The organism is Streptomyces sp. SAI-127 (assembly GCF_029894425.1).
Classification (GTDB): domain Bacteria; phylum Actinomycetota; class Actinomycetes; order Streptomycetales; family Streptomycetaceae; genus Streptomyces.
This window is the reverse complement of record NZ_JARXYJ010000001.1, coordinates 3371224-3428156: the sequence shown is the minus strand read 5'-3', so window position 1 is coordinate 3428156 and position 56933 is coordinate 3371224. Positions and strand designations below refer to the sequence as shown.

The window sequence follows — 56933 nt, the reverse complement described above, 5'->3', positions numbered from 1 at the left end:
GAGTCGGCGTCCGACTACGCGCTGACGGGCTCGGTGATCTCGTCCGACCGCGCGGCGGCGGCGTACACGATGGAGAAGCTGCGCTACGCGGCCGGCAACTTCTACATCAACGACAAGTCCACCGGCGCCGTCGTCGGCCAGCAGCCCTTCGGCGGCGGCCGCGCCTCCGGCACCAACGACAAGGCCGGCGCCCCGCAGAACCTCCAGCGCTGGACGCTGACCCGCGCCATCAAGGAGACGCTGGTCCCGCCCACCGACTACGGGTACCCGCACATGGGCTGACGGCCGTCAGCCATCGGAAGGGGCCGGGCTGTTGCCCGGCCCCTTCCGTGTCTGTACAGAGAAACCGCAGGTCAGCGGTGGGTGATCCACTCCGCCGTCTCAGATAGTAGGAAGTCCGAGTAATTGTGGAGACAGACCGGCCCTCCTCCCTTAGCTTTGTAGGAGCCGAACGTATCGCTCGATCAAGCGAATGGCGGTCGTGAGCCGGGCCTCATGCAGGCAACCCCTGCGGCCCGCCGCTCCCCGCCCCCTCCGGCGTCTCGTTGTCCCCTTCCCTGGAATTCGAAGGAGTCGATTTCTCATGGCCGAGACGACCGCCCGCCGTCGAGTCCGTCACACCTCCCGCACCAGCGAGTCCGACCGCAAGAACGCCGCCGCAGCCCTGCAGCGCGCCCTCGACCGCCGTGACAACGGCGGCTCGACCGGTCACTGACCGACCCTCGAAGCCGGGAGCCGCACCCGATCGAGGTGTGGCGCGGGCCCGTCAGGCCCCGCGCCGCACCTCGAAATGGTCGACGCGCTCCCCGCTCTGCGCGAGCGCCGACACCGTCAGCCGCGGCCGCGCCCCGCTCTCCGCCTCCACCGAGAGCAGCGAGAACCCGCGGTAGCGCACCCGCGACCACTCCACCGTCTCCTTCCGGGGCTGCTCGGACTTCGTCCACTGGAAGGTCTCGACGGACTCGTGGTCGTGCACGCGTCCCTCGTAGCTCTCCTTCACGCCCGCCGGGAAGCCGTACAGATCCCGGCCGCCCCCGCCGGCCGTCACGTACACGATCCCGTCCCGCGTCGGATCCGTGGCGCCGCCGACCGGCACCCGCCGGCCCACCTCGCCGCCGCGGATCGCGTCCGTCCGCTCGTACACGTGGTTGTGCCCGTTGATCACCAGATCCACCTGGTGCTTCTCGAACAGCGGCAGCCACTCGGCGCGCACTCCGCCGTCGGAGGCGTGCGAGGACGTCGAGTACGCGCAGTGGTGGAAATAGACGACGACGAAGTCGATCCCCTTGGCCGCGCGCAGCTCGGCCAGCCTCTTCTCCAGCCACTTCGTCTGCCTCCCGCCCGTGTGGCCGAAGTTGGCCTGGATCTCGTACGACACGTCGTTCGCGTCCAGTGCCACGACGCCGACGTTGCCGTAGACGAAGGAGTACACACCCGGTGCCGAGCGCGGGTCGAAGCCGCTGTCCGGGAGGGACCAGCGGGCGAGCTGGCCGCCGTAGCCGTCGGGCGAGTACCAGGCCTCCATGTCGTGGTTGCCGGTCGTCACCATCCACGGCACGCTCCGCGCGACCTCCTCGTTCTGCTTGAGGAACAGGTCCCAGAAGCCCGGGTCGTAGCCGTCCGACGTCAGGCCCCGGCCGTTGCTGTCGGCGTAGCAGATGTCGCCGGCGTGGAGGTGGAAGGCGGGCTTCTGGCGCAGCAGGAGGTTGTCGTTGGCGGCCGCGGCGGTGCCGACGCCCTGGTCGCCGAAGGCGGTGAAGACGAACTTCCCGGGGCTCGCCGGGGCCGTACGGAAGCTGCTGATGGTCGAGCGGCGGCTCGCGTCCGCCGGGTCGAAGCCGTCGTGGCCGACGCCGTAGTAGTACGTCGTGCCGGGGCGCAGGCCGTCCAGGGCCGCGTGCAGGTAGTACTGGTCGAGGGCGAGACGTACGCCGGTCTGCCCCGGGGTGTGCAGGTCGCGGAGCTCGGCCTCGATCTTCCGGCTCAGATCGTCGGGCTTCAGGCCGACGCGGACGTACGGCCTCTTCACCGCGAGCGGGACCTGCCACGAGATCCGCATCTGCGTCCCCGGGTCGGCGCCGAAGGCGAGATGGCGGCCGAAGGGGGAGACGGCGGAGCCGTGCACCGCGGCCGTGGGGGAGGGGGTGGTGGCCGGGCTCGAAGGGCCGTTGCCCGCGCAGCCGGTCAGCAGGCCGCCCGCGACCGCGCCCGCCGTCACCAGCGTGCGCCGCCGGGACAGCTTCGTCCGCAGGTACTCGTGCTGCTCGGCCATGGTCATCCGGCGCGCGAGCTGGGGCGGAATGCCGAAGTCGGGGAGGTCCATGGCTGTGAACTTCCCAGCGGACACCGACAACCGCCATACCTCCAGGTGAACGTGAGTCGAAGGACTGACGCCCGTCCGTGCGGCCGTGTCCGTGTCGCGCTCGTGTCGTGTCCGTATCGCGGACAGGCCATGTCATCCCATGGGACGAGGGGTAGGGTTCCCGCATGTCTCGCAGCATCAATCTCGCAGTGATTCCCGGTGACGGCATCGGCCAGGAGGTCGTGGCCGAAGGTCTGAAGGTCCTCTCCGCCGTCCTTCCGCAGGATGTGAAGCTGGAGACCAAGGACTTCGACTTCGGCGCCCGCCGCTACCACGACACCGGTGAGACCCTCACCGACGCGGACCTCGACGCGCTGAAGAAGCACGACGCGATCCTGCTGGGCGCCATCGGTGACCCGTCGGTCCCCTCCGGCGTGCTGGAGCGCGGCTTCCTGCTCAAGCTCCGCTTCGCCTTCGACCATCACGTGAACCTGCGTCCGTCGAAGCTGCTCCCGGGTGTCGACACGCCCCTCAAGGGAGAGCCGGCCATCGACTTCGTCGTCGTCCGTGAGGGCACCGAGGGCCCGTACACCGGCAACGGCGGCACCATCCGCAAGGGCACCGAGCACGAGGTCGCCACCGAGGTCTCCGTGAACACGGCCTTCGGTGTCGAGCGCGTGGTCCGTGACGCCTTCGCCCGCGCCCAGGCCCGTCCGCGCAAGAAGCTCACTCTGGTCCACAAGAACAACGTGCTGACCTTCGCCGGGCACCTGTGGACGAACATCTTCAACAAGGTGGCCGAGGAGTTCCCCGAGGTCACCACCGACTACATCCACGTCGACGCGGCCACGATCTACCTGGTCACCGACCCGGCCCGGTTCGACGTGATCGTCACCGACAACCTCTTCGGCGACATCATCACCGACCTCGCCGCGGCCGTCTCCGGCGGCATCGGTGTCGCCGCGAGCGGAAACATCAACCCGTCCGGCGAGTTCCCCTCGATGTTCGAGCCGGTCCACGGATCGGCGCCGGACATCGCGGGTCAGGGCAAGGCCGACCCCACCGCCACGGTCCTGTCCGTCGCCCTGCTCCTGCGCCACCTCGGCTTCGAGGCCGAGGCCGCCCGCATCGACGAGGCGGTCACCGCCGACCTCGCCGAGCGCACCGGCAAGCCCGCCCGCAGCACGTCGGAGATCGGCGACGCGCTGGCCGTACGAGTAGCCGGCTGACCGGGCGCGCCACTCGAAAGACCATTCGAAGCCGCCGGGTCACTCGTACCCGGCGGCTTTCGCATGTCCCCCGCCGGGTGCCACCATCATCCCCAGGGTCGCATTTCACGCCGTTTCTTCCTCGACTCCCCGCTTGCGATAATCGAACGCGGAGCCGCGGAATGAGGGAATGCTCGGACGTCCTAGCACTGGTCACTGACAGTAAAAGGGCGTGAGCGCGGCCCGTCACTACAACCGGTGAAGGACAACCACTCATGACGACGCCCACGATCGAGCTCAAGCCCTCGGCCTCGCCACTTTCCGACGCGGAGCGCGCGGCGATCCTGGCCAATCCCGGGTTCGGCCGCCACTTCACCGACCACATGGTGACGATCAAGTGGACCGAGGGCCGCGGCTGGCACGACGCGCAGCTCGTCCCCTACGGCCCCATCTCGCTGGATCCCTCCACCCACGTCCTGCACTACGGCCAGGAGATCTTCGAGGGCCTGAAGGCCTACCGTCAGGCCGACGGCTCGGTCGCCGTGTTCCGGCCGGAGGCCAACGCCCGGCGCTTCCGCAACTCCGCCCGCCGGATGGCGATGGCCGAGCTGCCCGAGGAGCTGTTCATCGAGGCCCTCGACGCGCTGATCGGCCAGGACGCCGACTGGGTCCCGCCGCACGGCGGCGAGGAGGCCCTCTACCTGCGGCCCTTCATGTTCGCCACGGAGGCCGCGCTCGGCGTCCACCCGGCCAACGAGTACCTCTTCATGCTGATCGCCTCCCCGTCCGGCGCGTACTTCGCCGGCGGGGTCAAGCCGGTCACCATCTGGGTCTCCGAGGACCACGTCCGCGCGGTCCCCGGCGGCACCGGCGACGCCAAGACCGGCGGCAACTACGCGGCCTCCCTCCTCCCGCAGGCCGAGGCCGCCGCTAACGGCTGCGACCAGGTCGTCTACCTCGACGCGGTGACCCGCACCAAGGTCGAGGAGTCCGGCTCCATGAACATCGCCTTCGTCTACGGCGACCGGATCGTCACGCCGTCGCTCACGGGCTCGATCCTCGAGGGCATCACCCGCGACTCCCTCCTCCAGGTCGCCCGCGACCTCGGTTACACCGCCGAGGAAGGTGTCGTCACCCTGGACCAGTGGCGCACCGACGCCGCGTCCGGCGCCCTCACCGAGGTCTTCGCCTGCGGCACCGCCGCGGTCGTCACGCCGATCGGCCACGTCAAGACCAGGACGGACGCCTGGACCCACGGCGACGGCACGCCCGGCGAGGTCACCCTGAAGCTGCGCGAGGCGCTGCTCGGCATCCAGCGCGGTGTCAGGGAGGACAAGCACGGCTGGATGCACAAGCTGGGCTGATCCCCGCAGACGTCACACGGGCCCGTTCGGAGGACTTCCGGGCGGGCCCTCGTCCGCATTCCCCTCCCGTCCAACTGCCCGGCGTGGCATGGTGGATAAGCCTCGCATGCGGGGCATTCCGACGGGGGTGCTGGATGGAAGCACTCGACTTCCAGGTGGAGATCGGCAGGGGGGCCGGGCAGAGCTACGAAGTGACGTGGCGTGCCCCGGACGGCAGCGAGACGTCCGGTCTCACGCGGGTCGCCGTGAGCGCCGATGAACTGCGTGCCCTCGCGGCCCGGGTTCCGGAAGCGGTCCTCGCCTCCTCCGCGCAGGTCCGGCGCAGCGTGGCCCCGGAGGAACGGCCGATCCAGGAGCTGGGCCGGCTGCTCTTCGATGCGCTCCTGCCCGGTACCGGCCGCGCGCTGCTAGCCGCGGCACGCCACCGGGCCGGGCACGAGGAGCGCCGACTCAGGGTGATCCTGCGTGTGCGGCCGCCCGAACTGGCCCGGTTGCCCTGGGAGTTCCTCTTCGACGAGGGACAGAACGACTACGTCTGCCCCACCACCACACTCATCCGCCACCCACAAGTGGCCGCGCCGCTACGGCCGTTGAAAGTGCGGCCGCCCCTGCGCATCCTGTGCATGGCCGCCGCCCCCGACGACCAGGAGCCGCTCGCCGTACGGTCCGAAAAGCAGCGCCTCGGCAGCGCGCTCGCCGGACTGGAGCGTGAGGGCCTGATCGAGCTCGGCTGGACGGCCGGCGACACCTGGCGCGATCTCCGCAGCGCCCTGCGCCGCGGCGGGGACGCCCAGTGGCACGTCTTCCACTTCATCGGCCACGGGGGCTTCGACGCCGTGGCCCAGGAGGGGACCCTGCGGCTCAGCGCGGAGGAGGGCGGGACCTACGACCTCGGCGCGGAGAACCTCGCCATGGTGCTGGAGGGCAGGCCGTCGCTGCGGCTCGTGGTCCTCAACGCCTGTGAGACGGGCCGCTCCAGCGCAGCCGACCCGTTCTCCAGTGTGGCGGGCGCGCTGATGCAGCGGGGCCTGCCGGCGGCACTCGCCATGCAGTTCCCGATCTCGGACCGGGCGGCGGAGGAGTTCAGCCGTACCTTCTATGAGGGGCTGGCGCACCGGATGCCGGTCGACGCGGCGGTCACCGACGCCCGGCAGGCCATTCGACTCGCGCTGCGCGGCACGCTGGAATGGGGGACCCCGGTCCTCTACATGCGCTCTCTGGACGGACTCCTCTTCGACTTCCGCACCGCGCCCGCCGCGCGCAGGGACACGGGAGAACTGCATGACCTGTACGTCCAGGGACTCGCCGCGCTCTACACCGAGCGCTGGGACGACGCCGTGGCCGCGTTCCGCGCGGTGGTCACTCAGAACCCCACCTACCAGAGCGGCAAGGCGAAGCTGAACGAGGCGTGCGCGGGCGACGGCTCGCCTCGCTCTACGCGGCGGGGACCGGGGCGGCGGACCACGGCCACTGGGACGCGGCCGTCGAGCACCTGGGTGCCGTCGTGGCCACCGAGCCGGACTACCGGGACGCCGCGGAGCGCCTGCGGCGGGCACGGCACGAGCAGGCTGTCGCCGGGCTGCGCACCGAGATCGCGGATCTGCACCGTGCCGGACAGTGGCAGGCGGTACTGGCGGTGGGAGCACGCCTGGCCGCACTCTCCCCGGCCACCCCCGATCCGGACGGCCTGGTCGCGGCGGCCCGCCAGGCGGAGGAACGGGTACGCGAGACACCCCCCGAGGACCCCACCGACGAGACCGGCTCCGCCGACGGGGAGGCGAGGTCGGAGTCGGTGGGGGGTGAGCACCCTGGTGTGGACTCGCGTGCCCAGCCTCCCGAGGGAACCGATGAGGCGGGCGCTGTCGCTCCGCCGGCGTCGGAGAGGGTGCGGGCCGACCGCCCTGGCGTGCCCACCCCCGACGGCGCCGACTTGGCGGGCTCCGCCGTCCCGGAGGCGAGGTCGGAGTCGGTCCGAGCCGGTCACCCTCGGGATCCACGCACCGAACCGCCCGACCCGTCCGCGCCGCATGCGCGGTCCGGGCCGCCGGTCGTCCTCCCGCGTTCCGAGCCGACGAGACCCGTACCGACCGGCGGTGACCAGAGCCGCGTCCGAAGAGAGACCCCGTCCCCGCGTGAGCCCACGCTCAGCTGGACCGAGCCCCTGTGGCGCGAACCGGCGCCGGTTCCCGTGCCCCCGCGGCCCTCGATGCCGCCGTCGGTGGGGCGCGTACCCGAACCGGTGCGCCCGGGTGACGTGCCGCTGTCCTGGCAGCCCGGTGTGCGGTCCTTCGCCTTCAGCCAGGACGGCAGCCGGGTGGCCGTCGGCTACCAGACCGGCGGCGCCGACGTCTTCGACCTGGGCGGACATGTCGTGGCCACCCTGCGCCGGGACGACGCGCGGGCGGCACCGCTCACCCGCGCCGCCCGGCTGATGGGCGTCCGCGCGGACAGCGCGGTGACCTGCCTGGCGCTGACGCCCAACGGGGGCCAGCTGGCGACGGCCCAGGACGCGACGGCACGGATCTGGAGCGTCGCCAAGGGCGTCGAGCTACGGCAGATGCGGTTGCCCGACGCGGTGTGCGCGGTGAGTTTCAGCCCGGTCGGACACCGGGTGGTCTTCGCGACCGTGGCCCCGGCGGCCTACGTCTGGGACACCACGGACCCGACGGCCCGCCGTCGGCGGCTGCGCCTGGACGCCATGCCCCACCGGCTGGCGTGGTCACCGGACGGCCTGCGGTTCGCCACCGCGGGACCCAAGGGGGCCCGGATGTGGAGCGTCGTGACCGGTGACCATGTTCTGGAGGCCGGAAGAGGCGTCGCGGTCCACGACGTCGCCGTCAGCCCGCTCGGCGCACGGCTCGCCCTCGCCCAGGGCGGGGCGAGGGTGCTGGACGCCCGGTCGGGGGTCGAACTGCACCGGCTCGGCGGGCGGACAGCCGTGGCGCGCGTGGCGTTCAACCGCGACGGCACGCGGCTGGCGACCGCCGACCGCGGAGGCATGGAGATCTGGGACATGCGGTCCGGCGAACAGGTCGCCCGGCGTCGGTTCGACGTCCGCTGGTCGGTCGAGGCCGTGTCGTTCGGCCCGGACAGGGCGGCCCGGGCACTGCTGAGGGCGCCGGAGTCCGTCTGGCTGATCCGTTTGGGAGAGGAACACGATGGCTGAGGAAGCACCGCGGTCCGCGGACGTCTATGTCGGCGCGCGCGAGGCCCCCGGCGCCGAGTCGGGCCTCGTCGACGCTCTCGCGGCCCTCGGCTTCACCGTACGCGTCAAGGTCTGGCCGGTACGCCGGGCGATGGCCGAGGTGCACTGGCTGTTCCTGGTGGCTCTGCCCCTCCAGGCCTTCCTCGGCGGCATCGGCGCGCGGTTCGCCGACGACGTCTACGGCAAACTGAAGGAGGCGCTGCGCCGCACGCCCCGTGAGCCGGATCCCGGACGCGAGCGCGCCGTCGTCCTTCAGGACACCGAGACCGGCGTACGGATCCTCCTCGGCCGGGAGCTGGACGACTCCGCCTTGGACGCCCTGCGCGACCTGGATCTGACCGGGTTCGGCAGCGGAACCCTGCGCTACGACACCACCGAGGCCCGCTGGGTCCCGGTCCCCGCCGACGACAGCCTCGTGTGAGCCTCGTTCTCGGTGATGGGGCGAACCGCGAGCCACGGTTCGGTAGAACGTACGGGTGAACGTGCTGAGTTGCGTGGCCTGCGGAAGCCGGCTGACCGAGCCGGTCCGGCGGCTCGACGAGATGCCCGAGTACCCCGGGTGGGACGGACTGCCGGACCCGGACGGCCGACGTCACGGCCCGCCGAGCGTCCCGCGCGGGACGTACGTCGTCGATCCGCAACCCTTCGGGGCGCCGTTCGAGCCGATCGGTCCCGACGAGGAGGAGGAGTACGACGGGATCGTGCCCGGCGGCATGTGGATGTCCGACGAGCGTGGCTTCCTGGTCGCCGCCGGGCCCCGCGGCACCTACGTGTTGCACCCGGACGACGTCGTGGACCTTGTCCCGCACCCCGATCTGTACCGCCTGATCGGCTGCTGCGGGCCGGACGGCCGGGCCGGGATCAACCACGTCTGCGTCTGCGGCGCCGAGGTCGCCATCGTGGCCGCCGACTGCACCAGCCGCTACGAGACGCGGCTCGTCCCGGACGCCGTACGTCCGCAGGCCACCGCATGACCACCCGCCACCGCACCCCGCACCCCGCACCGGGGGACGATTCTCGGCCACGTACGGGAGTTGCCGGAGGCGAGCCTCCTCGCGGACGCGCGACCTTCCGTCCGGGTTGTACGCAATAAGGGCGATTGACCCTGTGGTCGCTGGTGCGTTTGCCTCGAAGGGAGCCCTCGGCGCGGGGCCGGGGGTCATGCGCCAACGGGGAACACAAGGGGGAACATGTCCAAGGCTTCAGCCATCCGGCGGGGAATCGCGGACAGTGCGGTAGCAGGCGACAACCACCACGAATGACAGGCAACACCACAACGGGGGACCACCATGCACATCACCAAGCGATTCTTCGTGCTCGCGGCCGCCCTCGCGGCGGCGGCGCTCACCGCACCCACGGTGAGCGCCGCCCCCAGGGCCCCGCACACCGAACCGGTCAGCGTCACACCGGAGGGCAGGGCGGGAGGCGGCGCCTCGTACGACGCCGTCATCAGCCGCAACGGCCGCTACGTCGGCTTCGACTCGACCGCCGAGGACCTGGACCCGAACGTCCCGCACGGCGGCATGTACATCCGCGACCTGAGCACCGGCAAGCTCCGTTTCTCGGGCTTCGGAAGCATCGTGGCGGTCCTGAACGACGGCCGCTACGTCTACCACCAGAACGACGTCGTGCTCCACGACGCGCGGACGGGCAAGGAGGAGAAGTTCGGCATCGAGGTCCCCGAGGGCTTCGAGGGGCCGATCGGCCAGGTCTCCGTCAGCGCCGACGCCCGCTACGCCGTCTTCACGCTCCGGGAGACCGGCGGGGGCGGCGTGGTCTTCCTGCGTGACCGCATCGCGGGCACCACCGAGCGGATCAGCCACCCGAAGCCCACCTGGGAGCCGCGCGACGCCTCCGGGCCGACGGTCAGCGACGACGGCAAGCGGGTCGTCTACCAGTACACCTACGCCAACGGCCCGCGCGGCGACGACTGGGGCGACGTCTGGATGTACGACCGCACCACTCACGAGCGCACCCAGATCGACCGCTCCTACGACGGCTCGCAGACCCAGCGGGAGTCGACGCAGCCGTCCATCAGCGGCGACGGACGGACGGTCGTCTTCGAGTCCGCGGACACCCACCTGGTGCCGAACGACACCGATGCCAGTTGGAACGTGTTCGTGCACACCGTCACCACGGGCACCAACCGGCGCCTCCACTCGCCCGGCGACGCCCCTTCCCACGTCTACACCCGGGCCCCCGCCGTCAGCGCGAACGGCCGGTACGTCACCTTCACGGGCCGGGTCGACGGACTGCCCGGCGGCACCCGCAACCCCGTGTACCTGCGGGACCTGAAGAAGGACACGACCACCCTGGTCACCCCCGACCGCGCCGGCGCCCCGGTGTCCGCCCAGGTCGGACCGGGCGGCATCGCGGACGGGGCCCGGCGGATCGTCCACGTCTCCTGGGACGGGACGCTGATCCCGGGCGGGGACGCCAACGAGGAGCGGGACGTGTTCGTACGGCACCTGCGCTGATCAGCACAGTGCTCGCATCCTGAGACGGAGGGTGAGCACGGGGGCGGTCTGTGCCAGACTGCCTCCGTGCTCTCGTTCGCCATGATTATTGGCAGCAGGCGCGCCGGTCCGCAGTGACCGCCACGTACGACCAGGTACGGGCGGACACCGTCGTCCTCGACCCGCGCGCAGACCTCTCGCACCCGCGAGGGGTTTTTCGCATTTCTGGCCCACCCGCAGCCGGAAGCGAGAGCGCGAGGGAGTATGTGGGGGCGGTGGAGCCGGTCATTCCGGTACGACCGAGATCCAATCCTCAGGAGCCTTGAGACCATGACCGAACCCAGCGAGCTCGACGATCAGTTCCACGTCTTCGACACCACTCTGCGCGACGGCGCCCAGCGGGAGGGCATCAACCTCACCGTCGCGGACAAGCTGGCCATCGCACGGCACCTGGACGACTTCGGCGTGGGCTTCATCGAGGGCGGCTGGCCCGGCGCCAATCCACGGGACACCGAGTTCTTCGCCCGCGCCCGCCAGGAGATCGACTTCAGGCACGCCCAGCTCGTCGCCTTCGGCGCGACCCGCCGGGCGGGCGCGAAGGCGTCCGAGGACCCGCAGGTCAAGGCCCTCCTGGACTCCGGCGCAGACGTGATCACCCTGGTCGCCAAGTCGCACGACCGGCACGTCGAGCTGGCGCTCAGGACGACGTTGGACGAGAACCTGGAGATGGTCCGCGACACGGTGTCCTTCCTGAAGGACCAGGGCCGCCGTGTCTTCGTCGACTGCGAGCACTTCTTCGACGGCTACCGCGCGAACCCGGAGTACGCGAAGGCCGTCGTACGGGCGGCCTCGGAGGCCGGCGCCTCCGTCGTCATCCTCTGCGACACCAACGGCGGCATGCTCCCGGCCCAGGTCCAGGCCGTCGTCGCGACCGTCCTCGCGGACACCGGCGCCCGGCTCGGCATCCACGCCCAGGACGACACCGGCTGCGCGGTCGCCAACACCCTCGCCGCCGTGGACGCGGGCGCGACCCACGTCCAGTGCACGGCGAACGGCTACGGCGAGCGGGTCGGCAACGCCAACCTCTTCCCGGTCGTCGCGGCCCTGGAGCTCAAGTACGGCAAGAAGGTCCTCCCCGACGGCAAGCTGCGCGAGATGACCCGGATCTCGCACGCGATCGCCGAGGTCGTCAACCTCACCCCCTCCACCCACCAGCCCTACGTCGGCGTCTCGGCCTTCGCCCACAAGGCGGGCCTGCACGCCTCCGCGATCAAGGTCGACCCGGACCTGTACCAGCACATCGACCCCGAGCAGGTCGGCAACACCATGCGGATGCTGGTCTCCGACATGGCGGGCCGCGCCTCGATCGAGCTCAAGGGCAAGGAACTCGGCATCGACCTCGGCGGCGACCGCGAGCTGGTCGGCCGGGTCGTGGAGCGCGTCAAGGAGCGCGAGCTCAAGGGCTACACGTACGAGGCCGCCGACGCCTCCTTCGAACTCCTCCTCCGCGCCGAGGTCCAGGGCAAGCCCCTGAAGTACTTCGGGGTCGAGTCCTGGCGCGCGATCGTGGAGGACCGCCCCGACGGCACCCACGCCAACGAGGCCACGGTCAAGCTGTTCGCCAAGGGCGAGCGCATCGTCGCCACGGCGGAGGGCAACGGCCCGGTCAACGCCCTCGACCGCGCCCTGCGCGTGGCCCTGGAGAAGATCTACCCCCAGCTCGCCAAGCTCGACCTCGTCGACTACAAGGTCCGCATCCTCGAAGGCGTCCACGGCACCCAGTCCACCACCCGGGTCCTGATCTCCACGTCGGACGGCACGGGGGAGTGGTCGACGGTGGGCGTCGCGGAGAACGTGATCGCGGCGTCGTGGCAGGCCCTGGAGGACGCCTACACCTACGGGCTGCTGCGGGCCGGGGTGGAGCCGGCGGAGTAGCCCCCGCTCAACACGAGTCCTCGGCGAGCTCCTCGAACTCGCCGAGGCTCATCGCCCGGCCGTCGGCCCAGACCTGACCGGGTCCCAGAGCGGCGAGGTCGCTCGCGCGAAACGTGACGGTGCCCGTGTACTCGTAGTTGAACTCCGCCTTCCCGAAGGCGAGCTCATAGGTGTACGACCGCACGGGCCGCTGCTCTCCGACCGCTCGGGCGTGCCAGGTGGCCGGCGGCGAGAAGAGCGGGAACTCGGCATCGCCGCCCCGCCGCTTGCCGGGCACCCGCCACCCGGACAGATTCCGCCCGGACTCGTCCCCGGCCGGGGCCCCTTCGAGCGAGAGCCCCTGGATCGGATCGTCACCGCACGGCCGCAGCACGACCTCCGCCGTCCCGCCGTCGTCCACCCGCACCGCGACCAGCGGCAGGATCTCCGCCCCGCACCCGCTCAGCAGCCCTACGGCGACGACCACACCGGCCACCGCGAAGACACTCCGCCTCATCGACTCGCCCCCCTCGTGCAGCCCTGCGAGCACATCACGGGCGGAACCACCGCACGACCACCGTTGCGCACCGGTCGCGTTGCGGTCCTGCAACTCGCGCGGGACGCAATGCAGAGCCCCGGGACGACGCTCCCGAGGGAGACCAGGTCCTCACCGGCAGCTACGACATCAGCGGCTACGGCGGCTTCACACAGATGACCGCCCGAGGGGTCGGTTCCGGGAGGTTTCGGGTAGCTTCGAAGTATGAAGGCCGCCGCGCAGGCCGTAGTACGGATCCGGAGCCTTCCAGGTCTGCTCATCGCCCTGGTGCTCGCGGTCCTGGCCGTCCTGGCGGCGGGCGCCCCGCCCGTCTCCGCCACGACGACCACGACGAGTGCCACGAGCGTCTCGGCCATCGGCCAGGCCCTCCGCGAGAACCCCGTCTACGTCGATCCGGCCGCTGCGGCCCAGCTGTCCGCCAAGGACGCGGACGCCCTGGCGGACCGGATCACGAAGGCGGACAAGCCGCTGTTCGTCGCGGTGCTGCCCGCCGACTACCCGAAGCAGGACCTCTTCACGAAGCTGCGCACCGCGACCGGCGTCACCGGCCTGTACGCGGTCCGCCTGGGCGACGCCTTCGACGCCCGCGCCGACGCCTCGGTCCTGCCGGGCGCGGCCGTACGGAACCTGGTGACGACCGTCGAGGGCGAGGACACCCGCGCCCAGCTGACCGACTTCACCGCCGCCGCGGTCACCAACATGGGCGGCTCGGCCCCGTCGACCTGGGGGACCTCCGACGACGGGGGCGGGGTCTCCAGCACGGCACTGATCACGGTCGGCGCGGTGCTCGTGGCCGGTGGGGCGGGCGCGTACACCCTGGTGCGGCGCAACCGGCGCCGGCACGCGGAGGAGCAGCGGGCCGCGCTGGAGAAGCTGCGGGTGGTGGTGGACGAGGACATCACGGCGTTCGGCGAGGAACTGGACCGGCTGGACTTCCACCCGGCCGAGGCGGGCGCCGACGACACGATGCGCGCGGACTACGAGCGGGCCCTGGACGCGTACGAGCAGGCGAAGTCGCTCATGGGGGCGGCGACGAGACCCGAGGACGTGCGAGCGGTCACCCGGGCCCTGGAGGACGGCCGCTTCGCGCTGGCCCAGCTCGCGGCGCGCCGCGAGGGCCGGGCGCTTCCCGAGCGCCGGGTCCCCTGCTTCTTCGACCCCCGCCACGGTCCCTCCGTCACCGACGCCACCTGGACGCCGCCGGGCGGGGCCGCGCGCGAGGTCCCGGTCTGCGCCGCGGACGCCACCCGGCTGGCCGACGGCCGGGACCCGGTGATGCGCGAGGTCGACACCGACCAGGGCCGCCGCCCCTACTGGGACGCGGGCCCCGCCTACGGCCCCTGGGCCGGTGGCTACTTCGGCGGCGGCCTCCTCCCCGGCCTGCTGGTCGGCACGGTCCTCGGCAGCATGATGGCCACCCCCGCCTACGCGGCCGACTACGGCTCCGGTTACGGCGATTTCGGCGGCGGCCACGAGGGCGGCGACCTCTCCGGCTCGGACTTCGACTCCGGGGACTTCGGCGGCTTCGGGGGCGGTGGCGATTTCGGCGGAGGAGGGGACTTCGGCGGAGGCGGCTTCTGACCGCTCGGGCTCATTCATCTGCCGGGGGATGGGACGGGCAGGGGCGGCGGGGGCGAAGACCGCGGGCCCGGCACTCGACGCACCGGACCCGCGGAAGACCGTACGCGACCCGCCTCACCTCACAGCGACGCGGCCGCCGAAGCGATCGCCGAGGCGAACGTGGACACCTCGGTGTAGACCCCGGGCGCATTCGCCCGAGCGCACCCTATGCCCCAGCTCACGATGCCGACCTGGATCCACGCGTTCGCCGAGTCCCGCCGGAACATGGGTCCGCCGGAGTCCCCCTGGCAGGTGTCGACCCCGCCCGAGGCATACCCCGCGCAGATCTCCTCGTTCGCGATGAGCCCGCTGTACCCGCTGTATCCCCGGCAGGTGGCGTCGCTCACGAACGGCACGGTGGCCTTCAGCAGATACCGCTGCTGGGCACCGCCCTCGGTGGCCGCACCCCACCCCGCGACCGTGAAGGTCCCGGTGTTGTACTGCGTCGTCGTCGCGATCTTCAGCGTGGGAAGGTTGATCGGCGCGGCGAGCTTGATGAGCGCCCAGTCCTTGCCGTCACCGTTGTACCCGGGCGCCCGGTACACGTACGTCGACCTGACCTGCACCCGCCCACTGGTGGACTGGAGGTCCGCGACCCCGGCGGTGGCGGTGATGCTGGTGTTCGCTCCGGTGCCGTTCACACAGTGCGCGGCGGTGAGCACGATCTGCTGGGTGTACAGCGCCCCGCCGCACCCCATGGACAGGCGCACCATGAACGGGAACTCGCCCTGCGCGGCACGGCTGCCGCCGACCACGGGCGAGGGCGCGGCCTGTGCGGCCGACACGGGCTGGAGGCCGGCGATCGCGAGCGCGACGGCTCCGACCGCCAGACATCTCTTGAGGGCCGTGAGGAGTTTCTTCAAGGTGATGCCTCTTCCAGGTGGGGGGTGGCTTTGACGAGTTCATGCCAAGTCTGGACACCAAAGAAACGCCCAAGTTCTGACATGGGCCGGTCAAATCTGTTGATGGATTATGGGAATCCTGTGAACTCGCGCACAAGGGGTGCGATTCAGCCAGCCGCAGGCGTCTCCGTGTCGGCGACCCGCTCCATCAACTCCGCGGCCAGCTCCAGCACCCCACGCTCGGTCGGGCTCAGGGACGCCAGCGCCCCCGCCAGCCAGGCGTCCCGCTCGCCCATGTCCCGCTCCAGCGCCAGCCGCCCCGGCTCCGTGAGGGACAGCACGGACTGACGCCGGTCCACGGTCCCGGCCTCGCGCGCCATCAGCCCCTCAGCCTCCAGTTCGGCGAAGACCCGGGTGAGCGACTGCGGCCGCTGCCGCAGCGCCGCCGCGACCTCGCCGGGGGTGGCGGACCCGTGCCGGTGCAGATGCCCGAGTACCTCCAGTTGGCTCGGGGGGAGGCTGCCGTCACCGCGCTCCTTCCGGAGCCGCCGGTTCAGCCGCACGACGCCCCGTCGAATGCGGACGGATTCGTACGCGTTGCGTATGAGTTTGTGCCGTGCTGCTCTGCTGGTCCCTCGCCCTCTGGCTGGAGGCGGTCGCCGGACTGCACACCGACGTCCTCGTCCTCGCGGTGGCCCTGACCCTCACCCTGGCCGGAACCCAGCGCACCGCGGACACCCGCCGCCGTCTCACCGGGCGCGCCCTGCTGCCCGCGACGGCGGCGGTCTCGTGAGCCGGCCGCTCCAGCTCGGCGCCCCTGTCCGGCACCGACCGCATCACCCCCACCACAGCGGGTACGGACAGCGCGGCCACCGCCCAGAACGCCGAGCGCCACCCCCAGACCTGCCCCAGCAGCGCCCCCGCCGGCACCCCGACGACACACGCGAGCGTGACCCCGCCCAGCAGCGTCGAGGTGGCCCGTCCCTTGGCGTCCGGTGCGACCATCCCGACCGCGGCCACCAGGGCGACGGCCAGGAACCCGGCGTTGGCGAGCGCACCGACCACCCGGGTGCCGAGCAGCACCGGGAAACTGCCGGTCGTCGCCCCGACGACATGCACACACAGGAACACACCCAGAAACCCCGGCAGCGCCAGACGCCACGGCCACCGCCGGGCGAACCCCGCCATCAAGGGCGCCCCGACCACCATCCCCACGGCGAAACCCGAGGTCAGCAATCCCGCGTCCCCCACCGAGACGCCCAACTCCCGGGCGATGTCCGGCATCAGACCGGACAGCATGAACTCGGACGTCCCCTGCGCGAACACCGCGACGCCCAGCAGAAACAGAGCGAACGGCATGAAGAAACTCCGCAACCCGAAGTCGTGGAAGAAGTCGCACACAGCGACACGGCACACGGACCCGGCCGTCCGGGCAGCGGTGATGACGAATCGTCAGACCGACATCACGGGCAGCCACCGGAGAGCCGGTGGCCGGAGTCTGGACGCTTCGGGGCTGGACACGGAGGCAGGCTGACCGCGGCCGCGGAGGATGAGCCACCGGTTTTGGACAGCCGAAGCGGGTCGCCGGGACCAGGCGGATGGCGAGTCCCAGGCCGACGGCCGGCCGGTCCGCCGCCGCACGGACTTCACCGCACCGTCGGGTGAGGGGGTGGGGCGGGGTTCGTCGGGGTGTGGGGCGACCGGGTGAGGCAGGTCTCGTGGGCCTGCTGGGTGACCGGACGGGGGCACGGCTCCACGGGCCCGTCGACAGACCTGACCAGCCCCGATTGCAACCGGCCCGCCCCCGACTCAAGGAACCCCGACTCCACCGGTCCGGCGACCGGCTCGACAAGCTGTGGCTTCACCGGCTCGTCAGCCGGCCCGGTCAGTCCCGATGCCATCGGTCCGGCAGCCGACCGGACGGGGCGCGGCTTCACCGGCTGGTCAGCCGACCCGGCCGGCCGCGGCTCCGTGGGCCCGTCGACAGAACCGGCCCGCTTGCCCTCCGGCCCCGACGGGATCGGCCCGGTGACCCAGGAGGGACTGGTCGCCGACCTGCGCGCCGGGCGCATGGAGCCGCGCGTGCTCGGCGAGGGCCTGATCAGCACCGCGGCCTTCGGCCCCATCGGCACCCGGCCGGCCGTAGGCGACGTCCTGGACCGGCTCACCCTCTGGGACGGCGCCGCGCGGGCGCGCCTCGGTGTGCTGGACGGCACCACGTCCGTCCCGTTGGCGGACGCCACCGGCGCGGTCACCGCGCTCGCCTTCTCCCACGACGGACGTACGCTCGCTGTCGCCGGATCGGCCGGCAGCCTGCAGCTGCGCACTCGCGTTCGGCCCCGACGGCAGGCTCTACGGCTCCGGCACCAACGTCCCCGTGCTGCGGTACGCCCTGAATCCGGGCCATCTGATCACCGAGGTCTGCCGACGCGCCGGCTCCGGTCTGTCCGAGACGGCCTGGAAGACGTATCTCCCGGACCTCCCGTACCGGCGCACCTGCTGAGCCCCGGCGACGGGGTCACGCGTTCTTGATAGCGGAGATGTCGAAGTTCAGCTTGATCTTGTCGGAGACCAGGACGCCGCCCGTCTCCAGGGTCGTGTTCCAGGTCAGGCCCCAGTCGGAGCGCTTGATCTCCGCCTTGCCCTCGAAGCCCACGCGCTCGTTGCCGAACGGGTCCTTCGCGGCGCCGTTGAACTCGAGGTCGATGGTGACCGGCTTGGTGGTGCCGAGGATGGTCAGATCACCGGTGATGCGGTAGTCCTCGTCGCCGAGTGCTTCCGCCTTGGTGGAGCGGAAGGTCATCGTCGGGAACTCCTCGATCTTGAAGAAGTCCGCGCTCTTGAGGTGCCCGTCACGGTCCGCCGACCCGGTGTCGATGCTGTCCATCTTGACGTCGATGGAGGCCGTCGACGCGGACGGGTCGCCGCCGTCCAGGTGCAGCGAGCCGCTGAACTCGTCGAACTTGCCCTTGACGTTGGTGACCATGGCGTGACGCACGGTGAAGCCGATCGTGGAGTGGGAGGCGTCGATCGTGTAGTCGCCGGTCAGCGCGGTCAGGTCGATGTTCGTCATGACGTAGCTCCTTGAAGTGAGGATGTTGAACGTTGAACCACTCAACGCGAACGACCGTAGACCTATTCCGTACAGGTTTCAACGTCATCCGCGAAGTGTTGGCCCGATCGCCCCGCGGTGGTAGATGCCCCGGTATGAACCCGCAGCGCAGAGCCCTCGTGCGACCCACCCGCAGAGCCGTCTTACTCGCGGCGGCGCTCCTGGCCACCGCCGCCCCGCCCGCCCGCGCCGCCGCAGCCGACCCGTACGACACCCTCCGCCGACGCTGGCTCGCCATCGCCCTCGGTACCGGCTACGACCCGGCGGCGCAGCCGTACGTCGCCCGCCTCGCCGAGACCGGCGAACTCGCCCGCGGCTTCCGCGCCACCATGGCCCCGACCCCCACCTCCCTCTGGCCGGGCCACCCCTACGATCCCCCGGCCGGCATCACCCGGAGCTACGGCCGCCTGTGGACCATGACCCGGGCTTACGTCCAGCCGGGCACCGGCTCGACCGGCGACGAGTCCCTCCTCGCGGACGTCCTCCGCGGCCTCGACCACCTCTCCGCCACCGTCTACAACCCCTCCACCACCCGCTACGGCAACTGGTGGGAGTGGCAGATCGGCAGCCCCCGCCTCCTCATGGACACCACGGCCGCCCTGTACGACCACCTCGGCCCGGATCGCGTCACAGCGGCCTGCGCCGCCGTCGACCACTTCATCCCCGACGCGACGCTCACCGACTACTCCGGCACCTCCACCGGCGCCAACCGCGTCGACCTGTGCCGCTCCGTCGTCCTGCGCGGCATCCTCGGCAGGGCCCCCGACCGGATAGCCCTCGCCCGAGACGCCCTCTCGCCGGTCTTCCCGTACGTCGCGAAGGGCGATGGCCTCTACGCCGACGGCTCCTTCGTCCAGCACACCTGGGTCGCCTACTCCGGCACCTACGGACAGGTCCTGCTCGACGGCCTCGGCCGCCTCTTCGCCCTCCTCGCGGGGTCCGAGTGGGAGGTGACCGACCCGCACCGGCAGACCGTCCTCGACAGTGTCGAGCGCGCCTACGCCCCGCTGATCCACGACGGGCTGGTGATGGACAGCGTCAACGGCCGTGCCATCAGCCGCGGTCACCTCAAGGACGACGACCGCCACGTCATGCGCGGCGACCACTTCCACGGCCAGGGAATCGTCGCCGCCATCGCGCTGCTGGCGGGCGGGGCGAGCGAGGAGGAGCGGTCGCGCTGGCACGGCCTGGTGAAGGGCTGGATCGAGCGGGACACCGTCGCACCGATCCTGACGGCGCCCCAGTTCGACGTGGCCGACCTCGCCCGGCTGCACGCGGTGGCCGCGTCACCCGTCCCCGCCACCCCCGAACCTGTCGGGCACACACTCTTCGCCGCCATGGACAGGGCCGTCCACCGCCGCCCCGGATTCGTCGCGAACATCGCCATGGCCAGCGCCCGCATCGCCGCCTACGAATGCGGCAACGGCGAGAACCCCCGCGGCTGGCACACCGGCGCCGGAATGCTCTCCTGGTGGGCCGACGGCCGGGCCGATCAGTACACGGACTGGTACTGGCCGACCGTCGACTGGTACCGCCTCCCCGGCACGACGGTCTCCACGAAACGCCTTCCCGACCGGGCCGGCGGCGAGTGGGGCGAGCCCAAGCCGGACGTCCGCTGGGTCGGCGGCACGACCGACGGCGAGTACGCGGCGATCGGCCAGCACCTGAAGGGACTGGAGTCGACTCTTCAGGCCCGCAAGTCGTGGTTCTGCGTCGCGGACGCGGTGATCTGCCTCGGAGCGGGCATCACCTGCACCGACGGCGTCCCCGTCGAGACCGTCGTCGACAACCGCAACCTGGGGGAGGGCGGGACACAGTCCTTCGTACGGGGCCGGGGCTGGGCGCATCTGGAGGGGCACGGAGGCTGGCTCGTCCCCGGCGCCCTGCGCGCCCTGCGCGAGGACCGCACCGGCGCCTGGTCCGACATCAACACTTCCAGTACGACCGAACAGCGCACCCGGCGCTGGCAGACCCTCTGGCTCGACCACGGCACCGACCCCGTGGACGCCTCGTACGTCTATGTCCTGATGCCCGGGGCCTCCCGTCACGCCGTCGCCGCTCGCGCCGCCGACCGCCACTGGCTGTCGGTCCTCGCCAACGACAGCGTGTGCCAGGCGGTCCGCGTCGACCGCCTGGGCCTGACCGCCGCGAACTTCTGGCGGGCCGGCACCGCGGGTCCGCTCACCGCGTCGGCCGGGGCGAGCGTGCTGGTCCGCCGCAGGGGTCGTACCGCTACTCTCTCCGTGGCCGAGCCACCCCGTTCGGGCGAACCGCTGGAGATCGTCTGGAACCGCCCCGTGCGCTCGGTCGTGCGCGCCGACGACACGATCGACATACGTGCCACGGGCCGCCTGCTGCACCTGCGCGTCACCCCGGGGGAGGTATGCGCCACGCATGAATGTGAGGTGACTCTCACGCACTGACTTTGTTGGACCTCTACAAGCGGCAGGCCCCCTGAGCAGTCGGAACGCCTGCATGGCTCCCGGGTTCTGTTCAGTGGCACCAGGAAAACGGGCCGGAGACTGTGAGGAGTCGACGGCTCGCATTCCTCGCGGGTCTTCGTAAGGTCACTACATGACCGTTTTGGATGAGGCGCCGGGTGAGACGAAGGGTGAGCCGACGGGTGAGCCCACAGGTGAGCCGACGGACGCGCACGGGCGGGTGGCCGAACTGCACGGGATCCGTGCGGCGGCCCTGGCCGGCCCCAGCGAGAAGGCGACCGAGGCGCAGCACGCCAAGGGCAAGCTGACCGCACGGGAGCGCATCGAGCTGCTCCTCGACGCGGGTTCCTTCCAGGAGGTCGAGCAGCTGCGCCGGCACCGGGCGACCGGGTTCGGCCTGGAGGCCAAGAAGCCGTACACCGACGGTGTCATCACCGGCTGGGGCACGGTGGAGGGCCGCACGGTCTTCGTCTACGCCCATGACTTCCGCATCTTCGGCGGCGCGCTGGGCGAGGCCCACGCCACGAAGATCCACAAGATCATGGACATGGCCATCGCGGCGGGCGCGCCTCTGGTCTCCCTGAACGACGGCGCGGGCGCCCGTATCCAGGAGGGCGTCTCCGCCCTCGCCGGCTACGGCGGCATCTTCCAGCGCAACACCCGGGCATCGGGCGTCATCCCGCAGATCAGCGTCATGCTCGGCCCGTGCGCCGGCGGCGCGGCCTACTCGCCCGCCCTGACGGACTTCGTCTTCATGGTCCGCGAGACGTCCCAGATGTTCATCACCGGACCGGACGTGGTGAAGGCGGTGACGGGCGAGGAGATCACCCAGAACGGCCTCGGCGGCGCGGACGTGCACGCCGAGACGTCCGGTGTCTGCCACTTCGCCTACGACGACGAGGAGACGTGCCTCGCCGAGGTGCGCTACCTGCTGTCGATGCTCCCGCAGAACAACCGGGAGAACCCGCCGCGGGCGGAGTCCACGGACGCGGCGGACCGGCGCGGCGACGTGCTGCTCGACCTGGTCCCGGCGGACGGCAACAGGCCGTACGACATGACCAAGGTCATCGAGGAGATCGTCGACGACGGCGACTACCTGGAGGTCCACGAGCGCTGGGCCCGCAACATCATCTGCGCGCTGGCCCGGATGGACGGCCAGGTCGTCGGCATCGTGGCCAACCAGCCCTCCTCGCTCGCCGGTGTCCTGGACATCGAGGCGTCGGAAAAAGCTGCGCGCTTTGTCCAGATGTGTGACGCTTTTAACATCCCGATCGTCACTTTCCTGGACGTCCCCGGGTTCCTTCCGGGTGTCGACCAGGAGCACGGCGGAATCATCCGCCACGGCGCCAAGCTGCTGTACGCGTACTGCAACGCCACCGTGCCGAGGATCTCCCTGATCCTGCGCAAGGCGTACGGCGGGGCCTACATCGTCATGGACAGCCAGTCCATCGGCGCGGACCTCACCTACGCCTGGCCGACGAACGAGATCGCGGTGATGGGTGCCGAAGGTGCCGCCAACGTCATCTTCAGGCGTCAGATCGCCGAGGCCGAGGACCCCGAGGCCATGCGGGCCCGCATGGTCAAGGAGTACAAGTCCGAGCTGATGCACCCGTACTACGCGGCGGAGCGCGGCCTGGTGGACGACGTGATCGACCCGGCGGAAACCCGCGAGGTGCTGATCCGGTCCCTGGCGATGCTCCAGTCGAAGCACGCCGACCTGCCCTCCCGTAAGCACGGCAACCCTCCGCAGTAACCCCGCGGACCCTCCGCGACACCCTCGCGGAAACCTCTCTCACGGAGACTGTGACCTATGAGCACCCCTGACATCCGCGTCGAGAAGGGCCACGCCGAGCCCGAGGAAGTCGCCGCCATCACGGCGATCCTCCTGGCTCGCGCGGCGGCCGCCCCGTCGTCCACCCCGACCCACCGAGTCCGCCCCAAGGCCGGCTGGCGCCGCCTGGAGCGCGAGGGCGGCTTCCGGGCCCCGCACAGCTGGCACTGAGCCGTAAGCACGTCTAAGGGCCCCTCTCGATGAGAGGGGCCCTTAGACGTGCCCCGAAGGGGCGCGGGGAACTGCGCGACAAGCCGAAGGGCTGCCGCAGACGGCACACAACCGTCCGAGGCAGCCCCGTAGCCGTTACCGCAAGCGAGCCATCAACGCGTGCTCGACCAACGTGATGAGAGCGGACTTCGCATCTGCCCGGTGCCGCGCGTCCGTCGTGATGATCGGAGTGTCCGGCCCGATCTGCAGAGCTTCCCGGACCTCGTCCGGGTTGTACGGCTGCTGGCCGTCGAACCCGTTGAGGGCGATCACAAAAGGAAGCCCGGAGTTCTCGAAGTAGTCGACAGCCGGGAAACAGTCGGCAAGGCGCCTCGTGTCGACGAGGACGATCGCACCGATGGCGCCGCGGACCAGGTCGTCCCACATGAACCAGAAGCGGTCCTGACCGGGCGTACCGAAGAGGTACAGGATCAGGTCCTGGTCCAGGGTGATGCGGCCGAAGTCCATGGCGACCGTGGTGGTCGTCTTGTCCCCGGTGTGGGTGAGGTCGTCGATGCCCGCCGACGCGGATGTCATCACGGCCTCTGTGCGCAGCGGGTTGATCTCCGAAACGGCCCCGACGAACGTGGTCTTGCCCACGCCGAAGCCACCCGCCACCACGATCTTCGCCGAGGTGGTGGAGCGGGAAGGACCGCCGCTAGAGCTTGCGAAGTCCACTGAGCACCCTTTCGAGCAGTGTCACGTCTGGCTGGCCGCCGGCGTTCTCGTCGCCGCCGGGCTGATGGATGGCGACCAGGCCCGCCTCCGCCAAGTCGGCGACGAGGATCCTGGCCACGCCGAGGGGGATGGTCAGCAGCGCCGAGATCTCGGCTACCGACTTGATCTCCCGGCAGAGGTTGCAGATCCGCTGATGCTCGGGCAACTGGCCCTGCATCTGGTGCGGCTGCGCGGTCGTGTGCACCAGCGCCTCGATGGCGAGCTGGTAGCGCGGGCGGGTACGGCCGCCCGTCATGGCGTACGGGCGCACCAGGGGATTGCTGGCGCCTCCCGCGGGTGAAGGCTCAGGGTTGCGTCGCTGCGGCTGCACGGGCTGGATGCGCGGGGCGGGCGGCTGGTCGTACGGCGACGGCCCGGGACCCTGCGGGCCCTGGGGCGCATACGGCTGCTGACGCCGCTGGCTGGGTGCGGAGGGGAAGTTGTAGCGGTTCGGGTTCTGGGAACCGTCGTTCTGACCCTGGCCAGGGCCGTACGACCAATTGCCAGATGAACCACCTGGGGGTGTTGCCACTTTCTCTCCTCCTCCGACTGTGCCGGGGCACCCATCACGCTGTGTGGAGCCGCGTCCCGAAACCTTACGGCCCCGGGACGCCAAAACGCACCGTCTGTCTGTCAGTTGAGCAGGCTGCCCTGGAGCTCCGCACGCAGATCGGGCGTCAGGACCGAACCGGCTCGGTCCACCAGGAGGGCCATCTCGTACCCAATGAGACCGATGTCCGCCTCGGGGTGCGCGAGGACCGCGAGCGAGGAACCGTCGGATACGGACATGATGAACAGGAATCCCCGCTCCATCTCCACAACCGTCTGATTCACGGCGCCGCCCTCGAAGATGCGCGAGGCACCCGCGGTCAGCGAGGTCAGACCGGAGGCGACGGCCGCAAGCTGGTCGGCACGGTCACGCGGAAAGCCTTCGGACATCGCCAGAAGGAGTCCGTCGGCGGAGACCACCACGGTGTGGGACACCCCCGGGGTGTTGTCCACGAAGTTGGTGATCAACCAGTTCAGGTTCTGCGCCGCCTGGCTCATCGGGCTCACACTAACGCTCCTGGTTGTAGGTGCTGTCAGAACCGAAGCCCTGACCGTTCGTTTCACTGCCTGCGTTCCGGCCCCGCTGGACACCGCGACGCAGATTGCTCAGCCTGCCCCGGACGTCCTCGGGAGCACGGGAGACCGAAGGGCCCCCCTGGGGGGTGGATTCGGCGGCTCCCTCGACCAGGTTGGCCTTGGGCACCCGCCGCGGCAGACCGGAGGAGGTGACCCCGCCCGCCTTGGGCTTCCGGAGCTGGGAGGCCTGCTGCCACCGCGCGTCGTTGGCCGAGCGCCAGGATTCGCCACCGCCGTTGCTCTCCGGCGCGGAGGGCGACGGCTCCTGGGTCGCGTGCCGCGTGCCGTTCGAGCCGTTGGCGCTGCTTCCGGTGGAGCCACGGCGGGGGAGCCCGGCGTCGGTCAGCTCGTGACCCACGGTGGCGGGGGCCGGCCCCGGACGTTCGAAGCCTACGCGGTCGCGCTCACTCACGTCAGCGGCCTGCACAGATTCCGCTTCCGGAGCGTACTGGTCCGGGTAGCCGTTCTGGTAACCGTCCGGCTGCGGCCAGTCATCCTGGTAGCGGCGCTCCTCGAATCCCGAGAAGGTCTCCGGTGCGGCGGCGTGCACCGCCGCGGGCTCCTCCTGGACCGGCTCCGCATAGGAGGGCTCCGGGTAGCCGCCGCCGGGGGAGAAGGTGTCGTTCTGCGGCAGGCCGCCGTTCTGCGCGAAGTACGGCTCGTCGTACGCCGGGCGCTTCGGCTCCTCGTACGCCGTCTGCCGCTGCTCCTCGTACGGCGCCTGCTGCGCCTCCTCGTACGACGTCTGCTGGTCGTACGAGGCGGGCTGCTGCTCCGGGAAGCCGCCCCGGCCGTTGTCGTAACCGGTCTGCGGGGCGCTCTGGGGACCGTCGAACGCCTCGGTGTACGCCGGGTTCGGACCCTGGAGGGCGGACGGCTCACCGCCGTTCTGGGACTCCAGGGCCGCGCGGCGCTCCTCGCGCATCAGGGAGCGGCCGACCGGGTCCAGCTCGCGTATGTCGTCGGGGACCTCGGAGTAGCGGCTGTCGTCGAAGCCGAGCTCCGCGGCCGTACGCATCGGCAGGCCGTTGTTGAAGTTCTCGCCGCCGAAGTTCTGCTCCGGGATGATCTGCGAGACCGTGAACTCGTCACGGTCCGGCTGGTGCTCGCCGCCGCCGCCGTGGGTGATCGCGTCCGGCAGCATGACCAGCGAGGTGGTGCCGGCCTGCTCCCCGGAGGGGCGCAGCTGGACGCGGATGCCGTGCCGGTCGGACAGCCGGCCGACCACGAACAGGCCCATGCGCTGGGAGATCGCGGCGTCCACGGTCGGCGGGTTGGCCAGCTTGTGGTTGATGTCCGCGAAGTCCTCGGCGGTCAGGCCGATGCCCTTGTCGTGGATCTCGATCATGATGCGGCCGTCGGGCAGCCGGGTCGCGGTGACGCGGACCTTGGTCTGCGGCGAGGAGAACGTGGTGGCGTTCTCCAGCAGCTCGGCGAGCAGGTGCACGAGGTCGGTGACCGCGCGGCCGTGGATCTCGGCCTCAGGGACGCCGGACAGCTCGATGCGCTCGTACTGCTCCACCTCGGAGGAGGCGGCACGCAGCACGTCGACCAGCGGGACCGGCTGGTCCCAGCGGCGGCCGGGCTCCTCGCCGGCGAGGACCAGGAGGTTCTCGCCGTTGCGGCGCATACGGGTCGCGAGGTGGTCCAGGCGGAAGAGGTTCTCCAGCTGGTCCGGGTCGGCCTCGTTGTTCTCCAGGTCGGTGATGAGGGTCAGCTGGCCCTCGATCAGCGACTGGTTGCGCCGGGACAGGTTGGTGAAGATCGCGTTGATGTTGCCCCGCAGCAGGGCCTGCTCGGAGGCGAGTCGTACGGCCTCGCGGTGGACCTGGTCGAAGGCGCGGGCGACCTCGCCGATCTCGTCCTTGGTGTTGATCGGGATCGGGGCGACCCGGGTGTCGACGCGGCCGGGGTCGGTGCGCGAGAGCTGGTCGACCAGCATCGGCAGACGCTGCTCGGCGATACCGAAGGCGGCGTTGCGCAGCTGGCGCATCGAGCGGGACATCTGGCGGGCGACCGCGCCGGCCAGGATGAACGCGAGGAGCAGGGCGACCACGACGGCGGCACCCACGATGAACGCGTCGCGCTTGGCCTCGTCGGCGATGCTCGCGGCCTCGTTCACCGCGGTGTCGGCCAGGTCGGTCTCGATCTGGCGGTAGGCGTTGTACTTGAGGGTGTTGACCGCCCACCAGTTCTCGGCGGTGATGCCGTCCTTGGCGAGCGCCTCACGGGCGCTCTCGTCCATCGACGGCAGCTGGGCGAGGCCGGAGACCATGTCCACGGGGTTGGACGGCGGCGGGACGTAGTTCGGGTTCTTGGCGGCGGCCTCCTTGGCCAGCGCCGCGCCCTCCGCCTGGATCTGCTTCTTCGCGGTGTCGAGCTTCGCCGCGTCGGCCGCGGTGCCACCGCCGACGTACTCCTCGACGGCGATGCCCTCCAGATACGCGTACGAGGAGAGGGCGACCTTCTGGCTGGCGAAGCTGCTCAGCCCGGGGCCGGGCTTGATCAGCAGGTGCATGCCGATGGAGCGCTGCAGCGACAGGGCCGCCTTGGTGAGCTCGATGGCGTAGACGGTCCGGCCGTAGCTGGTGATGTTGCCGGTGCCGAGGCCGAGCTCGTTGGCGAACTCCGTCAGCGGGTGCGCGATCTGGGTGTAGCCCTCTTCGGTCTTCACGCCGGTGAGCTTGGAGGAGGTGTAGGCGCCAGCGCGCAGCGTCTGGAGCCCTCCCTCGCCGTCCCGGAACAGCGTGAGGCGGCGCTGGAGGCCCGCCTTCTGCGGCATGTTCTGGGCGGCCTCGTCGAAGGCGTCCGCGGCCTGATCGGTCTTCTTACGGGCGGCGACGACCGTGGCGTTGTCCTGGCCCTCGCCGCTCAGCAGGGGGGCGGCGGTGCTGTCGCGCTCTTGGTAGAGGGCGTCGGCGTAGCTGAGGGAGGCCCGCACCAGACGCGCGGTGTTCTCCGCGTCCTCGGCCTCACGCCAGGTGTCGATCGAGCTCTTGACCTGGAAGCCGCCCATGACGAGGCCGACTATCACGGGTATGAGCAGGATCGCGTTCAGCCGGGTGGGCACCCGCCAGTTGCGCGGGGAGAACCGGCCACCGCTGGACGACGGCGCGGCCGTCGAGTCCGGACCGGGCACAGGGGCGGGCGCCGCTCCGCGCGGCGGCGGGGTGAAGTTGCCCCGGGCCGACGGCTCGGGACCGTTCTTGCTTCGCCTCACTCGACCAACAACCTCTCGGAGGGGTCGGCACCTACGTTGTGCCGCAGTCTCTCAGAGCCCAGTGTCATCGACTGATGAGTACGTCTTTGACTATTGGGCAGTTCACGCATTCCAGCACGACGGCCTGCGCACCACCAAACAGTGGTACGCGCGGATTCCGCGTGATGTAAGCCCCAGATAAAACGGTCATAAAGAACGAGCCCCGCCAAAAGACGGGGCCGTTGTGAGCGCAGCGAGACCGGTTGGCAACCACGCGTGGCCGTACCACCCGATTCCTCTGCCGAAACGTTATGAACGCCGGGGCCGGCCGTGTCAAAGACCACAGCCGGCTCCGTGACATCTACGACAACTGCCGTATGACGCTTTTGATTTGGGAGCTGATCGACACGCCTTCGGGGCGTTACCGCAGACGTGCCATGAGGGCGTGCTCGACCAGCGTGATCAGGGCACTCTTGGCGTCCGACCGGTGCCGGGCGTCCGTCGTGATGATCGGTGCGTCCGGCCCGATCTGCAGGGCCTCGCGCACCTCCTCGGGGGCGTACGGCTGGTGCCCGTCGAAGCCGTTGAGGGCCACGACGAAGGGCAGACCGCTGTTCTCGAAGTAGTCGACCGCGGGGAAGCAGTCGGCCAGACGCCGGGTGTCGACCAGCACCACCGCGCCGATGGCGCCGCGGACCAGGTCGTCCCACATGAACCAGAAGCGGTCCTGACCGGGCGTACCGAAGAGGTACAGGATCAGGTCCTGGTCGAGCGTGATACGGCCGAAGTCCATGGCGACCGTGGTGGTCGTCTTGTCCCCGGTGTGGGTGAGGTCGTCGATGCCCGCGCTCGCGGACGTCATGACGGCCTCTGTGCGCAGCGGGTTGATCTCGGAGACCGCGCCGACGAACGTGGTCTTGCCCACGCCGAAGCCACCCGCCACCACGATCTTCGCGGAGGTCGTGGCCCGCCCCGCGTCAGAGCTTGCGAAGTCCACTGAGCACCCTTTCGAGCAGCGTCACATCGGGAGCGCCGCCGTTGTTCTCGTCGCCGCCCGGCTGGTGGATGGCCACCAGTCCGGCCTCGGCGAGGTCCGCGACGAGGATCCTGGCCACACCGAGCGGCATGGCGAGCAGCGCCGAGACCTCGGCGACCGACTTCACCTCACGGCACAGGTGGCAGATGCGCTGGTGCTCGGGGAGGAGCCCCATCAGCGCCGCCGGATCGGCCGTGGTGCTGATCAGAGCCTCGATGGCGAGCTGGTAGCGCGGCCGGGTCCGGCCGCCGGTCATCGCGTACGGACGTACCAGCGGCTGGTCGCCCTCATCCTCGTACGGCTCCGCGTACGGATCATGAGAGGCGGTGGGCGGGGTCATGAATCCTCCGGGCGGGACAGCAAGTCGGTAGGGCAAGCCGTCTGAAGAGGCCGGTGGGGGGATTGTGGCGGCCGGACGGTGATTTGGTGAGACGGGTGGATCCGGGCGGGTCAGTGGAGCAGACTGCCTTGGAGCTCGGCTCGCAGGTCGGGCGTGAGCACTGCGCCCGCGCGGTCGACGAGCAGTGCCATCTCGTATCCGACGAGGCCGATGTCGCATTCCGGGTGGGCGAGGACCGCGAGCGAGGAACCGTCCGAGACGGACATGAGGAAGAGGAATCCTCGTTCCATCTCCACGACGGTCTGTGCCACGCTGCCGCCCTCGAAGATCCGCGAGGCACCCGCCGTGAGCGAGGTCAGCCCCGAAGCGACGGCCGCAAGCTGATCGGCACGGTCGCGCGGGAAGCCCTCGGACATCGCCAGAAGGAGGCCGTCGGCGGACACGACGACGGTGTGGGACACCCCTGGGGTGTTGTCCACGAAGTTGGTGATCAACCAGTTGAGGTTCTGTGCCGCCTGGCTCATCGGGCTCAACTAACGCTCCTGCTGGTGAGTGGGGTTCGGGAAGCTGCCCGTCTGGCCGTTGCCGCCGACCTGACGACCTTGCGCGATACCCCGACGGAGATTGGTCAGCCGGCCGCGCACGTCGTCAGGCGCACGCGAGACAGCCGGACCGCTTTGGTGCTGTTGCTGCTGAGCAGTACCCGGGACGAGGTTCGCCCTGGGCACCCGGCGCGGCAGACCGGAGGTGGTGACACCGCCCGCGGCCGGCTGGCGGACACGTTCCGCCTGCCGGACGAGGTCGTCGTTGGGCGAACTGCGCCAGGCCGCGGAAGCCGCGGGCCGTTGCGGAGCGCCGGCAGAACTCTGTGGGGCCGCGGGAGCCTGCTGCCGCGGGGCCTGAGCCGGGGAGGAGCCGTTGCCGTTGGCCGGCTGTCCCTGTCCCTGCTGCTGGCTGCCGTGGAACCAGTTGGTCTCCAGCGTGTCGTACAGCGGCGTCCGGCCGTCACCGGGACCTGCCGGCGGCAGCGCCTCCGGCTCCTGGCGGACCGGCCGCTGCTGCGGACGCGGCGGGATGGGCGGCCGCGGGGCGCCGAAGTCGGCGCCGTTGGCCTGGGGGCGCTCGAACTGGCCCGTGGAGGCGGGGTCCTGACGGCCTGGCAGGGAATGCTGCCCGGTGGAGCTGCCGTCATAGCCCGGCATCGCGAACTGGCCCGTCGAGCCGCTGTCGTACGCCTGCGGAGTCGCGAACTGCCCCGTCTGCGAACCGTCGTTCTGCCCGGACGGAGTGCCGAAGACGTCCGAGCGGACGTACTCGCCCGTGTCCTGGGGACCGTTGGATCCCGGCCGCGGGAACTGGCCGGTGTTCTGCGGGCCGACCGCGCCGGGACGGGGGAAGTCGCCCTGCGGACCGTTCGCACCCGGCCTCGGGAACTGGCCGGTGTTCTGCGGCGCGTCGAAGTCCGGCCGCGGGAACTCGGAGGTGCTCGCCGGACCCCGGTGGTCGTCGATCCGCGGCATGCGCGAGGTGGCGGCCGGATCCTGCTCGTCGTGGCCGCGCGGAACGTCGAGCGAGGCGCGCGGCACCGGCGGCTGCGCGTTCTCGTCGCTCCAGCTCGGCGTGCGGGGCTGCTGGTTGCCGCCCGGCAGCTCGGCCCGCGGACCACCGCGGCCCGGCAGCTGCGGCCGACGGCGCCGGCCGCCCGGCTCGGGAGCCTGGCCGGCGTTCGGGGCCTGCGGCTGCGGAGGCACGGAGCCCCGGCCACCGAAGGCGTCCTGGCCGCCGCCGAAAGCGTCCTGACCGTTGAAGGCGTCCTGACCAGGACCACCCGTGCCCGCGGCCTGGAGGCCCTGCGGAGCACCCGGTGCCTGGCCGCCGAACCCGGCACCGGCGGGAGCGGGCCGGCCCTGCGGGGGCGTAGCCGGACCCTGCGGTCCTCGCGGTCCGCCCGGCGCACCGGGACGACCGCCCTGGCCACTGCCGGGCAGTGCGGCCCGCGGTCCCTGACCGGGGCTGAGCCGTCCGCCCGAGGGGGCACCGGCACCGAGAGCGCCACCGCCCGCGCCACCGGGCGCACCGCCGAGGGCACCACCCTGGCCGTTGCCGCCGCCACGACGGGCCGCGGCCACACCGGCGGCGGCCTGAGCCGCGGCGGGGGCAGCCTGACCGGGCTTGGGCTGGGGCTGGGGCTTCTTGCCGCCCTGGGCGACATCCACGGGCAGCATGACCAGCGCGGTCGTACCACCGGAGTCGGACGGGCGCAGCTGGATGCGGATGCCGTGGCGCTGCGACAGCCGGCCGACCACGAACAGGCCCATGCGTCGGGAGACGGAGACGTCCACGGTGGGCGGCGAGGCGAGCCGCTCGTTGATCGCGGCGAGGTCCTCGGGGGAGAGGCCGATGCCGGTGTCGTGGATCTCGATCAGCACCCGGCCGTCGGGCAGCGCGTGACCGGTGACCTTGACCTTGGTCTGCGGCGAGGAGAACGAGGTCGCGTTCTCCAGCAGCTCGGCGAGCAGGTGCACGAGGTCGTTGACCACGCGGCCGGCCACCTCGGTGGTCGGCACGGCGGCCAGCTCGATGCGCTCGTACTGCTCCACCTCGGACGCGGCGGCACGGAGCACGTCGACGAGCGGGACCGGACGGGTCCAGCGGCGGCCGGGCTCCTCGCCCGCGAGGACGAGGAGGTTCTCACCGTTACGGCGCATGCGGGTCGCGAGGTGGTCGAGCTTGAAGAGCGAGGACAGCTGGTCCGGGTCGGCCTCGCGGGACTCCAGTTCGGAGATGAGCGAGAGCTGACGCTGGATGAGGCCCTGGGAGCGGCGCGAGAGGTTGGTGAACATCGCGTTGACGTTGCCCCGCAGCAGGGCCTGCTCGGCGGCGAGGCGGACCGCCTCGCGGTGCACGTCGTCGAAGGCCGCGGCCACCCGGCCGATCTCGTCCCGGGAGTGCACACCGACCGACTCCACGGACGTGTCGACGTCCTGCGGGTCGGACTCGGACAGCTGCTTGACCAGCTCGGGCAGCCGGTCCTGGGCGACCTTGGTGGCGGTCTCCTGGAGGCGGCGCAGCGAGCGGATCATGGACCGGGCCACGACGAAGGCGCCGACCAGCGAGACACCGAGCACGAGCAGGATCAGCGCACCGGCGATGATCGCGTCGCGCTCGGTGGCGCTGCGCAGCTCGCGGGCCTTCTGCTCCATGTCCTCGAGCAGCGTGTGCTCGATGCGGCCCATCTCCTGGATCTTGGTCGAGCTGTCGTCGACCCAGTCCTTGTAGGAGCGCTTGTCCAGGTCGGCGAGGCCACCCTGGCGGCCGAAGGCACGGCCGGCGTACTGGTCGGCGGCCTCGATGTTCGAGTTGCCGTCCTCGATGGGCTGCAGGAGCTCCTCGGCGTTGTTGTCGCCGTAGATGCTCCGGAAGGTGTTGAGGTCGGACGCCTCACTGTCGAGCGCACCCTGGCCGTACAGCCGGTCGGTCTCGGAGAGGCTGCCCAGCGTGCTCTTGTTCGCGGGCAGCGCCGCCGCGAGGATCGCGCGCTGGCTGGACGCGTACTCCTTGGCGGAGGAGAAGGCCGCCAGGGCACGCGTGCTCTGGATCATCTCCGGGTTGCTCGTCGCCTGGGCCATGTCCTGCGACAGGTCGAGCAGGTGGGTGATCAGGCGGTGGTAGGACTCCACCGTCTGCGTCGCGTTGCCCTTGGTCTCGTAGGCGTCGCTGCGGATCTTGCTCAGCGTGTCCAGGTCGCGGACCAGGCCGACGAGGCTGTCGCGGACGCCCTGGAGGTTGCTGTCCTTGCCGGCGGTGTCGATGTCCTCGGCGGCGTTGACGAAGTTGGTCGCGGCCCGGTCGGTCTTGTCCCGGTAGCCCTTGACCGTGATGTTGCTCGCCGTGGAGTTGTGCGCCAGCGGACCGGCCGACTGGTCGCGCTCCTCCTGGAGGGCCGCGGCCAGCTCGGTGGCCTGCTTCGTCATCTCCGTCAGCAGCTTCATGTTGTCGAGCTGCTGGATGTCGTCCATCGAGTCGTTGATGCGGAGCGCACCCAGCGAGGTGGCCGCCACGACGGGAAGCGCGAGCAGCGACACCAGGCGCGTGGAGATGCGCCAGTTGCGCAGGGCGACCCGCGATCCCGGGCCGTTCGGGCCCTTCGGCGGCTTCACCGGCGGCTTGGCCGCGGCCGCCGGGCCCGAGGACGCCGACGTGCCGAGGCGCCCGGGGCCGGAACCGCCGTCGACGGCCGGGCCCGGGTTCTGGGCGTGCTGGGGGGAGGAACTGCCGACATTGGGGCCAGTCCCGCCGTGCTGCTCCGGCTCGGCCGAAGCGCTGCCATCCCTCTTGAAACGTCCCTGCACTAGCGTCGCAACCTCTGGACCAGGCGCTCCTCCGCAGGACGGCGGAGCACGGTGTCGGCGTTGTGGGGAGCGCCCTGAATACGCACCCCGGGTGGTCTGAGTGACCGGCGCTGCTCCCCCTTCTCACCGCCGCTCGGCGCTTCTCTGCGCCCCCTGTGCGCCGGCTCGATCCCGCGGCGGTCCGTGGAATTCCAGCACAGTGCCGGATCTCCAACAAGGTCCGAGGGTCAGACCGTGACCTACGTGACACCACGTGAGGGCCGTGTCACCGGGTGTGGGAAACGTTCTCGGCCATAACGGGCATAAGCCCGCGAGTCCCCCTGCGGGGGTGGGTGTCCCAGTCGCCATGATCAGGAGCGGAATGATGGCTTCAGGGAGCCAATGTCCGTTTCGTTGGGGTGAGTTAAGGCCGTGAATTGTCCGGTTTGCCCACAGGTCAGTGAGCAAACTCACACGCCGATCATGAGCTCTTTGCGGCTTCGGAGGGGAATGGAATGTTTAGCCTGAGGCTTTACAAGAAGGCTCCATCTGTCCAAACCACCACTGCCGAGGTCGAGTACAACCGTGAAGACGACGATGATGTTCCGCAACATTGCCAACCCGCGGCGCACGACGCTGGCGCACCTCGAGGACGCCGACGCACTGCAGATCCCGGAGCAGCCGGAGCACTCGCTCGCCCTCCCGGCCCAGACCGCCAACCCCCGGCGGACGGTCCTGATGGAGATCCCGGTCTCCGCCGCCAAGTAACCGTAGCGTGCCCGGATCACCACCCTTCGGGCAGGTGGCCCGGGCGCATCGCGCGAGGCACGGGCCTGTCCCAGAGCCTCGGGGCACCCCTCCCCGCGTTAGCCTGGAGCGTCAGACTCCAGCCGGCCGAGTAGAGGGGCGCCCAGATCCCGTGCGCATCGCCAGATTCTCCATCGACGGGAACGTCGCCTTCGGCGCGGTCGAGGGCGACAGGCCGGACGAGCTCGTCCTCGACATCATCAAGGGCATCCCGTTCGCGGACTTCGAGCTCTCCGGTACGAAGGTCCCGCTCAGCAAGGTCCGGCTGCTGCCCCCGGTGCTCCCCAACAAGGTCGTGGCGTACGGCCGTAACTACGCCGACCACGCGAAGGAACTCGGCAACGAGGTCCCGGACGTCCCCTTCGCCTTCTTCAAGCCCTCCACCTCGGTGATCGGCCCCGGCGACGAGATCCAGTACCCCTCCTTCTCGGCGGACGTCCACCACGAGGCCGAACTCGCCGTCGTCATCGGCCGTATGTGCCGCGAGGTGCCGCGCGAGCGCGTCAAGGACGTGATCTTCGGCTACACCTGCGCGAACGACATCACCGCCCGGGACGTCCAGAAGCGCGAGAAGCAGTGGGCGCGGGCCAAGGGCTTCGACACCTCCTGCCCGCTGGGCCCCTGGGTGGAGACGGACCTGGACCTGGAGACGGCCTCCGACCTGACGATCCAGCTCACCGTCAACGGCGAACAACGCCAGCTCGGCCGAACCAGCGAGATGATCCACCCGATCGAGGATCTGATCGTCAACATCTCCGAGGCCATGACGCTGCTCCCCGGCGACGTGATCCTCACGGGCACCCCGGCAGGCGTCGGGCCGCTCACCGTCGGCGACGAGGTCGCCGTCACCATCGAAGGCATCGGCACTCTCACCAACAAGGTTGTCAAGCGTGGCTAGCGCACCCGTCCGCGTACGTTTCTGCCCCTCGCCCACCGGTAACCCCCACGTGGGCCTGGTCCGCACCGCCCTGTTCAACTGGGCGTTCGCCCGGCACCACCAGGGCACGTTCGTCTTCCGCATCGAGGACACCGACGCGGCCCGCGACTCCGAGGAGTCCTACAACCAGCTGCTCGACTCGATGCGCTGGCTGGGCTTCGACTGGGACGAGGGCCCCGAGGTCGGCGGCCCGCACGCGCCGTACCGGCAGTCGCAGCGGATGGACCTCTACAAGGACGTCGCCGCCAAGCTCCTGGACGCCGGTCACGCGTACCACTGCTACTGCTCCCAGCAGGAGCTGGACACCCGCCGCGAGGCGGCTCGCGCGGCCGGCAAGCCGTCCGGCTACGACGGCCACTGCCGCGACCTGACCGACGAGCAGGTCTCCACGTATGTCGCCGAGGGCCGTACGCCCATCGTCCGCTTCCGTATGCCCGACGAGACGATCACCTTCACGGACCTGGTCCGCGGCGAGCTGACGTTCACCCCGGAGAACGTGCCGGACTACGGGATCGTACGAGCCAACGGGGCGCCCCTCTACACGCTCGTGAACCCGGTCGACGACGCGCTGATGGAGATCACGCACGTCCTGCGCGGCGAGGACCTGCTGTCCTCCACCCCGCGCCAGGTCGCCCTGTACAAGGCGCTGATCGAGCTGGGTGTGGCGAAGGCCGTGCCCGCCTTCGGGCACCTGCCGTACGTGATGGGCGAGGGCAACAAGAAGCTCTCCAAGCGTGACCCGCAGGCCTCGCTCAACCTCTACCGGGAGCGCGGCTTCCTGTCCGAGGGCCTGCTCAACTACCTGTCCCTGCTGGGCTGGTCGCTCTCGGCGGACAAGGACATCTTCACCACCGACGAGCTGGTCGCGGCCTTCGACATCGCGGACGTGAACCCCAACCCGGCGCGCTTCGACCTGAAGAAGTGCGAGGCGATCAACGCCGACCACATCCGTCTCCTGGACGTGAAGGACTTCACGGAGCGCTGCGCCCCGTGGCTGAAGGCGCCCTTCGCCCCCTGGTCCCCGGAGGACTTCGACGAGACGAAGTGGCAGGCGATCGCTCCGCACGCCCAGACCCGCCTCAAGGTCCTCTCCGAGATCACCGACAACGTCGACTTCCTGTTCCTGCCGGAGCCGGTCTTCGACGAGCCCTCGTGGACCAAGGCGATGAAGGAGGGCTCGGACGCCCTTCTGCGCACGGCCCGCGAGAAGCTGGAGTCCGCGGACTGGGCCTCGCCGGAGTCCCTCAAGGAGGCCGTGCTGGCCGCCGGCGAGACCCACGGCCTCAAGCTCGGCAAGGCCCAGGCCCCGGTCCGCGTGGCCGTCACCGGCCGCACGGTCGGCCTGCCCCTCTTCGAGTCCCTGGAGATCCTGGGCAAGGAGACGACGCTGGCCCGCATCGACGCGGCGCTGGCGAAGCTGACGGCATAACGCACGCACGCGCGAGGGGCGGCAACCGGCAACTCCGGCTGCCGCCCCTCGGCCGGTCTCAGACCGCGTCGCTCTCGTCGACCAGGTAGGCGCTCTCGTCGAAGAGTTCCAGCACCACGACGACCATGATCGCGCCGGCCACCATGTACTCCAGCATCACGCCGGGCGCCACATAGGCCTTGCGCAGGTGCTCATCGGGCCCGAGCTGCGCGGTCGACGTCTTGCGGAACGGGTCACGAGCCAGTATCCGCACGGCCTTGTCCAACTGGGCTCGACGCTCTCCGGGCAGAGCGTCGTACGTCGCCCGGGCCTCGACGGTGAACTGGACGCGGTACTCGGTCATGAGCCCAGTGTGCCAGTCCACCCCTCGCCGCTCGCCCGAGTCCTGAGGGGCCGCAATCGCCGGACGCGGCCCCGGACGCCGGGTTACCGTCGGATCATGAGCATTCGGGCCGTGGTCTGGGACGTGGACGACACCCTCTTCGACTACACGGGGGCCGACCGCATCGGAATGCGTCTGCATCTGACGGCCGAGGGGCTGCTGGAGGCGTACGAGAGCGTCGAGCAGGCCATCGTGCGGTGGCGGGCGGTCACCGACACCCAGTGGGCGCGGTTCTCGGCGGGGGAGGTCGACTTCCAGGGGCAGCGGCGGGACCGGGTGCGGGTGTTCCTGGGCGAGGAGCTGACCGACGCGGAGGCGGACGCCTGGTTCCAGCGGTACATCGCGCACTACGAGACCGCCTGGGCCCTCTTCCCCGACGTGCTGCCCGCCCTGGACGCCCTCGCCGCCAGTCACCGGCACGCGGTGCTCTCCAACTCCAGCATCCACGTCCAGGACCACAAGCTGCGCGTACTCGGCGTCCACGACCGCTTCGAGGTCATCCTGTGCGCCGCCGAACTGGGCGTCTCCAAGCCCGAGGCCGGAGCATTCCTCGCGGCCTGCGACGCCCTGGAGCTGGCCCCGCACCAGGTGGCGTACGTCGGCGACCACCCGGAGATCGACGGCAGGGGTGCCGCCGAGGCCGGACTGCTGTCGGTCTGGATCGACCGCGACGGCGGTGTGCACGCCCATGTCCCCACCCCCGCCGGACCTCGGCGCATCGCCTCGCTCGCCGAACTCCCCGCGATCCTCGGCGCGGATACCCGTTTTGGAGCCCCGTCCACCTTCGGGTAATGTTCTTCCTGCGCCGCCGGGGAGCGGGCCGAAAGGCCGGGATCCGGAGGAGCGAAACTAGAACAAGATCCCCGTAGGGGCTTGAGTTCCAGTGGCCTATGGTGTAATTGGCAGCACGACTGATTCTGGTTCAGTTAGTCTTGGTTCGAGTCCAGGTAGGCCAGCTCGCAGAGCTCATCTGCAAAGGCGGAGATCAATTCCGCGAAGCCCCCGTTGTGTAGCGGCCTAGCACGCTGCCCTCTCAAGGCAGTAGCGCCGGTTCGAATCCGGTCGGGGGTACAGATCCTTCCCGGAGGGTCAGTCAGGGTCGCACCCGCTGACGCTCATGCAGGATCGCTAGGGCCCCCGTTGTGTAGCGGCCTAGCACGCCGCCCTCTCAAGGCGGTAGCGCCGGTTCGAATCCGGTCGGGGGTACGATTTACTCTGAATCACCTTGGTCTATGGTGTAATTGGCAACACTACGGTTTCTGGTACCGTCATTCTTGGTTCGAGTCCAGGTAGACCAGCTCGGACCTGCGGAAACGCAGGCTCCACGCCCCCGTTGTGTAGCGGCCTAGCACGCCGCCCTCTCAAGGCGGTAGCGCCGGTTCGAATCCGGTCGGGGGTACGTAGAGGAAGGCCCTTCACTTCGGTGGAGGGCCTTCGCCGTGTCCGGGGCTCATTCGAAGCCGTACCGCCGCGTCGACTCCTCCTCCTGCGCCAGCCGGTGCAGCGACTGCAGCAGCGGCTCGTTGAGGATCGCCCCCAGCAGCGCGAACTCGACCCGCTCGGCCTCCGACGGGTGCGTCTCCAGGTTGTCCAGGTCGAGGACGGCTGTCCGGTGCATCAACTCGGCGTACGGCGCGAGCTGTTCGGCCCCCCAGTCGTAGCCGAGCCGGCGGAACGCGGCCACCGCCACCACCAGCGAGCGGTACGCGGGGGAGATGGTCGTGAGCTGCTTGGCGTTCTCCCAGCCGAGCCGGTCCAGGAGTGCGGTGACCTCCTGGTGCGCGGCCCGGACGTACTCGTCGTCCTCGTCGGGCTCAGGCACCTGCGGCAGTGCCCACAGCGCCGCGCCGAGACGGATCGAGCGGCCCAGGGAGTCGTCGTCCACATGTCCGAGCACCTCGCGCACCTTCGCCACCGGCACCCGGCCCACCTGGATCATCGCGCGCACCAGTCTCAGCCGCCGTAGATGCTCCTCGTCGTACTCGGCCGTCGTGGCGTTGATCTGGCGGCCCGGTGGCAACAGCCCTTCGCGCAGGTAGTACTTGATCGTCGCGGTGGACACACCGCTGTGCTCGCTGAGTTCGGCAAGCCGCATCTCGTGCACCCCCTCTCGGATACCGGCACTATCCAAACATGCCGCAGTCGGATAGTGCTGCTCGCCAACGAGGGGTCCCATGTTCGGGAAGAAGGTTGCCGCAGGCCGCACCACCGCGTCCGCGGAGAGGGACGTGGTCGTGGGTCCCGGTCTTCCTGGCCATGCCGCGGATGCTGCGGGAGCTGCAGAAGGCTCCGGAGCGGGGGCTGCGCTCGCATGTGCTGCTGACGGCCTCACCGCGGACGTACTACGTCGTCCAGTACTGGGAGTCGAAGGAGAAGGCGGGGAGGACACGGCAGCGCGTGGGGCTGTGGCACGAGGCGTACGTGGTGCCGGAGGGGTCCTGCGAGTCGATCTACGCGGACATGCCGGCGTTCGGACTCGCGGTGGCGCATGGGCAGGTGCCGGTCGCTGCGCGCGGGCGGTACGCGAAGGAACGCTTCGCCTACAGGTCCGGGGAGTCGGCGGACGCCTCCCCGTCGGTGCAAGACCTGCCGCGGCGTTGAGGCTGGTCTCGTTCCGACGGAGTCTGCTCAGCCCGTACGGCGCAGTGCCTCGGAGAGGCGGGCGGCGGCGTCGATGACCGCCTGGGCGTGCATGCGGCCCGGGTGGCGGGTCAGGCGCTCGATGGGGCCGGAGACCGAGACGGCGGCCACCACGCGGTTGGAGGGGCCGCGTACGGGCGCGGACACGGACGCGACACCCGGCTCACGCTCGCCGATGGACTGGGCCCAGCCGCGGCGTCGTACGCCCGACAGAGCCGTGGCCGTGAAGCGGGCGCCCTGGAGGCCGCGGTGCAGGCGCTCCGGCTCCTCCCAGGCCATCAGGATCTGGGCCGAGGAGCCCGCCTTCATGGTGAGCGTCGAGCCGACCGGGACCGTGTCCCTGAGACCCGACAGGCGCTCCGCCGCGGCGACGCAGATACGCATGTCGCCCTGGCGGCGGTAGAGCTGTGCGCTCTCGCCGGTGATGTCCCGCAGATGCGTGAGCACCGGGCCGGCCGTCGCGAGGAGGCGGTCCTCGCCGGCGGCCGCGGCCAGCTCGGCGAGGCGCGGGCCCAGAATGAAACGGCCCTGCATGTCGCGTGCCACCATGCGGTGGTGTTCCAGAGCCACGGCCAGCCGGTGGGCCGTGGGTCGTGCCAGTCCGGTCGCCGCGACCAAGCCCGCGAGGGTGGCCGGACCGGACTCCAGAGCGCTCAGGACAAGGGCTGCCTTGTCCAGAACGCCGACGCCGCTACTGTTGTCCATGAAACGATACTCACGTCTCACTCTGTGAAACGCAAGTTCCTTTTTTCGTGAGACGCGCAACCCTTGTAGACACAGCGGCCCGGTGACCGTACGGGCCGGGTGACGGGCGCCCGTGAACTGGGGCCGGGTGCCGTCTCCTCAAGATCTCTAGTTGGGCCGGTGGACGTTTGCCGGCCGGAGGGAAAGCGATGGGTAGGACACTCGCGGAGAAGGTCTGGGACGACCATGTCGTCCGGCGCGCCGAGGGCGAGCCCGACCTCCTCTTCATCGATCTGCACCTGCTGCACGAGGTGACCAGCCCGCAGGCCTTCGACGGTCTGCGCAAGAGCGGTCGCCAGGTGCGCCGGCTCGACCTGACCATCGCCACCGAGGACCACAACACCCCGACCCTCGACATCGACAAGCCGATCGCCGACCCGGTCTCGCGCGTCCAGCTGGAGACGCTGCGCAAGAACTGCGCCGACTTCGGGGTGCGTCTGCACCCGCTGGGCGACGTCGAGCAGGGCGTCGTGCACGTGGTGGGTCCGCAGCTCGGACTGACCCAGCCCGGCATGACCGTGGTCTGCGGCGACTCCCACACCTCCACGCACGGTGCCTTCGGCGGCCTGGCGTTCGGCATCGGCACCTCCCAGGTCGAGCACGTCCTGGCCACCCAGACGCTGCCGCTGGTCCGCCCCAAGACCATGGCCATCACGGTCGACGGCGAACTGCCCGACGGCGTCACCGCCAAGGACCTGATCCTGGCGATCATCGCCAGGATCGGCACCGGCGGCGGCCAGGGCTACGTCCTGGAGTACCGTGGCTCCGCCATCGAGAAGCTCTCGATGGAGGCCCGGATGACCATCTGCAACATGTCGATCGAGGCCGGCGCCCGCGCGGGCATGATCGCCCCCGACCAGACCACCTTCGACTACCTCGAGGGCCGCCCGCACGCGCCCAAGGGCGAGGACTGGGACGCGGCCGTCGCGTACTGGAAGACCCTGAAGACGGACGAGGACGCGGAGTTCGACGCCGAGGTCGTCATCAAGGCCGACGAGCTGGCACCGTTCGTCACCTGGGGCACCAACCCCGGTCAGGGTGCGCCGCTTTCGGCGGACGTCCCCGATCCTGCTTCGTACGAAGACGCTTCGGAGCGCCTCGCCGCCGAAAAGGCCCTGGAATACATGGGGTTGGAGGCCGGGCAGCCGCTGCGCTCCATCAAGGTGGACACCGTCTTCGTAGGTTCGTGCACCAACGGTCGTATCGAGGACCTGCGCGCCGCCGCCGAGCTCGTCAAGGGCCGCAAAGTCGCCGACGGCGTACGGATGCTGGTCGTCCCCGGCTCCGCGCGCGTGGGGCTGCAGGCCGTCTCCGAGGGCCTGGACGTCGTCTTCAAGGAGGCCGGCGCCGAATGGCGGCACGCGGGCTGCTCGATGTGTCTGGGCATGAACCCGGACCAGCTGGCCCCCGGTGAGCGCTCCGCGTCCACCTCCAACCGCAACTTCGAGGGCCGACAGGGCAAGGGCGGTCGTACGCACCTGGTGTCGCCGCAGGTCGCGGCCGCGACCGCCGTCCTTGGCCACCTGGCTTCGCCCGCCGACCTGTCCGACGCCCCTGTCGCCGCTGGAGTCTGAGAGTCATGGAAGCATTCACCACGCACACCGGCCGGGCCGTCCCGCTGCGCCGCTCCAACGTCGACACCGACCAGATCATCCCTGCTCACTGGCTCAAGAAGGTGACGCGGGACGGGTTCGAGGACGGACTGTTCGAGGCCTGGCGCAAGGACGAGAAATTCATCCTCAACCAGCCCGAGCGCAAGGGCGCCACGGTCCTGGTCGCCGGCCCCGACTTCGGCACCGGATCCTCCCGTGAGCACGCGGTGTGGGCGCTGCAGAACTACGGCTTCAAGGCCGTCATCTCCTCGCGCTTCGCCGACATCTTCCGCGGCAACTCGCTCAAGAACGGCCTGCTCACGGTGATCGTGGAGCAGAAGATCGTGGACGCGCTGCAGGAGCTCACCGAGAAGGACGCGACTGCTGAGGTCACTGTGGACCTTGAGGCCCGTGAGGTGCGTGCCGAGGGCATCACCGCCGCCTTCGAGCTCGACGAGAACGCCCGTTGGCGGCTGCTGAACGGCCTGGACGACATCTCCATCACCCTCCAGAACGAGGCCGACATCGCCGCGTACGAGGCCAAGCGGCCCTCGTACAAGCCGCGGACGCTGCAGAGCTGACCTCAGGGTCGGCCGGAGCACCCAAAACCCTCCTTCGGAGCAACTGAACAGGTCGAGTTTCGGCCACCTCAACACCCCCGCCGTACCCCCGATCAGCCCGATCGGGGGTACGGCCGTGTCTGCGCCCGGACGGCCTCGCGCGGTGCGACACGCCCGTTCAACTTCCCACGTTACGACGGGTGTTGTCGGGGTACGCGTCCCTTGTAGCCGTGGCTTCCGGATGTGCCCGGAAGGCCGTTTGAGGCGGCAGTTGCACCCCTAGCAGGCGACAACTCGCCCCAGATGGCACAATCTGTGCATGGAACACGACGGCCAACTCGAGCTCTATGCGGCAGTCGCGGACCAACTCAAGGAAGCGCACGCAAGGGTGCGCGCACTGCAAGTCCCGGAGGGCGTACGGATGGCGCTGACCCGGAAGCTGCTGGTCATTACGGCCGCGGCCAAGCACGACGTCGTCGAAGCGACAAGGCGTCTGGAGGGGTTCATGGCCGACCTCGACGCGGGTCGAATCCCGGAAGAGGAACGCTGAACAAGTCCAGAGCAGCCGAGTTCGTTGCGGCACAAGGGTGATAAGCCCGTTTCGTGTTTGATTTGCGGTATATATCTGCCTAACGTGCGAAAAAGCTTGAACACTTTCGTTCTGGCAATGTCTCCGAAGGGGAAGACGTGAACAAGGCGCAGCTCGTAGAAGCGATTGCCGACAAGGTGGGCGGCCGCCAGCAGGCCGCCGACGCGGTCGACGCGGTCCTGGACGCCATCGTCCGCGCGACGGTCGCGGGCGACCGGGTCTCGGTCACCGGCTTCGGTTCGTTCGAGAAGGTCGACCGGCCGGCCCGTTACGCCCGTAACCCCCAGACGGGCGAGCGGGTTCGGGTCAAGAAGACCTCCGTTCCGCGCTTCCGCGCGGGCCAGGGCTTCAAGGACCTGGTGAGCGGCACGAAGAAGCTCCCGAAGAACGACGTCGCGGTCAAGAAGGCGCCCAAGGGCAGCCTGACCGGCGGGGCTTCGGCCACGGTCAAGAAGGCGGCCGCGAAGAAGGCCACCGCCAAGACCGCCGCCGCGAAGAAGACCACCGCGAGGAAGACGACGGCCAAGAAGACGACGGCCACCGCGAAGAAGACCACGGCGAAGAAGGCGCCCGCCAAGAGCACGGCGACCGCCAAGACCACCGCCGCGAAGAAGACCACCGCCAAGAAGGCGACGGCCAAGAAGGCCCCGGCGAAGAAGGCGACCGCCAAGAAGGCCCCCGCCAGGAAGTCGACGTCTCGCACCACCACCGCCAAGAAGGCCACGGCCCGCAAGAGGTAAGGGCACAGGGCACTCACGCGACGGGCCGGACTCCGCATCGGAGTCCGGCCCGCGGCGTGTGCACAGGGGGTTCAGAAGGTCTGGAGGGTCACCAGGGTGACCTTGTCCCCGTCCATCTCGACGCGCACGCGCTGTCCGGGACGCAGCAGCCTCAGACCGCCCGCGTCGAACGCCGGTGCGTCGAAGGGGACCGGGGTGCCGTCGTCGAGAAGTACCTGCCCGCTGCGGCTTTCGGGGTCATACGTGTACGCGGTCGCCTGCATGGCCGCAGCCTACTGCCCGGGAATCAGCAACCGCGCGGCGGCGGCGGCCGTCCGGGGTCCCACCCCGAGGGCGAGCGCGGCCCGCAGGTCCTCGCCGGTGTCCACGTCCTGCCGTACGGAATCCACCTCGGTGAGGGGGAGTTCCGTCGCTCCCGAGGCGCGATGGCGTGCGCGGGAATCCAGCCCGAAGGCGGGGCGCAATTCCGCGTCTTCCCGGGCCGTCAGCAAAGTGGTGCCGATTGTCGCGGCGTCCGCGAGAAAAGCGCGCGGGAATTCCGCGGCGGCGTCGAGGACCCGGGCCAATTCCAGGGGCCGTAGCGCCGGAAGATCGGCGTTCAGGGCCGCGAGGGCGCTTTCGGGACGCGTGGACCGTACGACGGCAGCCGCATGCGACAGGGCCGCGTTCAGGCCGCCCCGTGGCTCGTCGGGGACGATCCGGGCGCCCAGGGCCGCCAGCTCGCGGCCCGCCAGGACGTCATCCGTGACGACCGCCACATCACCGACAGCGGGGCAGGCCAGCGCCGCCGCCACGGTGTCCTGGGCGAAGGCGAGGGCCAGCCCCGGGCGCACCCCGTCGTCGGCGGTGTCCGAGAGCCTGCTCTTGGCCCGCGCCAAGGGCTTCAACGGGATGACCAACGTCCACTGCACGAGTGTTCCGTCCTTCTCTTGTGGCGGCCATTGTCACTCAGTCGTCACGCCGGCCCATCTGGCGGTGTCGGTGGCGGGGCGTACGGTGTTCTCGACAGACCGGCGGCCTGGGGCGACACTTGTGCGGCCCCCCAGGCCCAAGAGGAAGGTGTCCGCGTGCCCCGCCGCAGAATCGGCTTCTGGTACCGCCTGGCAGCGGTGATCGCCAAACCGCCGCTCGTGGTTCTGATCAAGCGGGACTGGCGCGGAATGGAGCATATTCCGGCCGACGGCGGATTTATCACCGCGGTCAACCACAATTCGCACATCGATCCCTTCGCGTACGCGCACTTCCAGTACAACACCGGCCGCGTCCCGCGATTCCTCGCGAAGAGCGGTCTTTTCAACAAGGGATTCATCGGCGCCATGATGCGCGGCACGGGGCAGATTCCCGTCTACCGCGAGACCACGGACGCGCTCAGTGCCTTCAGGGCCGCCATCGAGGCCGTGGAACGCGGCGAATGCGTCGCGTTCTACCCCGAGGGCACCATCACCCGGGACCCCGACCAGTGGCCCATGATCGGCAAGACCGGTGCCGCGCGGGTAGCCCTCCAGACCAAGTGCCCGGTGATTCCCGTGGCGCAGTGGGGCGCCAACGAACTGCTGCCGCCGTACGCGAAGAAGCTCCACGTGTTTCCGCGCAAGACCTCGCAGGTCCTCGCGGGGCCGCCCGTGGACCTGTCGCCGTTCTACGGCAAGGAGATGACCCCGGACCTCCTGAAGGAGGCCACCGAGGTCATCATGGCCGCCGTCACCGCCCAGCTGGAGCTGATCCGCGGCGAGAAGGCACCCGAGACGGCGTACGACCCGCGCCGCGAGCGGATCGAGCAGCGGCGCCGGACCCAGGCCCAGAACGGTCACGAGGGGGAGAAGAGCAAGTGAGCAAGCCCGTCAAGGCGGCCGTCTTCGGTACCGGTTCATGGGGCACCGCGTTCGGCATGGTGCTCGCCGACGCGGGGTGCGAGGTCACCCTGTGGGCGCGGCGTCCCGAACTCGCGGAAGCCGTCAACTCCACGCGGACGAACCCGGACTACCTCCCCGGCGTCGAACTCCCGGAGAACCTCCGGGCCACGTCGGACGCCGCGGAGGCCGCGCGCGACGCGGAGTTGACCGTCCTCGCGATCCCCTCGCAGACCCTGCGCGCCAACCTCGCCGAGTGGACCCCCCTGCTCGCGCCCGACACCGTCCTCGTCTCCCTCATGAAGGGCGTCGAGCTCGGCTCCGCCATGCGGATGAGCGAGGTGATCGAGGACGTCGCGAAGGTCGGCGCCGACCGCATCGCCGTGGTCACCGGACCCAACCTCGCGCGGGAGATCGCCGCCCGGATGCCGGCCGCCGCCGTGGTCGCCTGCACCGACGAGGCGGTCGCCCAGCGGCTCCAGTCCTCCTGCCACACGCCGTACTTCCGCCCGTACACCAACACCGACGTGGTGGGCTGCGAACTCGGCGGCGCCGTGAAGAACGTCATCGGCCTCGCCGTCGGCATCGCGGACGGCATGGGCCTCGGTGACAACGCCAAGGGCTCGCTGATCACGCGCGGTCTCGCGGAGACGACCCGGCTCGGACTCGCCATGGGCGCCGACCCGCTGACGTTCTCCGGACTCGCCGGTCTCGGCGACCTGGTGGCGACCTGCTCCTCGCCGCTGTCGCGCAACCACACCTTCGGCACCAACCTCGGCAAGGGCATGACCCTCCAGGAGACCATCGAGGTCACCAAGCAGACCGCGGAGGGCGTCAAGTCCTGTGAGTCCGTGCTGGATCTGGCCCGCAGGCACGGCGTCGACATGCCGATCACCGAGACCGTCGTCGGCATCGTGCACGAGGGCAAGGCCCCGGTGGTCGCCGTCAAGGAGCTGATGTCGCGCAGCGCGAAACCCGAGCGACACTGAGCTACGACCGCGTTTTTGCCTCGTTCGCCGCAGGGGCGCACGCTGTATCGGGGCACTACCAACGGGTACTCTCAACGCGATATGAGCACCGAGAACCTCCCCCAGAGCCCTCAGCAGCCGCCTCGCAAGCCGCGCGTGGCCGTCGTGTTCGGCGGGCGCAGCTCCGAACACGGGATCTCCGTGGTCACCGCCGGCGCCGTACTGCGGGCCATCGACCGGACCAAGTACGACGTCCTGCCGATCGGTATCACCCGGGACGGCCGTTGGGCGCTCACCGCCGACGAACCGGAACGCATGGCGATCACCGAGCGCCGTACGCCGAGTGTCGAGGAACTCGCCGAGTCGAGCGAGGGCGGCGTGGTGCTCCCCGTCGACCCCGCGAACCGTGAAGTCGTCTACAGCGAGCCGGGATCGGTGCCCAAAGCGCTCGGTGAGGTCGACGTCGTCTTCCCCGTCCTGCACGGCCCCTACGGCGAGGACGGCACCCTGCAGGGCCTCCTGGAGCTCTCCGGCGTCCCGTACGTCGGCTCCGGTGTGCTCGCCTCGGCCGTCGGCCAGGACAAGGAGTACATGAAGCGGGTGTTCACCTCCTTCGGGCTCGAGGTCGGCCCGTACGTGGTGATCAGGCCGCGCGAGTGGGAGCGGGACGAGTCCGCGGCCCGCAAGAAGATCGTCGACTTCGCGGGCGAACACGGCTGGCCGCTGTTCGTGAAGCCCGCGCGCGCGGGCTCGTCGATCGGCATCACCAAGGTCGACGACCTGTCCGGCCTGGACGAGGCGATCGCCGAGGCACAGAGCCACGACCCGAAGATCCTGGTGGAAGCGGCGCTGCGGGGCCGCGAGATCGAGTGCGGTGTCCTGGAGTTCGAGGACGGCCCGCGCGCGTCGGTCCCGGCCGAGATCCCCCCGCCGCAGGAGCACGCGTACTACGACTTCGAGGCGAAGTACATCGACTCGACCCCGGGCATCGTGCCGGCGCCGCTCACGCCCGAGGAGACGGCCGAGGTCCAGAAGCTCGCGGTCGACGCCTTCGACGCGGCCTCCTGCGAGGGCCTGGTCCGCGCGGACTTCTTCCTCACCGAGGACGGCGACTTCGTGATCAACGAGATCAACACGCTTCCGGGCTTCACGCCGATCTCGATGTACCCGCAGATGTGGGAGAAGAGCGGGATCAGTTACCCGGAGCTGGTGGACAGGCTGATCGAGGCGGCGCTGCGCCGGTCGACGGGGCTTCGTTAGCCGGTCGGCGACTAGTCGGCGATCCCCTCGGGGATCGCCTTCTTCACGGCGGACGCCAGGTCCACCAGCGGTCCCATGCCGTCGCCGGTGCGGTCCTCGGGGATCGTCACCTCGACGTACGCCTTCCGCAAGGTCGTGGTGAAGCGGAACGACCCGTCGTCCTGCTTCTCCAGCAGCCAGCCGACCCCGTTCACCTCGACCCCGTCGGCCTCCGGATCGTCCATCTTCGAGGGCCGCTCGACACCGCACCGCAGTATGATCGCCGGGTCACCCCAGCCCGCGGTCAGCGCGGACGCGGGCTCGGGATCCCGACGGTCCTGGTCGTCGACCTTGGACGGCAGTACCCGGTCCAGTTCTCGGCAGAGCTTCGTGACGCCCGCCCCCGGCGAGGGAACCGCCGCCGACGCGCTGTCGTCTGCGGAGGAGCAGCCCGCGACCGTGATCAGCAGGGCGAACGCGGGCAGACCGAGAGGCCGGTGACGGAAGAAGTTCACCGGCCAAGGGTAGACGGGGGCTACAGATGGACGACCGGGCAGGTCAGGGTACGGGTGATGCCATCCACCTGCTGGACCTTGGCGACCACCAGGCGGCCCAGGTCGTCCACGGTGTCGGCTTGTGCACGGACGATCACGTCATACGGTCCTGTCACGTCCTCGGCCTGGATGACTCCAGGAATCTTGCTGATCGTCTCGGCGACGGTCGACGCTTTGCCGACCTCCGTCTGGATCAGGATGTACGCCTGTACCACGGAACCTCCAGGGCGGCCACGAGGATCATGTGGGGAAAAGGAACGCCACGGTATCGCGTCGCCGCTCGTCGCGGGGAGACCCGCGGGGGCGTGGACGCATGTGCCGGGGTGCGGAGACGACGAACACCGAAGAAGCTGACGGTCCCCTCGACCGTATCGAGGACACTGATGACGCGCGACCGGGCACGGCACGGCACAGAAGGGGCGTAAGGGCAATGAAGGGCACTGTTGGTGAGCTCGGCGAGTTCGGGCTCATCAGGGAGCTCACCTCCCGTCTCACCACCACCCCGGCGGTCCGGGTGGGTCCCGGCGACGACGCCGCGGTGGTCGCCGCCCCCGACCGCAGGGTCGTGGCGAGCACCGACATCCTTCTGGAGGGCCGGCACTTCCGCCGCGACTGGTCCACGGCCTACGACGTCGGCCGCAAGGCGGCCGCGCAGAACCTCGCGGACATCGCCGCCATGGGTGCCGTGCCGACCGCGCTGCTGCTCGGCCTGGTCGTGCCCGCCGAACTCCCCGTCACCTGGGCCTCGGAGCTCATGGACGGTCTGCGCGACGAGTGCCAGGTCGCGGGCGCGTCGGTGGTCGGCGGGGACGTCGTACGGGGAGACACGATCATGGTCTCCATCACCGCCCTCGGCGATCTGCGGGGCCAGGAGCCGGTGACCCGGGCCGGCGCCCAGCCCGGTGACCTCGTCGCGGTGACCGGCTGGCTGGGCTGGTCCGCGGCCGGATACGCGGTGCTCTCCCGCGGCTTCCGCTCGCCGCGCGCGTTCGTGGAGGCGCACCGGCGCCCCGAGCCGCCGTACCACGCGGGCCCGGCCGCCGCGGCGCTCGGCGCGACCGCGATGTGCGACGTGAGCGACGGGCTGATCGCCGACCTCGGACACATCGCCGAGGCCAGCAAGGTCCGCATCGACATCCGTTCCGGCGCGATCGACATCCCCACCCAGATGAACGACATCGGGCAGGCCGTCGGTGTCGACCCCATGCAGTGGGTGCTGAGCGGGGGAGAGGACCACGCGATCGTGGCGACCTTCTCGCCGGACGTGAAGCTCCCGGCCCGCTGGAAGGTGATCGGCGAGGTCCTCAACCCCTCGGCCCTGCCCCAGGTGACGGTCGACGGGGCGCCCTGGACGAGCAAGGGCGGCTGGGACCACTTCGGCGGGGACATCGAGTCGTGAAGCCCCTGGTGCTCACGGTGGCCGGCTCCGACTCCGGCGGAGGCGCCGGGATCCAGGCCGACCTGAAGACCATGCTCGCGCTCGGCGTGCACGGCATGAGTGTCGTCACGGCCGTCACCGCGCAGAACTCCCTTGGCGTACAGGGTGCCTGGGAGCTGCCGGTCGAGGCGGTGCGGGCCCAGTACCGCAGTGTCGTGGACGACATCGGCGTCCAGGCCGTGAAGACCGGGATGCTCGCCTCGGCCGAACTCGTCGAGGCGGTGGCCGAGTTGCTCGGAGCCACGGACGCCCCGGCCGTGGTCGACCCGGTCGGCGTCTCCAAGCACGGGGACCCGCTGCTGGCCTCGTCCGCCCTGGAGTCCGTACGCACGAAGCTGCTCCCGGTCGCCACCGTCGCCACCCCGAACCTCGACGAGGTGGCACAGCTCACCGGCGTCCGGGTCGATTCGGAGTCCCGTATGCGAGAAGCCGCCGAGGCGGTCCTGTCGTACGGACCGACGTGGGTGCTCATCAAGGGCGGCCATCTGACCGGCGACGCCGTCGACCTGCTCACCGACGGCCGTGAGGAGCACTGGCTGCGCGCGCCCCGCTACGACAACCGGCACACGCACGGAACGGGCTGCACCCTGGCCTCCGCGATCGCCTCGCAGCTCGCGAAGGGACAGTCCGTGCCGGAGGCGGTGGCGGCCGCCAAGGAGTACGTCACCGGGGCGATCGCCGCCGGCTTCGCTCTCGGCGACGGGATCGGTCCCGTGGATCATGGATGGCGGTTCCGCCGGTACGAGGGCGCCTAGTACGTGGACGCGTAGTGCGTGGACACGGCAAAAAGCCGGCCCACCTCTCGGTGGACCGGCTCAGTGCAGCGAACCAGCAGTGGCCGCGCGCTTAGCTGTGCGTCAGCGCGAGACCTTGCCGGCCTTGATGCACGAGGTGCAAGCGTTCACGCGCTTCGGCGTCCCGCCGACCACGATACGGCGTCGCTGGATGTTCGGGTTCCAGCGACGGGACGTACGGCGGTGCGAAAACGAGATGTTGTTGCCGAAGCCCGGCCCCTTGCCGCAGACGTCGCAGTTGGCAGCCACGGGTCACTCCAAAGACTTCAGATGCACTTACGGTCGGATCCCGGCAAGCCGAAGGATCGAGATCGTAGGATCAGAGATCTGAGTGGCACTGCCAGGGGGAATGGCCCGATCGGGATCGGGCAACCGGAGCAGCATACAACGACTGCGCCAGTAGAACGAAACTACCATGGCTGACCAGGCACTCGCTCCCGGCCCTCTTCCGGTGGACACCCGTCCGGGGTCTACGCTGCGTCCAGTCCAGCAGCCCGAGGAGGCGCAGGTGGCACACGTGCCGCAGACATTCTTCGATGCTCTCGCGGTGCGCACCTGGTGCGGTCTCGCGCTGCGGGCGCTGGGCCGGGCGCGCGAGGAGATCGACGCGATCAACGTCTACCCCGTCGCCGACGGGGACACCGGCACGAACCTGTATCTGACGGCGGAATCCGCGGCCGCGGCCGTCGAAGCCGTGTTCGAGGGTCACGACGCCCATGGCTCGGGGAAACCTGCACTGGCCGACGCCGCGCGCGCGATGGCGCACGGAGCCCTCATAGGCGCCCGCGGCAACTCGGGCACGATCCTCGCCCAGCTGCTGCGGGGCATGGCCCAGGTGCTGGCCGCCGACGGTGAGACGGCTCACACGGACGGCGAGGGACTCCGGCTCGCCCTGCGGCACGCGGCCGACTCCGCCCGCCAGGCCGTGGCCCACCCGGTCGAGGGCACGGTCCTCACGGTCGCCTCGGCCGCCGCCGACGCCGCCGGGGCAGCGGAGGGCGACTGCGGAACGGTCGCCCGGGCCGCCTACGACGGCGCGCGCACCGCCCTCGCCGCGACACCCGGTCAGCTGGCCGTCCTGGAACGGGCCGGCGTGGTGGACGCCGGCGGGCGAGGACTGGTGGCGGTGCTGGGGGCGCTGGTGGAGACGTTCACGGGGGAGGCGCCCAGGGCGGTACCGGTGATGAGCACGTCCTCGGAAGCAGGCTCCGCCGAAGTCTCCGCGGACGCCCCCGACGAGTGCGCCGACGCCCTGGGCACCGGCGGCCCCGCCTTCGAGGTGATCTACCTCCTGGAGGCCGGCGACACGGCCGTCGCGCGGCTGCGGGAGCGGCTCGACAGGCTCGGGGACTCGCTCGTGGTGGTCGGCGGCGACGGCCTGTGGAACGTCCATGTGCACGTCGACGACGCCGGCGCCGCCGTGGAGGCGGGCATCGAGGCCGGGCGGCCGTACCGGATCCGCATCACGCACTTCGGACTCGGTGACGTGCACACCACCGGCGGCGAACGGCAGCCCCGCGAGCGCGCCCAGCGGGCCGTCGTCGCCGTCGTGCCCGGCGAGGGCCTGGCCGGTCTGTACACCGAGGCCGGCGCGACCACCGTCCTCGCCCGCCCCGGGGAGCCGCCCGCGAGCGGGGAGCTCGTGGAGGCCGTACGGCGTGCCCACGCGCGCGAGGTCGTGCTGCTGCCCAATGACGCCGACCTGCGCCACACCGCGGCCGCCGCGGCCGAGCAGGCTCGCGCGGAGGGCATCCGCGTCGCGCTGATCCCCACGCGCTCCGCGGTCCAGGGCATCGCGGCGCTCGCCGTGCACGAGCCGGAGCGCCGGTTCGACGAGGACGTCGTGCAGATGACCTCGGCGGCCGGCGCGACCCGCTACGCCGAGGTCGCCGTCGCCGAACGCCAGTCCTGGACCATGGCCGGCATCTGCCAGGCCGGTGACGTCCTCGGCCTCATCGACGGGGACGTGGCCGTGATCGGCTCGGACGTCACCGTCACGGCCGAGACCGTCCTCGACCGCATGCTCTCGGCCGGAGGCGAACTGGTCACCCTCGTCCTCGGCGACGAGGCCCCCGAGGCGGTCGCCGACCACCTGGAGACGCGCGTACGGGAGTCGTACCTCGCCGTCGACACCGTGGTGTACCGGGGCGGACGGCAGGGAGCCGTGCTGCTCATCGGGGTCGAATAGCACCCCTGGGCGATCAGCCCTCCTGCTCCTCCATGAGCCCCAGCATCTGCTCGGCCTCGGCCCGCCGGGTCCGTGCCGTCTCGTCGTCACGAGCCTCGCCGGAGCCGTCCGTGCCGCCATAGGCGTCGAGCACCGCACGCGCGCGTGCCGCCGCCTCCGCCGGCCGGCTCAGGTCCGCCGCCAGCCAGCCCGCCGCGAGCTCGGCACCGGTCCGGGCGTCCAGGGCGTCGTCCCCGAGCGAGGCGAACACCACGATCGCCTCCACCACCTGGGCCAGCGACTCCTCCAGCACCGCCCGGATCGAGTCGTCCTCGGCGTCCTCGGGCACGGAACGGGCCAGCAGGTCCCCGAACTGCCGGTGAGTGTGCCCGAGTTCGCCGACCAACCGCTGCCACGCCTCCTCCTCGGCCTGCGTCTCACCCAGCGCGATCTCGCACTCCCGGACCGCCTCCGTCATCAGCTCCCGTGCCGCGTCCGCCCCGTCCTCGGCACGCAGCGCGAGCCACGCGCGGGCGCGCACGGAACGGATCAGCCCGTGGACATTGCCGAGGTCACGCCACAGGCCGCCCGCGCGCGCGTACGCCCGGTCCGCCTCGGCGGGCAGACCCGCGGCCCCGAGGGACTCGGCGGCGAGGTGGGCGAGCGTCGCGTGGTCGTGCTGCTCGGGCCAGTGCCGGGCGATCTCGGCGGCCTGCAGACGCCGTTCGGCCGCCTCCCGGTGCTCGCCCAGCTCGCTCAGACAGTCACCGAGCCACCACTGCGTCTGTACGACCGCCCCGTCGCCGTGCGTCTCGGCGCTCAGGTCGGGCAGCGCCGACTCCAGCACCTCGGCGGCCTCGGCCCACCGGCCCTGCCGCAGCAGGAACCCGCCCAGCTGGTGCCGGGCCAGGGCCCCCAGCGTCGGTCCCTCGCCGGCCTCGTCGGCCCAGTGAGCGGCCTCAAGGGCGTGCTCGGCCGCCTCCTCGTCGAGCCCCCGGCCGCCGACGACCTCGGCGAGCTGGAGATGCAGCTGGGCCCGCCCGATCGCCTCCAGTTGCGGACCGCCGTGCTCCAGGGCCGCCCGCAGCGCCCGCTCGCTCCCCGCCGGATCGCCCAGGTGGTGCAGGAGCCCGGCCAGCCGGGCCTCGTACTCCACCGCGAACCACGGCAGCCCCGCCTCCACGAACCCGGCCGCGGCCCACGTGAACAGCTCGGCGGCCGCCTCCACGTCCCCGACCCGCGAGGCCAGCTCCGCCAGCATCGCCTGCGCCTCGGCGACCCGCGCGGCGAGCCGCACGTCGTCCCCGGTCCGTCCCTCGACGAGGGCGAGCACCTCCCGCACGGCCTGCTCCGCCTCCGAGAGGACCGCGTCCTCCTCGGCCTCGTGCACCCGCCGCATCAGGATGCGCGCCCGTGACATCAGCACCGACGCCGTCTGCCGTACGCCCGTGTCGTCCACGGAGTAGAGCGCGAGGACCTCGTCGTACAGCCCGGCGACCACGGTGAGCGCCTCGTCCACCTCGCCCGCCAGCGCACGTATGTAGGCGGCACGCGCGCGTGCCGCGAGCGACTCGCCGGGATCGCCCGCCTCCGTGTACAACGCGGCGGCCCGCTCGAACAGTTCGGTTCCCTCGGGACCCAGGTCCATCGCCTCGTGGTCGGCGATCTCCGCCCGGTCGCGCGGGTCCAGCTCGACGCCCCGCGCGGCCCGCGCGACGGCGGCCCACGCCTCGACGGCGTTCGGCTGGAGGGTGTCCGACAGCCGCCGTGCCTCGGCGATCAGCGCGGGCAGACCGGGCTCCTGGTCAGCCACCGGGACCGGTGGCGCGACCACGGCAGCGGCGGCCGTCCGAACCGCCCGCACTCCCAGCGGCAGCCGTTCCACCAGCGGGCGCTGAGCCATGCGCGCGCGTGCCCGCTCGCTGACATGGGCCGTGCCGTTGCGCTCGTCGAAGCGGGCGGCCAGCGCGAGGGCCTCCGCGCGCGCGTGGGCGGCGAGTTCGGCCGCGGTCCAGGACCGGCCCGCGGGTCCCGGCACCGGCCGGTCACCCAGGCCCAGCTCGGTCAGCCGGTCCATGAGCAGAGCCACCACGGCCGTGAAGTCCAGCCTGCTGCGCGGATGACCGTCGTCCGTGAAGTACGCGGGACGCTCCGCGAGCAGCTCCAGACCGCGCGCCTCGTTGCCGCTGAGGGCGCAGAACTCGACATGGTCCGCGTAGGCGCTGCGCATGCTCTCCATGGACCGCACCAGCCGGAAGCCCCGCAGATGGTTGGCGCGCGCCTCGTCGAGGCGGCCCAGCCGCAGCAGCGGCGTCAGCGAGGAGGCGAGGACCGCGTGCGGCTCGTGGGCGCAGGTGAACTCGCCCTCCAGAACCGGCGCCCACAGCTCGAGCGCCTCCTCGTCCCGCCCGCGCTGCGACTGCCACCAGCCCTGCTCGTGCAGCTCGCAGGCGTGACAGTCCGCCATGGCGTCCCGGTCGGCGGCCAGCCACGCGGCATACGCGCGCTCGGCCCGCGCCAGGTCCCCGACATGCGCGGCCACGCTGTACTCGGCGCTGCGCACGGCCCGTTCGGAGTGCCCGGCCAGCCGGTAGCGGTGCTCCATCTCGCCGAGCCACTTCTCCATGGCGGCGAGCGGGATGTGCGGCTGGTCGAGCATGCCGGTCGTCATCCACTTGAAGACCCAGTGCAGGGAGTGCGCCTCGTACTCGTCGAAGTCCTCGGGCCGCTCGTCCCACATGCGCAGCAGCCGCGCGAAGGGGACGAACATCTTGGCCTTCTCGGAGCTGTAGTTGTAGACCTTCAGCTGGTGTCCGAGCGCCTCGATCACCGCGAGCGGGATGTTCAGCTTCTCGGCCTCGGCGAGCAGCTGCTCCGCGCGCGCGTTGCGGGCGGGCCCCTCCGGCTCCTCGGCGTTCTCCGCCATCGCCCGGCGCAGCGCGTCGAAGCCCGTGACCCCGTGGTTGCCGTCCATCCCGTCGCTCCCGCTCATCACGGGTCCTCCTCGCCGTTCGTGGCCCACTCCAGCAGGCCCATGAAGGCCCGGTTCAGCAAGGCCGAGTCCGCGGGCCTGAGCGGGCGCTGGGCCATCAGCAGGGCCTGCCCGTACAGGGACTCGGTGGCGGTGCCGATCAGTTCCGGATCGCCGAGCGAACCGATCCGCCGTACCAGCGGGTTGAGATGGTTCAGCACGAGACGCGCGCGTGGGGCGCTGCCGCGCAGCGAGCCGAGGATGCCCGCCCACAGGTCGTCGGCCCGGTCCTCGGCCTCGGCCCGGGCCTGCTCGTGCCGGGCGTCCCGGTCGTCCAGGTGCAGCGCGGGCACGGACAGCGGCCGGAACGCACGCAGGACCACGTCGCAGCCCAGCGGATCGAGCCTGGCCCGCGCGGCAGCCAGGAAACCGGCGAGCGCCAGCTCCTCGGCCGGGTCGACCAGGTCCATGTGGGCGGTGACGGTGTCCGCGTCCAGCTCGGAGACGACCGTTCCCGGCCGCACCGAGGGCAGTGCCTCGACCAGGTCGCTGTCGTACGTGTAACCGCCGTTGACCACCCCGACGCCCTGCGCGGAGGCGATCGGCGCGACCTGCCGGTACTCCTCGACGGTCCGCGTGAAGTGCACCACCGGGTGCCGCCGCGCGAACTCCTCCAGCGACAGCCGCCCGTCGGTCGTCTCGAACGGCAGCCACGGCAGCATC

52 protein-coding genes, 5 tRNA genes and 2 pseudogenes (2 of these 59 only partly in view) are annotated in these 56933 nt (G+C 70.7%); 34 read left to right on the top strand and 25 right to left on the bottom strand.

Annotation, left to right across the window (positions count from 1 at the left end; all coding sequences use genetic code 11):
• Positions 1-282, top strand: the final stretch of a protein-coding gene (pruA, locus tag M2157_RS15495) for an L-glutamate gamma-semialdehyde dehydrogenase (RefSeq protein WP_280865518.1). Its footprint begins 1350 nt before the window's first position; only the last 282 of its 1632 coding nucleotides appear in the window; the start codon falls outside the window, past its left edge; its stop codon occupies positions 280-282.
• Positions 283-583: 301 nt separating this feature from the next.
• Entirely contained in the window at positions 584-715 is a 132-nt protein-coding gene (locus M2157_RS15490) for a hypothetical protein (protein WP_020121043.1), read from the top strand.
• Positions 716-766: 51 nt separating this feature from the next.
• On the opposite strand, the gene M2157_RS15485 is transcribed toward M2157_RS15490, so the two are convergent.
• Positions 767-2323: a metallophosphoesterase family protein gene (locus M2157_RS15485; protein ID WP_280865517.1), complete on the bottom strand. Its 1557-nt coding sequence runs from the start codon at positions 2321-2323 to the stop codon at positions 767-769.
• Positions 2324-2487: 164 nt separating this feature from the next.
• Here M2157_RS15485 and M2157_RS15480 point away from each other — a divergent pair, with 164 nt between their 5' ends.
• Together M2157_RS15480 and M2157_RS15475 are read left to right on the top strand one after the other, a co-directional pair.
• Positions 2488-3531, top strand: coding sequence for a 3-isopropylmalate dehydrogenase (locus tag M2157_RS15480; RefSeq protein WP_280862414.1), 1044 nt, complete (start codon positions 2488-2490; stop codon positions 3529-3531).
• A 254-nt stretch (positions 3532-3785) separates the two neighbouring features.
• Positions 3786-4874: a branched-chain amino acid aminotransferase gene (locus tag M2157_RS15475; RefSeq protein WP_280862413.1), complete on the top strand. Its 1089-nt coding sequence runs from the start codon at positions 3786-3788 to the stop codon at positions 4872-4874.
• Between the two features lie 581 nt (positions 4875-5455).
• On the opposite strand, the gene M2157_RS15470 is transcribed toward M2157_RS15475, so the two are convergent.
• Positions 5456-5695, bottom strand: a complete 240-nt coding sequence (locus M2157_RS15470; protein WP_280865516.1) for a hypothetical protein — start codon at positions 5693-5695, stop codon at positions 5456-5458.
• Positions 5696-6282: 587 nt separating this feature from the next.
• Between M2157_RS15470 and M2157_RS15465 the strand changes: the two genes are divergently transcribed.
• The 5 genes from M2157_RS15465 to cimA all read left to right on the top strand — a co-directional run bounded on the left by M2157_RS15465 (position 6283) and on the right by cimA (position 12470).
• The gene (locus tag M2157_RS15465; protein ID WP_280865515.1) at positions 6283-8040 is read left to right on the top strand and encodes a hypothetical protein; all 1758 of its coding nucleotides are present in this window, start codon (positions 6283-6285) and stop codon (positions 8038-8040) included.
• Complete coding sequence (locus M2157_RS15460) at positions 8033-8500, top strand: hypothetical protein (RefSeq protein WP_280865514.1); 468 nt, start codon at positions 8033-8035, stop codon at positions 8498-8500. Before M2157_RS15465 ends, M2157_RS15460 begins: the two co-directional genes overlap by 8 nt.
• A 55-nt stretch (positions 8501-8555) precedes the next feature.
• Positions 8556-9053: a hypothetical protein gene (locus tag M2157_RS15455; protein WP_280862410.1), complete on the top strand. Its 498-nt coding sequence runs from the start codon at positions 8556-8558 to the stop codon at positions 9051-9053.
• Between the two features lie 315 nt (positions 9054-9368).
• The gene (locus M2157_RS15450) at positions 9369-10556 is read left to right on the top strand and encodes a hypothetical protein (RefSeq protein WP_280865513.1); all 1188 of its coding nucleotides are present in this window, start codon (positions 9369-9371) and stop codon (positions 10554-10556) included.
• Positions 10557-10865: 309 nt separating this feature from the next.
• The gene (cimA, locus tag M2157_RS15445) at positions 10866-12470 is read left to right on the top strand and encodes a citramalate synthase (RefSeq protein WP_280862408.1); all 1605 of its coding nucleotides are present in this window, start codon (positions 10866-10868) and stop codon (positions 12468-12470) included.
• Positions 12471-12477: 7 nt separating this feature from the next.
• Here cimA and M2157_RS15440 read toward each other — a convergent pair whose 3' ends face one another.
• Positions 12478-12966, bottom strand: coding sequence for a hypothetical protein (locus M2157_RS15440; RefSeq protein WP_280862407.1), 489 nt, complete (start codon positions 12964-12966; stop codon positions 12478-12480).
• A 243-nt stretch (positions 12967-13209) separates the two neighbouring features.
• Here M2157_RS15440 and M2157_RS15435 point away from each other — a divergent pair, with 243 nt between their 5' ends.
• On the top strand, positions 13210-14586 hold the full coding sequence (locus M2157_RS15435) for a hypothetical protein (RefSeq protein WP_280862406.1): 1377 nt from the start codon (positions 13210-13212) through the stop codon (positions 14584-14586).
• Between the two features lie 119 nt (positions 14587-14705).
• Here M2157_RS15435 and M2157_RS15430 read toward each other — a convergent pair whose 3' ends face one another.
• The 3 genes and pseudogenes from M2157_RS15430 to M2157_RS15420 all read right to left on the bottom strand — a co-directional run.
• Positions 14706-15488, bottom strand: coding sequence for a serine protease (locus M2157_RS15430; RefSeq protein WP_280862405.1), 783 nt, complete (start codon positions 15486-15488; stop codon positions 14706-14708).
• Positions 15489-15634: 146 nt separating this feature from the next.
• Positions 15635-16030 carry a MarR family transcriptional regulator gene (locus M2157_RS15425; RefSeq protein WP_280862404.1) on the bottom strand — a complete coding sequence of 132 codons (396 nt, stop codon included), beginning with the start codon at positions 16028-16030 and terminating at the stop codon, positions 15635-15637.
• A 172-nt stretch (positions 16031-16202) separates the two neighbouring features.
• Positions 16203-16826: pseudogene (locus tag M2157_RS15420) on the bottom strand (MFS transporter); the annotation flags it as partial.
• Positions 16827-17495: 669 nt separating this feature from the next.
• Here M2157_RS15420 and M2157_RS15415 point away from each other — a divergent pair.
• A complete protein-coding gene (locus M2157_RS15415; RefSeq protein WP_280865512.1) occupies positions 17496-17999 on the top strand; it encodes a hypothetical protein in 504 nt (167 codons plus the stop codon).
• Here the strand turns inward: M2157_RS15415 and M2157_RS15410 are convergent.
• Entirely contained in the window at positions 17986-18540 is a 555-nt protein-coding gene (locus M2157_RS15410) for a YceI family protein (protein ID WP_280862402.1), read from the bottom strand. The two genes, M2157_RS15415 and M2157_RS15410, sit on opposite strands and share 14 nt — an antisense overlap.
• A 134-nt stretch (positions 18541-18674) precedes the next feature.
• Here M2157_RS15410 and M2157_RS15405 point away from each other — a divergent pair, with 134 nt between their 5' ends.
• The 3 genes from M2157_RS15405 to M2157_RS15395 all read left to right on the top strand — a co-directional run bounded on the left by M2157_RS15405 (position 18675) and on the right by M2157_RS15395 (position 23022).
• Complete coding sequence (locus tag M2157_RS15405) at positions 18675-21002, top strand: polysaccharide lyase 8 family protein (protein WP_280865511.1); 2328 nt, start codon at positions 18675-18677, stop codon at positions 21000-21002.
• 238 nt (positions 21003-21240) lie between these two features.
• Positions 21241-22773 carry an acyl-CoA carboxylase subunit beta gene (locus M2157_RS15400; protein ID WP_280868207.1) on the top strand — a complete coding sequence of 511 codons (1533 nt, stop codon included), beginning with the start codon at positions 21241-21243 and terminating at the stop codon, positions 22771-22773.
• 57 nt (positions 22774-22830) lie between these two features.
• Entirely contained in the window at positions 22831-23022 is a 192-nt protein-coding gene (locus M2157_RS15395; protein WP_069766191.1) for an acyl-CoA carboxylase subunit epsilon, read from the top strand.
• Positions 23023-23157: 135 nt separating this feature from the next.
• On the opposite strand, the gene M2157_RS15390 is transcribed toward M2157_RS15395, so the two are convergent.
• From M2157_RS15390 to M2157_RS15355, 8 genes are all read right to left on the bottom strand, one after another.
• On the bottom strand, positions 23158-23739 hold the full coding sequence (locus M2157_RS15390; RefSeq protein WP_009314218.1) for an ATP/GTP-binding protein: 582 nt from the start codon (positions 23737-23739) through the stop codon (positions 23158-23160).
• On the bottom strand, positions 23720-24310 hold the full coding sequence (locus M2157_RS15385; RefSeq protein ID WP_266527438.1) for a DUF742 domain-containing protein: 591 nt from the start codon (positions 24308-24310) through the stop codon (positions 23720-23722). The genes M2157_RS15390 and M2157_RS15385 overlap by 20 nt, the downstream gene beginning before the upstream one ends.
• A gap of 101 nt (positions 24311-24411) precedes the next feature.
• Entirely contained in the window at positions 24412-24825 is a 414-nt protein-coding gene (locus tag M2157_RS15380; RefSeq protein ID WP_007384910.1) for a roadblock/LC7 domain-containing protein, read from the bottom strand.
• A gap of 10 nt (positions 24826-24835) precedes the next feature.
• The gene (locus M2157_RS15375) at positions 24836-28123 is read right to left on the bottom strand and encodes a nitrate- and nitrite sensing domain-containing protein (RefSeq protein WP_280865510.1); all 3288 of its coding nucleotides are present in this window, start codon (positions 28121-28123) and stop codon (positions 24836-24838) included.
• Between the two features lie 400 nt (positions 28124-28523).
• A complete protein-coding gene (locus M2157_RS15370; protein WP_007384912.1) occupies positions 28524-29099 on the bottom strand; it encodes an ATP/GTP-binding protein in 576 nt (191 codons plus the stop codon).
• A complete protein-coding gene (locus M2157_RS15365) occupies positions 29080-29478 on the bottom strand; it encodes a DUF742 domain-containing protein (RefSeq protein WP_003973454.1) in 399 nt (132 codons plus the stop codon). Before M2157_RS15365 ends, M2157_RS15370 begins: the two co-directional genes overlap by 20 nt.
• A gap of 110 nt (positions 29479-29588) precedes the next feature.
• Positions 29589-30002, bottom strand: coding sequence for a roadblock/LC7 domain-containing protein (locus M2157_RS15360; RefSeq protein ID WP_003993189.1), 414 nt, complete (start codon positions 30000-30002; stop codon positions 29589-29591).
• 9 nt (positions 30003-30011) lie between these two features.
• On the bottom strand, positions 30012-33830 hold the full coding sequence (locus M2157_RS15355; protein WP_280865508.1) for a nitrate- and nitrite sensing domain-containing protein: 3819 nt from the start codon (positions 33828-33830) through the stop codon (positions 30012-30014).
• A 564-nt stretch (positions 33831-34394) separates the two neighbouring features.
• On the opposite strand from M2157_RS15355, the gene M2157_RS15350 reads away from it, so the two are divergent.
• The 3 genes from M2157_RS15350 (at position 34395) to gltX (ending at position 36982) form a co-directional block, all read left to right on the top strand.
• Positions 34395-34577 carry a hypothetical protein gene (locus tag M2157_RS15350; protein WP_057616447.1) on the top strand — a complete coding sequence of 61 codons (183 nt, stop codon included), beginning with the start codon at positions 34395-34397 and terminating at the stop codon, positions 34575-34577.
• A gap of 151 nt (positions 34578-34728) precedes the next feature.
• Complete coding sequence (locus M2157_RS15345) at positions 34729-35514, top strand: fumarylacetoacetate hydrolase family protein (RefSeq protein WP_057616450.1); 786 nt, start codon at positions 34729-34731, stop codon at positions 35512-35514.
• Positions 35498-36982: a glutamate--tRNA ligase gene (gene gltX, locus M2157_RS15340; protein WP_280865506.1), complete on the top strand. Its 1485-nt coding sequence runs from the start codon at positions 35498-35500 to the stop codon at positions 36980-36982. Before M2157_RS15345 ends, gltX begins: the two co-directional genes overlap by 17 nt.
• A gap of 58 nt (positions 36983-37040) precedes the next feature.
• Here gltX and M2157_RS15335 read toward each other — a convergent pair whose 3' ends face one another.
• The gene (locus tag M2157_RS15335; protein WP_280865504.1) at positions 37041-37325 is read right to left on the bottom strand and encodes a hypothetical protein; all 285 of its coding nucleotides are present in this window, start codon (positions 37323-37325) and stop codon (positions 37041-37043) included.
• 96 nt (positions 37326-37421) lie between these two features.
• On the opposite strand from M2157_RS15335, the gene M2157_RS15330 reads away from it, so the two are divergent.
• The 6 genes from M2157_RS15330 to M2157_RS15305 all read left to right on the top strand — a co-directional run bounded on the left by M2157_RS15330 (position 37422) and on the right by M2157_RS15305 (position 38763).
• A complete protein-coding gene (locus M2157_RS15330; protein ID WP_280865503.1) occupies positions 37422-38156 on the top strand; it encodes an HAD family hydrolase in 735 nt (244 codons plus the stop codon).
• 92 nt (positions 38157-38248) lie between these two features.
• Positions 38249-38320, top strand: a tRNA-Gln gene (locus M2157_RS15325).
• A gap of 42 nt (positions 38321-38362) precedes the next feature.
• Positions 38363-38435 (top strand) — tRNA-Glu (locus tag M2157_RS15320).
• 62 nt (positions 38436-38497) lie between these two features.
• Positions 38498-38570 (top strand) — tRNA-Glu (locus M2157_RS15315).
• A 20-nt stretch (positions 38571-38590) separates the two neighbouring features.
• Positions 38591-38662, top strand: a tRNA-Gln gene (locus M2157_RS15310).
• A 28-nt stretch (positions 38663-38690) separates the two neighbouring features.
• Positions 38691-38763: transfer RNA gene (locus M2157_RS15305), tRNA-Glu, on the top strand.
• A gap of 51 nt (positions 38764-38814) precedes the next feature.
• Here M2157_RS15305 and M2157_RS15300 read toward each other — a convergent pair.
• Complete coding sequence (locus tag M2157_RS15300; protein WP_280865502.1) at positions 38815-39459, bottom strand: MerR family transcriptional regulator; 645 nt, start codon at positions 39457-39459, stop codon at positions 38815-38817.
• Positions 39460-39538: 79 nt separating this feature from the next.
• Between M2157_RS15300 and M2157_RS15295 the strand changes: the two are divergent.
• Positions 39539-39965, top strand: a pseudogene (locus M2157_RS15295) (DUF4188 domain-containing protein).
• A gap of 27 nt (positions 39966-39992) precedes the next feature.
• Here the strand turns inward: M2157_RS15295 and ndgR are convergent.
• A complete protein-coding gene (gene ndgR, locus M2157_RS15290; protein ID WP_007384919.1) occupies positions 39993-40709 on the bottom strand; it encodes an IclR family transcriptional regulator NdgR in 717 nt (238 codons plus the stop codon).
• Positions 40710-40897: 188 nt separating this feature from the next.
• On the opposite strand from ndgR, the gene leuC reads away from it, so the two are divergent.
• The 4 genes from leuC to M2157_RS15270 all read left to right on the top strand — a co-directional run bounded on the left by leuC (position 40898) and on the right by M2157_RS15270 (position 44229).
• Complete coding sequence (leuC, locus tag M2157_RS15285; protein WP_266559217.1) at positions 40898-42322, top strand: 3-isopropylmalate dehydratase large subunit; 1425 nt, start codon at positions 40898-40900, stop codon at positions 42320-42322.
• Between the two features lie 5 nt (positions 42323-42327).
• The gene (gene leuD / locus M2157_RS15280; RefSeq protein ID WP_280862395.1) at positions 42328-42921 is read left to right on the top strand and encodes a 3-isopropylmalate dehydratase small subunit; all 594 of its coding nucleotides are present in this window, start codon (positions 42328-42330) and stop codon (positions 42919-42921) included.
• Positions 42922-43219: 298 nt separating this feature from the next.
• Positions 43220-43450, top strand: a complete 231-nt coding sequence (locus tag M2157_RS15275) for a hypothetical protein (RefSeq protein WP_007384922.1) — start codon at positions 43220-43222, stop codon at positions 43448-43450.
• Positions 43451-43587: 137 nt separating this feature from the next.
• Positions 43588-44229 (top strand): HU family DNA-binding protein, encoded by a 642-nt coding sequence (locus M2157_RS15270; protein WP_266527473.1) that lies wholly within the window; start codon positions 43588-43590, stop codon positions 44227-44229.
• Between the two features lie 71 nt (positions 44230-44300).
• Here M2157_RS15270 and M2157_RS15265 read toward each other — a convergent pair whose 3' ends face one another.
• A complete protein-coding gene (locus M2157_RS15265) occupies positions 44301-44492 on the bottom strand; it encodes a hypothetical protein (protein WP_266527476.1) in 192 nt (63 codons plus the stop codon).
• A gap of 9 nt (positions 44493-44501) precedes the next feature.
• Positions 44502-45140 carry a 2-phospho-L-lactate guanylyltransferase gene (gene cofC, locus M2157_RS15260; RefSeq protein ID WP_280865497.1) on the bottom strand — a complete coding sequence of 213 codons (639 nt, stop codon included), beginning with the start codon at positions 45138-45140 and terminating at the stop codon, positions 44502-44504.
• Positions 45141-45296: 156 nt separating this feature from the next.
• On the opposite strand from cofC, the gene M2157_RS15255 reads away from it, so the two are divergent.
• From M2157_RS15255 to M2157_RS15245, 3 genes are all read left to right on the top strand, one after another.
• Positions 45297-46061 carry a lysophospholipid acyltransferase family protein gene (locus tag M2157_RS15255; RefSeq protein ID WP_280862393.1) on the top strand — a complete coding sequence of 255 codons (765 nt, stop codon included), beginning with the start codon at positions 45297-45299 and terminating at the stop codon, positions 46059-46061.
• Positions 46058-47068 (top strand): NAD(P)H-dependent glycerol-3-phosphate dehydrogenase, encoded by a 1011-nt coding sequence (locus M2157_RS15250; protein WP_280862392.1) that lies wholly within the window; start codon positions 46058-46060, stop codon positions 47066-47068. The genes M2157_RS15255 and M2157_RS15250 overlap by 4 nt, the downstream gene beginning before the upstream one ends.
• An 81-nt stretch (positions 47069-47149) precedes the next feature.
• Entirely contained in the window at positions 47150-48307 is a 1158-nt protein-coding gene (locus M2157_RS15245) for a D-alanine--D-alanine ligase family protein (RefSeq protein ID WP_280865495.1), read from the top strand.
• An 11-nt stretch (positions 48308-48318) separates the two neighbouring features.
• Here the strand turns inward: M2157_RS15245 and M2157_RS15240 are convergent, their stop codons facing one another.
• Positions 48319-48801, bottom strand: coding sequence for a DUF3515 domain-containing protein (locus tag M2157_RS15240; protein WP_280865493.1), 483 nt, complete (start codon positions 48799-48801; stop codon positions 48319-48321).
• A 20-nt stretch (positions 48802-48821) separates the two neighbouring features.
• Positions 48822-49055 carry an Lrp/AsnC ligand binding domain-containing protein gene (locus M2157_RS15235; RefSeq protein ID WP_020121007.1) on the bottom strand — a complete coding sequence of 78 codons (234 nt, stop codon included), beginning with the start codon at positions 49053-49055 and terminating at the stop codon, positions 48822-48824.
• A gap of 215 nt (positions 49056-49270) precedes the next feature.
• On the opposite strand from M2157_RS15235, the gene M2157_RS15230 reads away from it, so the two are divergent.
• Positions 49271-50239 (top strand): thiamine-phosphate kinase, encoded by a 969-nt coding sequence (locus M2157_RS15230; protein ID WP_059208497.1) that lies wholly within the window; start codon positions 49271-49273, stop codon positions 50237-50239.
• On the top strand, positions 50236-51033 hold the full coding sequence (gene thiD, locus M2157_RS15225; RefSeq protein WP_280862389.1) for a bifunctional hydroxymethylpyrimidine kinase/phosphomethylpyrimidine kinase: 798 nt from the start codon (positions 50236-50238) through the stop codon (positions 51031-51033). Before M2157_RS15230 ends, thiD begins: the two co-directional genes overlap by 4 nt.
• Before the next feature lie 102 nt (positions 51034-51135).
• On the opposite strand, the gene rpmB is transcribed toward thiD, so the two are convergent.
• The gene (gene rpmB / locus M2157_RS15220; protein ID WP_069765393.1) at positions 51136-51321 is read right to left on the bottom strand and encodes a 50S ribosomal protein L28; all 186 of its coding nucleotides are present in this window, start codon (positions 51319-51321) and stop codon (positions 51136-51138) included.
• A gap of 259 nt (positions 51322-51580) precedes the next feature.
• Here rpmB and M2157_RS15215 point away from each other — a divergent pair, with 259 nt between their 5' ends.
• Complete coding sequence (locus tag M2157_RS15215; protein WP_280865492.1) at positions 51581-53260, top strand: DAK2 domain-containing protein; 1680 nt, start codon at positions 51581-51583, stop codon at positions 53258-53260.
• Between the two features lie 13 nt (positions 53261-53273).
• Here M2157_RS15215 and M2157_RS15210 read toward each other — a convergent pair whose 3' ends face one another.
• Together M2157_RS15210 and M2157_RS15205 are read right to left on the bottom strand one after the other, a co-directional pair.
• Positions 53274-56231: a tetratricopeptide repeat protein gene (locus M2157_RS15210; protein WP_280865490.1), complete on the bottom strand. Its 2958-nt coding sequence runs from the start codon at positions 56229-56231 to the stop codon at positions 53274-53276.
• Positions 56231-56933, bottom strand: the 3' end of a protein-coding gene (locus M2157_RS15205) for an HSP90 family protein (RefSeq protein WP_280865489.1). It continues 1124 nt past the right edge of the window; 703 of the gene's 1827 nt are visible here — the last part of the coding sequence; its start codon lies off the right edge, out of view; it ends in the stop codon at positions 56231-56233. Before M2157_RS15205 ends, M2157_RS15210 begins: the two co-directional genes overlap by 1 nt.

What these genes read in the sequence shown, in the direction of transcription:
- M2157_RS15210 (WP_280865490.1), bottom strand. Translation starts at nt 56,231, where the DNA reads ATGAGCGGGAGCGACGGGATGGACGGCAACCACGGGGTCACGGGCTTC.
- M2157_RS15365 (WP_003973454.1), bottom strand. Translation starts at nt 29,478, where the DNA reads ATGACCCCGCCCACCGCCTCTCATGATCCGTACGCGGAGCCGTACGAG.
- leuC (WP_266559217.1), top strand. Translation starts at nt 40,898, where the DNA reads ATGGGTAGGACACTCGCGGAGAAGGTCTGGGACGACCATGTCGTCCGG.
- M2157_RS15435 (WP_280862406.1), top strand. Translation starts at nt 13,210, where the DNA reads ATGAAGGCCGCCGCGCAGGCCGTAGTACGGATCCGGAGCCTTCCAGGT.
- cimA (WP_280862408.1), top strand. Translation starts at nt 10,866, where the DNA reads ATGACCGAACCCAGCGAGCTCGACGATCAGTTCCACGTCTTCGACACC.
- M2157_RS15335 (WP_280865504.1), bottom strand. Translation starts at nt 37,325, where the DNA reads ATGACCGAGTACCGCGTCCAGTTCACCGTCGAGGCCCGGGCGACGTAC.
- ndgR (WP_007384919.1), bottom strand. Translation starts at nt 40,709, where the DNA reads ATGGACAACAGTAGCGGCGTCGGCGTTCTGGACAAGGCAGCCCTTGTC.
- M2157_RS15360 (WP_003993189.1), bottom strand. Translation starts at nt 30,002, where the DNA reads ATGAGCCAGGCGGCACAGAACCTCAACTGGTTGATCACCAACTTCGTG.
- M2157_RS15480 (WP_280862414.1), top strand. Translation starts at nt 2,488, where the DNA reads ATGTCTCGCAGCATCAATCTCGCAGTGATTCCCGGTGACGGCATCGGC.
- M2157_RS15300 (WP_280865502.1), bottom strand. Translation starts at nt 39,459, where the DNA reads ATGCGGCTTGCCGAACTCAGCGAGCACAGCGGTGTGTCCACCGCGACG.
- M2157_RS15405 (WP_280865511.1), top strand. Translation starts at nt 18,675, where the DNA reads ATGAACCCGCAGCGCAGAGCCCTCGTGCGACCCACCCGCAGAGCCGTC.
- leuD (WP_280862395.1), top strand. Translation starts at nt 42,328, where the DNA reads ATGGAAGCATTCACCACGCACACCGGCCGGGCCGTCCCGCTGCGCCGC.
- M2157_RS15230 (WP_059208497.1), top strand. Translation starts at nt 49,271, where the DNA reads ATGAAGGGCACTGTTGGTGAGCTCGGCGAGTTCGGGCTCATCAGGGAG.
- M2157_RS15245 (WP_280865495.1), top strand. Translation starts at nt 47,150, where the DNA reads ATGAGCACCGAGAACCTCCCCCAGAGCCCTCAGCAGCCGCCTCGCAAG.
- M2157_RS15265 (WP_266527476.1), bottom strand. Translation starts at nt 44,492, where the DNA reads ATGCAGGCGACCGCGTACACGTATGACCCCGAAAGCCGCAGCGGGCAG.
- M2157_RS15485 (WP_280865517.1), bottom strand. Translation starts at nt 2,323, where the DNA reads ATGGACCTCCCCGACTTCGGCATTCCGCCCCAGCTCGCGCGCCGGATG.
- M2157_RS15490 (WP_020121043.1), top strand. Translation starts at nt 584, where the DNA reads ATGGCCGAGACGACCGCCCGCCGTCGAGTCCGTCACACCTCCCGCACC.
- M2157_RS15410 (WP_280862402.1), bottom strand. Translation starts at nt 18,540, where the DNA reads ATGACGAACATCGACCTGACCGCGCTGACCGGCGACTACACGATCGAC.
- M2157_RS15380 (WP_007384910.1), bottom strand. Translation starts at nt 24,825, where the DNA reads ATGAGCCAGGCGGCGCAGAACCTGAACTGGTTGATCACCAACTTCGTG.
- M2157_RS15330 (WP_280865503.1), top strand. Translation starts at nt 37,422, where the DNA reads ATGAGCATTCGGGCCGTGGTCTGGGACGTGGACGACACCCTCTTCGAC.
- M2157_RS15450 (WP_280865513.1), top strand. Translation starts at nt 9,369, where the DNA reads ATGCACATCACCAAGCGATTCTTCGTGCTCGCGGCCGCCCTCGCGGCG.
- M2157_RS15395 (WP_069766191.1), top strand. Translation starts at nt 22,831, where the DNA reads ATGAGCACCCCTGACATCCGCGTCGAGAAGGGCCACGCCGAGCCCGAG.
- M2157_RS15275 (WP_007384922.1), top strand. Translation starts at nt 43,220, where the DNA reads ATGGAACACGACGGCCAACTCGAGCTCTATGCGGCAGTCGCGGACCAA.
- M2157_RS15460 (WP_280865514.1), top strand. Translation starts at nt 8,033, where the DNA reads ATGGCTGAGGAAGCACCGCGGTCCGCGGACGTCTATGTCGGCGCGCGC.
- M2157_RS15440 (WP_280862407.1), bottom strand. Translation starts at nt 12,966, where the DNA reads ATGAGGCGGAGTGTCTTCGCGGTGGCCGGTGTGGTCGTCGCCGTAGGG.
- M2157_RS15475 (WP_280862413.1), top strand. Translation starts at nt 3,786, where the DNA reads ATGACGACGCCCACGATCGAGCTCAAGCCCTCGGCCTCGCCACTTTCC.